This window comes from Streptomyces sp. Ru72, assembly GCF_002920635.1.
Taxonomy (GTDB): domain Bacteria; phylum Actinomycetota; class Actinomycetes; order Streptomycetales; family Streptomycetaceae; genus Streptomyces.
On the sequence record NZ_PQSR01000044.1, the window covers coordinates 1 to 54712 of the forward strand.

Sequence of the window (54712 nt, forward strand, 5' to 3'; positions counted from 1 at the left end):
ACACGGCAACCTGGGAGTTCTCGATGCGGCCGGCCGTGCCGGTGTATCGACGCTGCACGCCGACGCGCATCGAGACAATGGCCTTTACCTGCAGACAGCAGCCGAGTATGCCACCTGACAGAACACTATTTTCAAAATCTTTAACCGCGCATGAAGAGGCATACGAGAACAGCAATTTCCGGCAAAGTCAATAACATTGCGCGTTTGGTTATCTCGCCTGGCGCGTGATATTCAATTGGGCGCTAATCGTCACCAGCCTGCGCGGAGGCATCACGCCATGAACGAGCACTCGGCCGACGCCGCTTGGCGCGTCGATCGTCGCTGCACCAACTGCGACGTCGCCCGGCAACTCGCGCCGGGACTGGTTGCCGAGGTCGCCGGTCGCTCCTCGGTCGTCCGCCAGCCGCGTACCACCGCGGAAGAACAGGCGTTATACGCCGCGGCATTCGCGTGCCACACCCGATCGATCCGGCACGGCACGCGCAAACCGCATCCGGCACTCGACCCCTTCCCGCTACGCCTTGCGGAGGACGTGCATTTGTGTGGGCACAACTCGCCGCACACCGCCGGCGCGAACTCCTACCTGCTGCACCGGCCGACCGGAAACCTGATGATGATCGACACGCCGCGCTGGAGTTCCGCCCTGGCCACGAAATACGCCGCCCTCGGCCCGATCACCGACGTGCTGCTCACCCATCGCGACCACGCCGCGCACGGCCGCCAATACGCCGACCGGTTCGGCGCCCGCCTGTGGATCCATGAAGGAGACCTGGCCGCCGCGCCAGACGCCGACGGCATTCTCCCGGGCACCGAGCCGATCGAGATCGCCGACGGCGTGATCGCGCACCCGCTGCCCGGGCACACCGAGGGCAGCGTGCTGTATCTCGCCGACGACACCTACTGCTTCAGCGGTGACAGTTTCTACTGGTCCCGGGCTGACGGCGACCTCGCCGTCGCCGAGTCGGTCACCTGGTACTCCATCACCGAACTGGCCGCATCGCTGGCCCATACGGCACCGCGGGTGCGCTTCGAATGGCTGCTGCCCGGCCACGGCGACCGCAAGCAGCTACCTGCCGACGAGTTCGCCCGCCGAATGCACGACGCCACCCGCACCGGAGAACTCTCACCCCGACCCATCGACTTCACCGCACTGCGCTGGTAACTCACCCCACTCCGCACCGAGGAGAATCCGTGCCATTCCTTGCTCCCGGCGTCATCCACATCGCCACATCCAAGACCAACAACGCCTACCTGATCGACGGTGATGACGGCCTGACCCTCGTCGACGTCGGCAGCGGCAAAGCCGTCGATCTGCTGCTGCGCACGATCGCCGAGTGGGGCCGAGACCCTGCCGACCTGAACCGGATCGTGCTCACCCATGCGCACCCCGACCACGTGCAGGGCGCGCCCGCACTGCGCGAGCACACCGGCGCCCGCGTCCTGATCCATGCCGCCGACGCCGCTTGGCTGGCCGACGGACGGGTGCCGGCGGACGGTCGGTCCAGCCCGGCAGCCCGGCGGTTCGACCAGCTTCCGGCCGCGCATTGGGAGCCGTTCATACCCGATGCGACGGTCGAAGACGGCGAACTCATCGCTGGTTCCGGCGGGTTGCGCGTGATTCACACGCCGGGCCATTCCCCCGGCCACATTGCGCTGCTGCACGAACCCACCCGCACAGTGCTGGTCGGCGACGCAGTGTTCCACGCCCGTCGCCTTGGCTACGGGCCGGCCACCTTCGCCGCCGAGCCCGCCGCCCGCGCATCCGGCGCCGCCCGGATTCCCACCAACGTCACCGCAGTGGGCTTCGGCCACGGCGCACCGCTGACCGGACCGGGGGTGGATGCGTTCCAGGCATTCCTGGCCAAGCAGCGCTGACCGCGATCCCGCACAACTCGTGCTTGTGGGCCACTACACCAGGCTCAGCTCGGGTAGATCAAGGAACCAAGCGCGTCGTATCACGATCTACGGCTGGAGTACTAGAGGCTGTCCCGTATGCCCGACGCACGCGTCGCGAGCCCGATGAGGCACCGTCGGCGAGAAGTTGCCGGAAGGCGGCAGAGTTCAGCGGAGTTTTGCTGCCGGAAGTCGCCGCTCACGCCAGGACACCAGGTACATACGATCGTTCGAGCAGTCTTCGCCGAGTGCATTCGGGCCCGCAGATCGTGATGACGGTCCGAGACGGTTGTGGGGGATGATGGGTCACGAAGGAGCGGCTCGCCATACGCGCCGCCGAACTCACGCCCGTTACCGTTTCGCTGACGTCAACGACGCAAGCGCCCTGCAGGCCGCGGCTTTCGACCATAGGAAATCACGTCGTGTTTCGCCTCAGGAGGAGCCGCGATCATGTCCGACCACCTGACCACGGGCGACTGGTGGCTCATCGCGACCGGCGCCACCGTGGTCTACATGGTCACCATGTACTGGTGCATGCCGACGCCCAAGGCGAAGCGGCGCATGTTGATCGCCCCGCTGGTCGGCTGGATATTTCTGTTGCCCAACGCCGCGATAAAGGGCTATTCCGTCTCGCACACCCTGTATTTCTACAGTTGCGCGCTGGTGATGTTCGTCATCATGCTGGTGCCGGTCGCGAGAAAGGTCGCCGCCGACATTGCGGAACAGGAGGAGAAGCCTTGGGAAAAGGTGCCTCTCAACACTTTTTCCCTGTACTGGATGGCCGGGTCCGCAACGGCTTGCGCCGTGGGAATGGTCTACCTCTGGCCGTGGCTCGCCTAAAGGTTGTCCCGCCGCCGGGCGCGAGCGCGCGTGGAGCAGCACGCCCTGCCGCGGCTGCAGAACTGGAAGATCCTGCGCGACTGCCGGCTCAAGGGCAACGGGGCGCACCAGGCCATGCTTGGCATCGCTCGGCGGCACGGTCTGGCCTCCTGTGACCGGGAACCTTGTGCGTGTGTCATTGCAGGGGTGACTGTCCGCAGTCTCGGCCCGGATACTGGGGACATGCAATTCGTCTTCTTCATGACCCTGCCTGGGCTGGTCATCGTGCTGGTCCTGCTGGCCTTCGTTGATCAGCTGCTGTTGCGCGCGGGGCGGGCGGGAGTGCTGCCGTGGCGGAACAGCGCACGTCAGGGACAGATATCAGCGACCGGATTCGAACAATTGCATGCGAGCCTTTCCCCAGGCAAGCAGAACGAGCTCAAGGAGCGGCAGTCGTCACTGGTCATGCCGGACAACGAGGATGACGGGGCCCCGCCGAACAGGACGACGGTGGACCTGGCCGCAGGGACGGCGGTCGTACGGATGCCGCGCTCCGGACGGTAGGAGTACTGCCCGACCATCGATGGCACCCGTCCGGGTTCGTCGCCACAGGACATGTGGTAGGTCGTCGTGCATGTCGCGGGCACAACTGACCGATGAGGCGCGCAACCTGCCGGTCGGCAGAAGCGCTCTGTATCCCGAGCGGCTGCGGCAGCAGTTCCAGGGCGTGTGCCGAGTTCAGATCTTTAAACGGGCTGGAGGCTGCGGAGCCAGATGACGGCTCGGGTGGCGGGGCGGGCAGTGCGGCTGGTTCCGGACCGTGCGCCGGGGGTGGCCGAGTCCGCGCTGCCGACGGAGTACCAGCGCATCCTGGGCGCCGTGCGGCAATCCGCCGGCCCGGTCGCGACCCGGCAAATCGGCGAGGCGCTGGGCTTGGACACCGGAATGAGGGGCAAGCTGGAGCCGCTGCGCGGGAAGCTCACGAAGCTGGCCGACCGCGGCTGGCTGCACAAACGACCCGACGGGAAGTTCATCGTCCGCCCGTGACCGGCCCGCACGGCGGCGGAGCGTAACCGAGGTGCCCCGGGCGCCTGTTGGAATTGTGTGACGAAAACCAAAGAGCACGCCGGGGACACCGTGTCCCTGGTCTACCAGTGCCGCCTGCCACTGTCCACGCACACCGTGAACCACCTCGCCGACCTGCTGCGACGCCACCTGAAGGCGATACGCTCCCGCTGGAGGGCACTGCCTCCCGGCAGGATCGTGGTGATCGTCCTGGCCGTGCTGAGGCACGACCAGCGTCTGGCCGACATGGCTGGCGGCAACAACATCTCCGCCACCACCGTGCGACGTTGGTGGGACGAACTGATCACACTGCTCGCCAGACAAGCCCCGCGCCTGGACCGCGCCCTGAAAAGGATCGCCAGGCAGGGCGGTGAGGTCGTCCTGATCGACGGCACCCTCATCCCCACCCAGCGCCGCACCGGCCGAGCGAACCGCCCGAACTACTCCGGCAAACACCACGGCCACGGCCTGCACGTCCTCGCCCTGACCGATGAGCGGGGCCGAATGATCTGGCTCTCGGCCGCCCGACCCGGACGTACCCACGACATCACCGCCGCCCGCCGCGACCACATCCTGGCCCACCTGCGTGCCACCGGCCTCGGCGCCCTGGCCGACTCAGGCTTTATCGGCCTGGACGACAACGCGGATGCCCCCGTGGTCATCACCGGGTTCAAGTCCACCCGGGCCCGCAAGCTCACCCCCGCCGAGAAGGACGCCAACCGTGCCCTCGCCGCCGGACGCGCCTCGGTCGAGCACGGCTTCGCCCACCTGAAGAACTGGAGGATCCTCACCAAACTCCGCACCGACCCCGCCCAGGCCACCCACCTCCTGCGCGCCCTCCTCGTGTTGACGAACCTCGACGCCACCACTGCCAGATGAACTACACGGCAGATGAGGACGTCCCCGCACCGCGTCGTGGCTATTCGCCCAGCAGAAGGATCTCCATGAACTCCTGCGGGGCATCCCTCCAGACGTCGTGGCCGCTGTCCAGGGTGTGAACGCGCCAGGTTGGGTCGTTGGCCAGCCGATCGCGGACATCGGTGAAGGGAGTGCCGTCCCACCCGGAGAGATACACGTAGTCCCGGGTCTTGACGTCACGCAGGCCGGCCGCGTCCAGCCGGATCCGCTGGAGGAAAGAGGCCAGTGGATGTGCGGTCACGCGCGGGTCGCTGCCGGACGGCGGCTGGACCGCGTATCCGTCCGCCGCCGCGCCGTCCAGGAACAGGCTGCGGTAGGCATCGGTGGTCAGGTCCCAACAGGACTGGCCGTCCTCGGGTACGTAGGCGTCGGCGTAGACCAGGCGGCGCACCACGCCGGAAGGGGCGCGGTCGGCGGCACCGGTGATCACCATGCCGCCGTAGCTGTGCCCGACGAGAACGGCGTCGCTGACCTCCTCGGTAGCGAGTACGGCGAGCACGTCGTCGATGTGGGTGTCGAGATTGACGTTGGCAGAGTTCAGGTGGGTGCGGTCGCCGACACCGGTCGGGGTAATGGTCAGCGCCCGGTGTCCGGCGGTGCGCAGCTGGTCGGCCAGGTCGGAGAAATACCAGCCGCCGCGCCAGCCGCCGGGAACTAGAACGAAGGTCGTCATGCAGGCATGAACGATGCCCACATGACACTGATTCCTTCACGGGCATGGGCAGTTCGCGCGAGTCCTGCTCGTCCTGACGAACCTCGACGCCACCACTGCCAAGAGATCTACACATTGGACACCCGCCCCCGACCAGTCCGAGCGTCCTGAACCGACGCCACACCAGCTCCCTGACCAGCTACTTCGAGATGGCGCAACCTCTTTGTACAAGGCCGCATCGTGCTGACGGGGCATCCGCCACGTGAGCCACGCTTCTTGCGGTTGGCGGCCTGGTCGGTCTTCTCCGGGATCACTGTCCGGATCTTGCGTCGGCGCAGGTAGGCGCGGTTGGCGCGGGACGAGTACGCCTTGTCCGCGGCGACCGCGTCGGGGCGGGTGCGGGGGCGGCCCACCGGCCCGCGCACCTTGATGCGTTCCAGAACGGCGGTGAAACGGGGACTGTCGGCGGCCTGGCCGGACGTGAGGACGAAGGACAGCGGACGGCAGCGGCGGTCCGCCGACAGGTGCACCTTGCTGGTCAACCCGCCACGGGAACGGCCCAGTTTGGCAGCGCGGAGACGGGCTTGCGACGCCGACGCCGACGCCGACGCTCCTCACGGGCCTCGTCCGGCGCCTCGTCCGGCGCCTCGTCCCGGTCGACTATCGAGGCGTTTTGCCCCTCTGGAGAAGCCCCTTTTCCTCGGCGACGGCCCTCTCCAGCGTCTCCCGCAGTTCCGGGTCCCGCATCATCCCGGCGGCGTGGTGGTGGGCCCGGGCAGACGTGGAGTCCACGCTCACCAGCCCGAGCTCCGCCTGCCCCCGGGCGGCGGCCTCAGCGATCACCGCTTCCATCAGCGCCTGGAAGACCCCCGTACCGGCCCACAGGTGGAACCGCCCGTAGACGGTGGACCAGACCCGTATTGCTGGGGCATGTCCCGCCACGGACTGCCGTACGGAACCGCCACATCACGCCGTTCACCAGTCGCCGCAGGTCAGGATGCGGACCGCGCTCGCCCAGCGGCGGCAACGGCTCAATCACCGCCCACTCGTCGTCCGTGAAATCAGCCCGAGCCATCCCGCCTGTCTACCGCCCCGGATCCAGCCAGGGCAGCAGAACGTCCAGACTCGTGATCCGAACTCGGTAAACGCCAAAGAGTGCGCGCGGACCCACACCTGCCTATCCTGAATCTGCGGCGTCTTCCTCGCGTCCAGAAGAGGGGATGCGGCGCAATGGGCAACAGCGGCGTAGGGCTATCCCGAGACCCGAGACACCCGCACAGCCGAGACGCCTACTGCCAGGAGCGGGCATGGCTGATCGCGCAACGATGGAGCGTATCTGGGAAGCCCACACCGCCGGCGAGTTCGTGGCGCAGGACGTGGAGGCTACGATGGCCACGATGGACGACGACCCCATCGTCGTCCATGTGCCGACCGCCATGGGCGGTAGTGGGTACGACGGCGTCAAGGACTTCTACGCACGCTGGTTCATTGGACGGAACCCGGACGATTTCACTGTGCGTTCGATATCCCGCACGGTGGGAGACGACAGCCTCGTAGACGAAATGATCGTGTCGTTCACCCACGACATCGAGGTGCCCTGGATTCTGCCTGGATTGGCACCCACCGGGCAGCAGGTCCGTATACCCGTCATCGCCGTCGTGGACTTCCGAGGCCCGCGTGTGCGGAGCGAGCGCATCTACTGGGATCAAACGGCGGTGCTCGCGCAGACGCAGTTGCTGAACGACGACATCGTCCGGCGCCTGCCCGTGGTCACCACACCGTTGGACGTACTGGGCGGCAGGGTCCCCCTCAACCAGCTGACGTCACACCGCCTCGATGTGGAACCGTGAAGGTCAATCCCCAACCACCCGCCAGCCGCGTCCCCAACCTCACGGGACAGCACACCTAGGGCGTGATCTGGCGGTTTCCCACTGGCGGGAGTGGCGGGATGCCGATGTCTTCCAGGCCCTGCTGATGGATCTGACAACCGAAGCCGCGAGGCGGAGCACGGTGGACCGCGCCAATGAGACCCCGGTCTGCTCCTGGCGCCGGGCACGCCGCAGCAGCACCGCGACGGCCGCGCACTGCGCTGCCCCGACAAGCCCCAGCGCCAGGCACAGGCCGGGCAGGCCGAGGCCGGACAGGGCGTAGGCCAGCGGCAGTTGGACGGCGGTGCCGAGCAGGGTGACCCGGAGCAGTACGGGGGCTCCCCCGCTGCCGTCGCGGAAGAGGCCCGCTACCTGTTCCGGGAAGGCATGCTGCGGGTCGCCCGGGCCACCGGGACGGCAGAGCGGGAATGGCTGCGCGAGGCCATCGACGCGCTCAGCGACACTGTGCCTTGACGTGCTTCATGTGCAGCGGCACATCCAACATGTCCAAGATCAGCCCAACCGGAAGACCTGACGGGGTCCTGTTAGCTGGCCGAGAGGCTCTTGGCCAGACGTCGTCACCCAAGAGTTGACCAAATCGGGTCGGCAGGCCATGATCCTCGTCGACCAACTGACCGAATTATCTGCCTACTTGGGGGAAACTTGATGAGGAAACGGCTGAGAGACCGCGTGGCCACGCTCCTGGTGGCGAGTGCCGTCTTCGCCGGCAGTTCCGTCACTCTCGGGGCGAGCCACGCGGCGGCTGCGACTTGGACCTTCGAGAAGGGCGAGGTGTTCCCCGACGGGAGCTTCACCATCGCCGCCTACAACAGTGGCACCTACGCGGGCCTCATGGAGTGGAGGGGCGATCCCCTCAACGGGGACCCCGGCGACGCGTTCCGGGTACTGGACCGGCTGGCCGACGGCTGGGGCATGGAAGCCAGCATGATCAGCCCAGTGACAGGACGCGTTGCCACGACGCGCGGACACTCGGCCACCTACTACAGCCCGTGGAACACCGGCAATCTGGACGAGGGCACCAAGGTCTTTATCCAGCTCTGCGCGGTCAAGGGCGACTATGAGCACTGCAGTTTCGCCTACAGCGGTCACGCGTAACCACACGCCGACCGTCTGCCCTCGAGGCTCCACACCCCGCCCTCGGAAGCCGGGGCGCTGTTGACACATTCAGGGCCCGGCGTGACGTCGGCCTTCCCGACCTGCTTGGGGTCGTGACGGCCGACGTGCGTCGGGGGTGGGTGCCGTGTCGGTGGTGCTCGAGCACGGTGGGCGTGAGGCGACTTCCGACCAAGGCTGAGCCCGGGCGCGCAGCTTCGTGACTCGTCCCGTCAGCTGTCAGGACACCACCTGCAACGAGCGCCGGCAGCAGACGGTCCGGCTCCTGGCCCCAGCCGGCTACTTGGTGCCCACCGCGCGCAGCGCGGCGAGCACCAGCGTGCGCGTGGCGGTGATGACTTCGGCGAGGTGCACCTGCTCATGGGGGCCGTGTGCCCACCGCACTTCCCCGGGACCGTACTGGACCGTCGGGACGCCCGCAGCGCTGTAGAGCCGCAGGTCACTGCCGTAGGGCGCGCCCTGCTCGGGCGGGCGCGGCCCTCCGGTGACATCGGCGTGGGCATGGCCGACCAGCGCCGCCAGGGGGTGTCCGTCCGGCAGCTGTCCGCTGGCGAACTGGCCTCCGGGCCAGGTCACTTCGACCGGATGCGTGCGCAGCCACGGATCGCGGGCGCAGGCTTCCGCGACGCACGTCTCGAGTTCCATGCGGGCCTCGGCCGGGTCCTCCCCCAGACGGACTCCCAGTCGGCCTTCGGCCACCAGGAGGTCCGGGACACTGCTGGCCCAGTCGCCCGCGCGGACCGTACCGACGGACAGCGGATAGGGGACGGGATAACCGGCCATCAACGGGTGCGGGCCGATGTTGCGGGCGGCCTCCAGGCGGCCCAGTGCGCGGTGGATGGGCAGATAGGCGTCCAGGGCGCTGACGCCCTCGTACCGGGTGCTTCCGTGAGTTGCCTTGCCGTGCACCGCGATGCGGAAGGTCAGTGCTCCGGCGTTCGCCGTCATCAACGTGCCGCTGGTCGGCTCCGCGATGATGCAGGCGTCCCCGGAGTGGCCGCGCTGCAGGGTACCGAAGGCGCCGAGTCCGCCGTCCTCCTCGCTGACGACGAAGTGGGCCGCCAGCCGTCCGCGCAGCTTCACCCCCGAGGCGCGGACGGCAGCCAGGACGGCTAGCACGGCGGCTATGCCGGCTTTCATGTCGCAGGCGCCGCGGGCGTGGACGACGTCCCCGACGATCCGGGGGACGAAGGGATCCCCGGCCCACTTCGCGCGGTCGCCCGGTGGCACGACATCGACATGCCCCTGGAGGACGAGGGTCGGCCCGTCACCGCCGTCGCCGGTGGTGCCCACCAGGCCCCACGCCTCCTCGCGGGGAGCCTCGGTGCCGGGGAAGTCGGGGTGCGCGCGCAGTCGCGGCAGGTCCATGGACCACAGGTCGACGTCGAGGTCCAGCCGGTCCAGGTGACGGGCCAGCAGGTGCTGCACCTCGGACTCCGCCGCGCTGCCCGTCACGCTCGGCACGGCCAGCAGTTCCAGCAGCATCTCGGCGACGGCCGCCTCGTCCACCGCGGCCAGCGCGGCCGCCTCCACATCGCTCAAGGACGCTGTCATGGCAGGGCCGCTCCCGGCAGTCGGATGGTCAGGTGGAACCGGAGACTATGGCCGCTGCGGCAGCGCAATCAATCGTCATCTGCTGCTGACGACAGGCGATTTCTTGCAATGATCGAGGCCCTGTGGTCAATTGTTGCGCACTGGCTCGCAGGTTCCCCTCGATCACCGGAGGCGTCCGTGGACTCCATCGACGAAGCGATCATCCGCTGTGTCCTGGCCGATGGCCGATCCACCTACGCCGAGATCGGCAAGGCCGCCGGGCTGTCCGCGCCGGCGGCGAAGCGCCGTCTGGACCGGCTCGTCGCCACGGGGGCGATCCGGGGTTTCACCGCCATCATCGACCCCCAGGCACTCGCCTGGCAGACCGAGGCGTTCGTCGAGGTCTTCTGCCGGGGCAACCCGACGCCCGCGGAGCTGCGCCAGGCCCTGGAGGGCGTCCCGGAGGTCATAGAGGCCTGCACCGTCTCCGGTGCTGCGGACGCGGTGGTCCACATGCTCGCCCGCAGCATCAGCCACCTCGAACAGGCCATCCAACGCGTGCGCGCCACCGCCCCCATCGAGCGCACGGAGAGCGTCATCGTGCTCTCGCGACTGATCGACCGGCCGCGCCTGTGATCCTGGGGGTGCAGCGGCCGTGGGTCCGCATCCTGGTGCTCGGGACGGTCGTCCGGACGCGCAGGCGAACCGCGGCCGACCCGGGCACGGCACACGAATATGTGGTCGGTGGGGCGCCCATGCACTGCCCCACCGACCCACGAGTCCCAGGGGACTCCGGACGGTCCCGGCTGATCAGTCCCTCGCACAACGACATCATGGCCGTCGCGGGCGCGGCGGTCGCCGCCGAGATGGGGCTGTCGGTGCCGCAGGACCTGTCGCTGTTGGCGCGGGACGATTCGCAGCTGTGCCGGCTCACGCATCCGACGCTGTCGGCCATGAGCCATGACGTCCACGGTTTCGGTGCCGAGGTGGCGCGGACCCTCTTCGCCGTGATCGCCGGGGAGGACCCCGTCTCCCATCCGGTGCCGACCCCGGCCCTCACCCCGCGCGGGTTGACGGCTCCGCCTCCCGAGTGACCGGGGTATGCCGAGGGCCGGGGGCCGTCCGTGCCGCGCGCAGCAGGTCGCACGGATCGACAGGGCCGCAATCCGGTCAGCCGGAAGCGAGGCGGTTCTTGAGCCCCTGCCCGTAGGGGGCGGGTTCTACGGCGTGTGTCGAAAGTGCTGCCAGGTGCCCGAGCTGTATTGCGCGATGAACGAGCGCAACTCGATGGCGTCTGGGGTGGAAATCAGGAAGGCTCGCGTGCATGGTCTCGGTATTGCAGAACGTGGCGATTGACTGCACGGATGCCTACGAGCTGGCCCGGTTCTGGAGCAGGGTGACCGGCCGTCCGCTGCATCCGGAGGACAAACCGGGTGATCCGGAGGTTCAGGTGCTGCTGGCGGAGGGCCCAGTGCTGTACTTCAACCAGGTGCCCGAACCCAAGACGATCAAGAACCGGATCCATCTGTGTTTGCGCCCGGAGACCTCGCGCGAGCAGGAGGTGGAACGACTGCTGGGCCTGGGCGCCACCCTTGTCACCGATCATCGGCATCCGGATGGCTCTGGCTGGGCGGTACTTGCTGATCCCGAAGGCAACGAGTTCTGCGTTCTGCGCAGCGAGTCCGACCGAGCCTCCACTACTTCCTGACCGTTCTGCGACCATCCTGGCCGATTTCGGATGAGTGCTGGTCACAGCCGCTCGTTGATGGCCGCGACGAGGACGGTTGCCTCATAACAGACGGCACGTTTGTCGTACCTCGTGGCCGCGACGCGGTTCCTCTTGAGGCGGTCGATGCCGCACTCGACCGCGTACGGGCCTTGTAGTCCTGCGGGTCGAACCTCGGTGGCCGGCCGCCGCGCGGGCCGCGCTGCTTGCGGTGGCGGGCCTGGTCGACCTTGTGCGGGGTGGTGCAGCGTATCCCGCGCCGCCGCAGGTAGGCGCGGTTCTTCCGGGGGGCCTACGCCTTATCGGCACGCAGGCGATCGGGCCGGGTGTGCGGCCTACCCGGCCCGAGACGCGGGACGCGAGCCTTGTCCAGGACGGCTCGAACTGCGGAGAATCGCCCCGCTGCCCGGCCATGATCACGCTGGACATGGGTTTCTGGCCCCGTACAACCGCTATGCAGCTTGGTGGTCAGGCCGCCCACGAGCGCCCCAGCCCGTGGTCGCCCGGCTCGACGGCGACGCCACGGGGCGGCTACGCCGGTGGCAGCGCAGCGGCATCCGGCGGTCGTTCTACCACCTCTTGACGGCCTCTGCGATCTGGTGGGCAGCCTGGGCGGGTGTGAGGTGCGTGGTGTCGATGACCTCGGCTTCGGCGTGCAGCCATGTGCGGGCCGCCTCAGCGTAGGGCTCGAGGGGTGACAACGACGCTGCCTCAAGCCGTCTTGTTCGCCTCAGCTGGCTCGGCTTCGCCAGGGCCTCCCCCGGATCCTGCGTCGGAGGCGGAGCCGTCTTGCCGGTCAGGTCCGGCGGCCAGCACGCTGCGGAGCTTGTCCGTCACAACCCGCTGCCCCGTGGCCGATGGATCGCGTCGGCACGCTGAACTCGGCAGAGAATCCGCCGGATGGGGGGCGAAGAGACTTGAACGTCACCCTGGTCCAGCCCGGCCTGGTCGAAGAAGTCGACGTCGACGTCGCCCGGAACCCTTGAGTGTATTCACCCGGTTCACATGACCTTCGACCCCGGAACTCCGCGGCAGGGTGGAGCCGGCGGTGACGGCGTCGAGGTCTTGGCGGAGGAAGCCGACGAAGCGGGTCCACTGACCGTCACTGATCACCGGGCCCGCCGACGCCACGGTCGGCGGGCCCCCGCCGTCGGGCCATCGAACGCAGCCGGTCCAGTTCGCTGCCGATTGCCGCCCGCAGCCCATCGTGCTGCGGGCCGAGCTGGAACCGCTCGTCACTCCATCGGTCACGCGGATACAGCCACACCGGCTTGCCCACCAGCTCGGCCGGCTCCCACTCGAACCGCGGCCAGACATGGGCATGCAAGAACGGGTCCGTGTTGCCGAGGATTTCCAAGTTGACGCGGCGGAAATCGGGGTCCAGGCGCCGGCAGGCCCGCTCAACCGCTTCTCCGAGCTGGTCCATGTCGGACAGAAACAACAGTCGCTTGGCCCTCGGCAGGTCAGACAGCCGTTGAACACCCGGATCGTCCGCGAGGAGAACGGAGTATCCGGGCAGGAACTGAACGTCGCCGATCACCGCGAAGCCAGACTCAAGCCGCCGCAGCACCGCCGGATTCTCGCCCCGCAGAGCGGCCCCGATCCGGTCCGTTCGCCAGTCACCGGTCATGACCCCGAGCCTATCCGCGGGTGCTTGGAGGTGGAGGCGGTCTCCACCGCTCGTCCGGGCCGGTTCCCGGACTGCCGCAGGGCGAGACACGTACAGAGCACGTACCAACCCATCGCATACGAACGGCGATTGGGCCTTCTCTTTCGGGTCACTCTCACGGACGTGCGATAGGTTGCCCGTCATGACCGAGCTCGGACCCGTCGCCTGGCCACCTGCTCCGATCAGGACCGAACGCCTCGTACTCCGAGAGTCCGAGGCCCGGGACCGTCCCGCGTTCATCGAGCTGTTCGCTTCACCCGAGGTGGGCACCTACCTCGGTGGCCCTCGACCGCGTGATGAACTCGAGCGCACGGCGCCCGAGGTGCCCGGGCGACGCCCCGGCCTTTTCGTGATCGATCTCGACGGAGCGATGATCGGAATGATCACGCTCGATCGGCGCGACGCTGACCGTCCGGGTCACGTCCGTCCGGATGCCGAGGAGCCCGAGCTCGGCTACATGTTCCTGCCGGAGGCGTGGGGACGCGGATACGCCGCCGAGGCGTGCGCAGCGGCCCTCGCCTGGTTCGCCGACGCGCTTCCCGGCGAGCCGGTGGTGCTCTGCACCCAGATCGCCAACGACCGCTCGATGCGCCTCGCAGCGAAGCTGGGGTTCACGGAGGTCGAGCGCTTCGAGGAGTACGGCGCCGAGCAGTGGTTCGGCGTGTGGTCCTCCGTCACGCCGCCCGGTTGAGCCAGGTCATTTCCCGACTCGACGAGCTACTGGCCCATGTTCGCGACCGCCGCCCCGACTTCGCCCAGATCACCATGGCCGTGAGGCGCCGGCTCAAGCAGATCCGGTACCGCCCCGATCTGAAAGGCGCCTGACTCGCCGTCACTGGCATGATCGCGGACGGTTGGTGCGGTGGGTCACCCGGCCGCTCGCGGAGGGAGTATTCGATGGCAGGACACGGCCCCCGACTGGCAGGCTGTGGCCATGAGTCCCGAGTCCAACGGCGTGTCGGGCATTTCTTGGCTGGGCAACCCGATCGACGCGCGTGCGCTGTTCGGTCAGGAGCTCAGGTCGCTGCTCGATACCCTGCGTGGTCTGACACCCTCCGACTGGAGCAGGACGGCAGCCGGTCGCTGGACGGTGCACGACGTTGCCGCCCATCTCCTCGGTGACTACTACGGCCGCCTCGGCCACGGCTACCGGAACCGCTTCGCCGATGGGGAGACGCTCGAGGCGTTCATCCACCGCACGAATCAGGAATGGGTCGAGCTGCACGCCGATGACAGCCCTGCTTCGCTCATCGACGCCCTGGCAGCGGCAGGCACGCAGCTGGCCCAGCGATTCGCCACAGCCAGCCTTGACGCGGCCGCCCTGGGCGTGTCGTGGGCAGGTGTCGACCCGGCACCGGCATGGCTGGACATTGCCCGGGAGTTCACCGAGCACTGGACTCACCGGCAGCAGATCCGCCACGCCATCGGTCATGACACCGACCCGGAGCCGCGGGCCCTGGCCATGGTCCTCGATACCTTCATGCGGGCCCTGCCCCACACGCTCCGAGCCACGTCGGCACCAGTCGGGACGCAGGTTCAGGTGATCGCCGAGGGCCCCGCCGGCGGCAGCTGGACGGCGACCGTCACCGCGGACCGATGGTCATTGGCCGAAGGGCCGAGCGGCCGACCAACCGCAGCCATACTGCTGGATCCAGACACCCTCTGGCGATTGGCTACGCGGAACATCGATCCTGCGGATGCCCTGTCCCGCGCCCATGTGCAAGGAGATCGCCGGCTCGCCGAAGCCGCGTGCCAGATCGTGTCCATCATCTACTGACCCGACGCCGGCTTCACCGGCTTCCACCGTGCCTGATACCAACAGCGCGGGTGAGGGGCACCGACATCACGCATTCAACTTCAGTAGCCGCAGCTTTCCCGTACACCCCGCGCCTTGGTCCGGTGCCGGCCCCGCAGCCGCAACTTAGCGCCCCGAACAAAAGCGGCGCCCGGCTCGCGACGCCTGGCACGCACTCCCCCAAGCTCTTCGAGCAGGGGGTACCCCCACGCCGCGTTGCCGAACCGCCCACGTGGCTCCTCCCCCGAGCTCTCGGCTTCGCTCGAGCAGGGCCCCCATCGAGGACGCTCCGGCGCCTTGCGATCGCACGCACCGGACGCCGCGAGCTGATCGGACTCCCCTTTTGTTCGGGGCTCTTGCTGCGGCTCGCTCCAAGGCAGGGCGGCTGCGAGTGGCTGCGGTCAGCCGGTGCGGCGGGAGCGGCCCAGAGCCAGCCACCCGAGGACCGCGGCGATCAGCCCCAAGAGCAGAGCCGCAGCGCCGCCGACCACTCCGTTCCCCGTGCCGGGACCACCATCGGCGACGGCCAGATTCAGCACGCCGCCGACCACTGCGATCAGCCCCGCCGTCAGAGCCACGATCGCCCCCTTCGTCCCTCCGTTGCCGATACGGCGGACTGCGCGGGCCAGAGCCAGTCGGCCGATGACCACACCGGCCAGCGCCAGCAGTGCGGCCGCGGTTGCCCAGAATCGCGCGGCGGTCAGGGTGTACGCGCCGACCTCGGCCGACTGGGCCGAGACGTGCGCGGCCGCCGGTGCGGCAAGACCGATGCCTCCGAGCAGGGCGGCTGCGACTGCGGCAAGCAGGCGACGAACAGACATCGAGGTGCTCCTTCTCTTCCTGCGACTGGATGTCGCCTGAGCATGTCTGCGGGGCCCACCTCCAGTCGTCCGGCGGACGGAGGCACTTCGCGCTGCCGCCGATGCCGCGTCCGGCTACCACGGATGCCGCAGGCGCCGCGGTGGTACTGCGGGTGCGGTAGTCAGCCGCTCGTCCACGAGGGGGACTCGCCCGCTGCGGCAGCCGGTTAGGGTGCGCGCATGAGTGCGGGTGAGGCCGGTGTCCGCGGCCGTGTCGGAGATTGGGTCATCGCCGTCGGCGTGGCGACGGCGCTGTTGGTCACCGGGCTGTCCGAGCAGCACTCCGCCACGAGCCTCGACCTGCTCGGCTACGCGCTGCTGACGGCCGGCGGCCTGGTACTGGCCGCGCGCCGCCGGGCTCCGGTCGCCGTACTGGCCGTTGCCGGGCTGTGTGCGGTGGGTTACCAGGCGGTCGGTTTCGATGTGCCTGTTGTCGCCTACCTGTTCGCGGTGTACGCAGCCGTACGGGCGGGACACCGCACCGTCACGGTGGCGGCGAGCGTGACCATGCTGGCCGCTCTCCCCCTCGCAGCCCTGGCCTCGGGCCTGCATGACGCGGGCGCGGCGTTCGCGCGAGCCCGAGGCGCCCTCGAGATCGCCTGGCTGATCGCGGCCGGCGCCGCGGGGGAAGCGCTGCGGCAGGCAGAGCGGCGGGCGGACGAGGCGGAGCGCACCAGGGAGGAGACCGCGAGGCGCCGCGCCGACGAGGAGCGGCTGCGCATCGCGCGGGAGCTTCACGATTCCCTCACCCACCAGATCTCGGTCATCAAGGTGCAGTCCGAAGTCGCCGTCCACGTGGCCCGCAAGCGTGGCGAACACGTGCCGGAGGCCCTGCTGGCGATCCAGGAGGCGGGACGTGAGGCGACCCGGGAACTGCGCGCGACCCTTCAGGCGCTGCGCGACGACGACACGACCCCGCCGCGCGGGCTCGACCACGTCCCGGAGCTGGTGGAACGAGCAAGGAGGAGCGGCCTGGAGGCGACGCTGACGATCGAGGGACAGCGACACGACGTACCGACCGCGGTGGGACGGACGGTCTACCGGATCGTTCAGGAGTCGCTGACCAACATCGCCCGTCATGCGGACGCCGGTACGGCGTCGGTCCGGATCGACTGCCGTCCGGACCTTCTCGCGCTACGCATCGATGACGACGGCAAGGCGACGCCGGACACTGCGCCACAGCCCGGCGTCGGGCTGCTGGGCATGCGTGAACGCGTCACCGCCCTCGGCGGCCGACTGCGGGCGGAACCGCGCCGCGAGGGCGGCTTCACCATCCAGGCCGAACTCCCCCTGGAGCGAACGTCATGATCCGTGTCCTGCTGGTCGACGACCAGCCACTCATTCGCAGTGGATTCCGCGCGCTCCTCGATCTCGAAGACGACATCGAGGTGGTGGCCGAGGCCGCCGACGGCGGCGAGGGCCTGGAGCTCGCCGAAGAGCACCTGCCCGACGTCGCGCTCATCGACATCCAGATGCCGGTCGTCGACGGCATCGAGGCGACCCGGCGCATCGCCGCGGACCCGGCCCTGGCCGCGGTACACGTCGTCATCCTGACCAACTACGGCTTGGACGAATACGTCTTCGACGCGCTGCGCGCCGGCGCCGCCGGATTCCTGGTGAAGGACGTCGTGCCTGAGGACTTTCTGCACGCCGTACGCGTCGCCGCGCGCGGCGACGCCCTTCTCGCGCCGTCGATCACCCGCAAGCTGATCAACCAGTACGTCGCTCAGCCGCTCCCCAACGGCACAGGCACGGGGCTGGAAGAGCTGACCCGCCGCGAACGCGAGGCCGTCGTGCTGGTCGCGCAAGGCCTGTCCAACGACGAGATCGCGGATCGTCTGGTGATCAGCCCGCTGACCGCGAAGACCCACATCAACCGGGCCATGGCCAAGCTTCATGCCCGTGACCGTGCCCAACTGGTGGTCCTCGCCTACGAGTCCGGCCTGGTAGCGCCACGCAAGGCTTGACATCGGCGGTCCAGTGCATGCCTCACCCCACTCCGCTCATCGGGGTGGCCACATGACGGCTCAGGCATCCGGTTCCGCGCCGGCGAGAGAGGCCTCCAGCTCCGCCCGCTGCTGCCGGGGCAGGTGATCACCGAGCGGAACCGTTCTGGGGCTGTGCTCACCGTCGCAGAGCCAGCTCCGCTCCTCCCTGTCGAACGACCACGGCTGGGCGCCCCACATCGGGTGGCCTCCGAGCAGGCGTTGAGCCAGTGGTGCGCACCCTTCGGGGGCGCCTTGGGCGATCAGAGCCCCTGCGACGACGTTCACGGCCTCCGCAGGGGTCCCGGTGTCGCCCAGCACGGGCAGGAGGAGCAACAGACGGGCGTAGGAGTCGGTGACACCGGCCGCTCCGTCGGGGGCGTGGAGGATGGCGGCGAGCTCCGGCCAGCACAGGCCCGGGCCGATGCGGTCCTGGTCCGTGCTGGCCAGGACAGCGTCGCTGCTTCCCGGGCGGACCAGGAAGCAGTCCGTGCTGGTGTACTCCTCACCGCTGTTGTAGTGCAGAACGATCGAGAACCCGCCCTCCAGCGGGACCTCGAACACCGGCCAGGCCGACTTGTCGTGCAGGCGTTCCAGCATGGCGCCGGCATCGGCAGCGTCCACACCGAAGGCCTCCGGCGACACGCCCTCACACGGATCGACCAGATGCGCGGCCCAGAATCCGGGCTCGCCGAGCAACGGAAGACCATCCACAACGGGAGCTGAGGAGTACCAGTGCCGCGCCATCACCATGCCGCAATTGTGGCCCACGAAGATCCGCTCTGTTCGACCGCCGCAGGAGCTACCGGGAGATCAACTTGACGGCTCGGGGACGTGAGATGTCCATGCGCTCAACGGCACTGGGTGCCTTGGCCTGGCTCCGTCTGCCCCAGGCGGTCTGCGACATACGCAGCGAGCGTCTCTCGGGACGGCTGTCCCCAGCCGATGCAGAACGGGTGCCCGGCCGGGTCCGCATACACCTGGTGTCCCTCGGCGGCATCGAGATCAGGAGCTGGTCGAAGAAGGCGAGCGCCCAGGGCGATGGCCTCCTCGTGCGCAGCTCGCGGGTCGTTGACATGCAGGTCGAGATGCACTTGCTGGAGGGTCGTTCCGTGCGGCCAGTCGGGCGGGACATGGTTCGGCGCCAGTTGCACGCCGATCCGCCACTCTCCGGCAGCGTCGATGACGCTGTGCCAATCGTCGTCCTCGAAGACGTGCCCGCCGAGCATGCCGGCCCAGAACGCGCTCTCCGCATGGAGGTCGGCGGCATCGAACACGATCACCTGACGGACCATCTGCATAACGCGCACACTACGGGAGCGAGTACTTTCCGGACAGATCGTCCCTGCCGGACCTGCCCGGGTGTGGCCCGCTCCCTTGCCACGCACACCGCCGGCGTGTCACCAGACCCGGCGAGCGTTCATGGTCACCGCACTGGTGAAGCTGTCCTTCGCGTGGTCGCCGGGGCCGACACCCTGGTCGTGGCCCATCGGCACCAGCGGGTCGATGAGGACGGCCCCCTGCGGAAGGCCACCCGCCTGACACCGAACGCTTCGCCACCGCCGTCTCCGAGCTCCATTTTGTTCGGAGCTCTCAGTCGGCCGCCTCGGCCGTCGGAACCACCGCAGCGGCGCTCATCGGCGCCGCCGCTCCAGGTTCGTCCGTGATCTTGCATCCATGGACGTCGGTTTCCGCTCCCTTCCCGCCCCTCGCGGCCCTCGACGTCACCGCAGAGTCAGAGCCCAGCCCGATCCGAGGGCGGCCAATCCCACGACGAACCAAAGGCCGTAGTCACCCACCGCACCATCGTGGATCGCCTTGAGGGCAGCCGCCGGGCGCAAGACGGCCCGGCGGAGTACGGTTCCGGCTTTCTGCCACCACAGTGAGACGCCTGCCAGCACCAGCGAACCGGTGGCGGATGCCGCACCGAAGACCCATCCCCCGGTCCATGGCGTGGAGTTACCGGGAACGGGCCGCGTGGCCGGCAACCGCCCTGCGAGTACGTGTGCTGCGGTCAGCCGCGGCTGCTGGACCGAGTGCGCCACGTGAGCGAACCAGTCCGCCACGCCGGGCACGAAAGACAGCCCGTAGGCGAGCACCACCAGTACCAGCGGCGGACCGAACATCACGAACCGCCGCCCGAGGCTCATCCGGTCGTGCTCGGGTCCGACGTCGGGTTCGCCCTCCTCCGGTTCGGTCGGCTCCCGGGTCAGCGCGGGATCCTCCTTGGGCCCCCATCCCAGGAAGACGCGAGCCGCCGCGCGGAGGAACACCGCCCCCGTTGCCGCTGCTCCTGCCGCCACAACCGCCGTCACCCAGCCTTTCCCGGCCGCACCCACGATGAGAGCCGTGGACAGGAAAGTCCCGAAGGGAGGTACCAGGGCGAAGCCCAGCGCACAGGCGACGAGGAGCAGACCGGGCAGCACGCCGCCGCGTCGTCGGCCCCTGCCGTGCAGCAGGAGTTCGTCGCCGGCCTTCAGCCACTGGATGATGGCGGCGATCAGCAGGAACACGGCTGCTTTCAGCAACCCGTCGGTCATGACGAACAGCGTCGCACCGGCCAGTCCGCGCGGGGTGAGCAGGGCGATGCCGAGCAGGACGATGCCGCCGTGCGCGACCGTGGCGAAGGCCAACTGCCGCTTGAGGTCCGCTTCCAGCAGAGCCATGACGGCGCCGAGGACGATCGAGGACACGGCCATCGCCAGGAGCCCGTTGCGGATCGCCTGGTGGTGTCCGGCGAACGCCTCGGAGAATCCGTCCCAGTAGATCCGGCTGAACGTGTGGTAGGCGAGGTCGCTCATGATGCCGGAGAACAGGGCGCCCACCGGGGCGGGCACGACGGTGTAGGCGTCGGCCAGCCAGAAGTGGAAGGGCACGGCGCCGGCCTTGACCAGAAGACCCGCGGTGATCAGCGTGAAGCCCACGACCGCTGGACTGCTCGGCGGATGGCCCCGCAGACTCTCGCCGATCTGCGCCAGGTTGAGCGCACCGACGTGGCCGTAGACGAGGGCGATGCCCAGCAGCACGGTGAGGGCGCCGACCGTGTTGAGCACGGCGAACGTGAGCGCTCCCTGGACTACCCCGGCCTGGTGGATCTGGTAGCCGCACAGCGCGTACGCCGCCACACTCATCAGCTCGAGCCACACGAAGACGTTGAACAGGTCGCCCGAGAGCGAGAATCCCACCATGCCGGCGAGCAGGGACAGTACCAGCGTGTGGTAGAGGTGCCCCACCTCCTCGAAATACCGCCAGGAGTAGACCAGGCTGGCGGTGACGAGCAGCCCGGCCAGGGCGGCGAGCCCCGCCGCGGCCGGTTCCACGACGAAGGCGATCCCCAGCGCCACGCCACCGACCGGACGCCAGCCGCCGAACCAGTAGACCATCGGCTCGTGGCGTGTCGCCCACACGAGAATGACCGTCATCACCGTGACGGCGGCCGCCGCAGCGAGGGCCAGCAGGTCCGGCCCGCGACGCGGCACCCACCGGGCGACCGCCGCCAGCAGCGCCCCCGTCAGCAGGGGGACAGCGACGGTCAACGGCACCAGGGTCTGCGGGTCAGCCACGGACACGCGCCAGTTCGTCCGGGTCCAGCGTTCCGCCGCAACTATGGCTTTGCTGAGCCAGTGCGAGCAGCAGAGCAAGCGCCACCACACTCACCACCACATCGGTGAGAGTGAGGGCCTGCAAGACGGGGTCGGCCATGGGTCTGCCCGGCTGGGGGCTCTGGGCGATCGGCGGCTGGCCACCCCGGACAGAACCGAGGGAGATCAGCGCGACATAGGTGGCCGACTGAGTCACCGTCAGACTGACCGCCATATGAATGTAGTTCCGGCTGTTGACGAGGCCGTGGAGACCAGCCGTGAACAGGACGCCGGCAACCACGTACGGATAGACGCTCACTGGCCCTCCCCTGAGGGCTGCGGATGCGGAACCGTCTCGATGTACTCCTCCAGGAACTCGTGGAAGATCAGTACGACGGCGGCGGCAACCTCCAGTCCGGTGACCCAGTTCAGCACGGCCACCGTGCCACCCGACGCGAGGCTGCCGGTGCTGCCCAGGGGCAGGAACCCCGCGAGGAAGGCCTGCCCCGCCGCCATGGCCGCCAGACCCACGCCGATGTACCCGGCGGCCCCCGTGCCCTCCGCCGGGTCGACGAGCGCGGTCGGGGTCAGGGCCCGATGGTCGCGGTAGCTGCCCGCGATCCAGATGAGCAGAGCGGCCGCGGCGCACACGACACCTCCCTGGAAGCCACCCCCAGGGGTCAGATAGCCGTAGGCGACCGTCCACAGCCCCAGAAGCAGCGTCACGGGCACGAGGCACCCACCGATCTGCCGGACGGCGGCACTGGTCACTTCGTCGTGCGGCCGCTCTTCGGGCACGTCCCGGGAGCTCCTCAGCAGCAGTGCGGTACCCATGACGCTGGTGAACAGGATCAGCTCCTCGCCCAAGGTGTCCCAGCCGCGGTATCCGAACACGACGGTCGAGGGGATGTTGGTGACCCGTAGTTGCCCGACGGCGTGCTGTAGCACGTATGCCGCGTAGGCGTGCGGCTTCGAACCGAAGTCCGGAAGGCCCACCATCCCCCACATGACCACTCCCGCCACCACCCCGGCCGCAGGCACGAACAACAGCAGGCGCAGTCGGCGGCTCATCGGTCGCTCCGCCGTTTCTCGAGCCGTCCCCCGGTGCGGTAGATCGTCGCCAGGAGGAGCATCGGGTACGCCACCGTGGAGACCACCGCCACGGAGATCGCGACGTCGGGAGCCTGGATGACGGTGAACAGCACCACGAGCGACAGACCGAACAAGCCGTTGACCATGACCTGACGCAACGGGTCGTGACAGGCCACCACCGCCACGCCGAGTACCACGACGGCAGTGAAGGCGACGATCTGCAGCACGATCATGATTCGTCCTCCGATGCCGCCGCATCGGGTGGGCCAGGGCGGTTGCCCTCTTGGGTGCCGACCGGATCCAGGTCCCCGTGGATCAAGCGACGTGCCGACCGCGCAGTGGCATGGGTGAGTACGGGGTTGAAGAGGGCGAGGAAGGCGACAGCCGTCAGCGCCTGCACGGTCCCCGAGGCGGACGAGAAGCCGGTGAGTGCCACCGCGATTCCGATCAAAACAGGCCCGACCGTGGTGCCGGCCGCAGCGAAATGCAGGCGGTCGAACACATCGCGCATCCACCACACCCCCAGGCAGCACACCAGTTGGGCGATGACTCCGGCGGCCAGGGCGACGTCGGCCGCGATCCGGACCGCGCTCATGGAGTGCGGTCCAGGAACCGGGCGCACAGCAGTCCGCTCACCCAACTCAGCACAGCCGTGATCAGGGCGACGCCTGTGGCAGAGGAACTCTGCGTGCCCACCGCAACGCAGACGACGGCCAACGTCGCCATGCCCCCGCCGAGCTCCAGGGCCACAAGCCCGTCGATGGCACGCCCCCGCACGCACACCGGCACCAACGGCGCGAAGCCGAGGAGAAGCACCGCCGCGGCGATCAGGAACTCCTGCCTCATACCGGCTCCTCCGACGCCCGCAGGGGGCGCAGATCGTGCAGCAGAGCCCTGCCACTGGCGGAATCCACGTCCAGCACATAAGCGTTCGGCGAGTAGGTCGCCACCACCGCCAGCCACGCAGCGACCGGTCCCGCGCCTGGCGCGACCCTGCCGACGTCCCTGTGCACGAACCGGCCCACCCGGTCGCGTCGGCCCGCGGACACACTCCGGATCAGTACCGCCGAGATGACACCGAAGTCGACGACCGTCTGCCAGGCCGTACGGGGAAGAGCCGGCACCCACCGCACCCTGGGCCGGCTCCCCAACAGCCCACGCCCTGCCACCCACTGTGCAGCCACCGCAGACACAGTGGACGCCCCGGCACCCCACACGGCCGTCAGCCACCCGCCCTGACCGCTGAACAGGAACCACAGCGGATACAGCACACACCACCATGTCAGTCCAGCCACCAACCGGCGGCCGAGCGGCCGTTGCCGGAACGCATCGTCCTTCACAGCAGTGCCCAAGTCACGATCACGACCCGGAAAGGTACCCATTCCTGGTCCGTTTCGCGCGGGAAACGACCCGTATGGACGCCCTCTGTTCCGGTGAACGAAAGCCCGGAGGCCGAGGCCGGGCCTGCAGACCCGGCGCGGCCGGAGCCGGAAGGCGCACCGGCAAACAGGCGCCCGGATGAACAACGAGAGGGCTGACCCGGCCACGCGCGCCGGATACCGCCCACGGCCAGGAACGGCCGCCTACGGTGCAGAGCGTCAGAGGTCGGCGGTCACGACACGCGACACCCGCCTCAGGCTCCGTTGCCTTCGGCGAGAGTGTGGGCGACGAGGGCGTTGGCGTGGCCGTGACCGAGTCCGTGCTCGGCCTTGAGCCAGGTGACGAGTTCCATGTGCTTGGTCAGGGGCGAGGTCCGGATGAGCTTCTTCCACTCCGCGATCGGGCGGCCGTACTTCTTCTCGATCGAGGGGAAGTAGCTGGCGGGGCCCTTCGTTGGCGCAGTCATGTGCGATGTCCTGCCTGTCATGTCGTAGTGATCTCGCGTGCGTAGTTCCAGCGGGTGTCACGTCCGCAGACGCGACGGCAGGGCGTACGGGAGCCCTGTCAGCGGACGACGTCGAATACGTTCTTCTGCAGACCGTTGGCGTACACCTCGTGCTCGACCAGCTTCAGCTTCTGGGCGTCCTTGTCCGTAGCACTGAACAGACGCTTGCCCGCGCCGAGCAGGAGCGGGAAGACGAGCAGGTGGTAGCGGTCGATCAGGCCGGCGTCCGAAAGGCTCTGGTTCAGGGCGGCGCTGCCGTGGACGATGATCGGGCCGCCCTCGGTCTGCTTCAGCGCGGCGACCTCGTCGAGCGAGCGCAGGATCGTGGTCTCGCCCCAGTTCGACACCAGGTCGTCCTCGGTGAGCGTGGTGGAGACAACGTACTTCGGCATCACCTTGTAGTCGGCGAAGTCCTCCATGTCCGGCCATACGGGGCTGAACGCCTCGTAGCTGGTACGGCCCATCAACATCGCGGTGGCTTCCTTCTGCTCCCGACCCTTGATGTCGAACGCCTCAGGGAGGAAGTCGACGTTCTTGAAGGTCCACCCGGAGTTCCGGTAACCGGGTTCACCGCCCGGAGCCTCCACGACGCCGTCGAGCGAGATGAAAGCAGTGCTGATGAGGGTACGCATCTCAAGGTTCCTCCGTGCCTCGTTGTCGCTTCACTGGATCAGACGGGACACGCCGCCGGAACTCATCGCCATCGGACGTGGATTTCCAGAAAGATCTCGGCGGGCTGCGCATCAGGCGATCATGCGGTCGATCAGGTCAAGCAGCTTCTCCCGAAGGGTGGATCGCGACGACGGCGACCTTCCGGCCTCTGCGTCGACGTCAGGACCCGCCCTGCCAGGGCGAACAAGGCCGAAGGGAGAACAGCCGCTCTCCTGGTGCACAACGGCCGCGCGAGGCCACCGGTTTACGCGAACCTCTTGTTCTTGCAAGTAATATGCAACAACCTGGAGGGATCCTTACCGCCTGCCGAGGACGTGGAGCCCTGTCATGACCCGCCTGATGCCGAACACCGGACCCCAGCGCGTCCTCGCCGTCTCGAACTTCATCTACACCATCGGCAGCGGCCTCTATCTCACCGCCGGAGTGCTGTACTTCACCGAGGCGGTTCACCTTCCGGCAGGTCAGGTGGGCCTCGGGCTCGGCATCGCCGGTCTTCTCGCACTGGCCGTGGGCGTCGCGGTGGGCCATCTGGCCGACCGGCACGGAGCAAGGGGCATCTACGCCGCCACCCTGGTTGTCCAGGCGCTGGCGACGGCCGGCTTCGTCCTGACGGACAGCTTCTGGCCGTTCGTCCTCACCGTCTGCGCGGCCGCCGCGGCGAAGGCTGCCGGAATAGCCGCACGCTCACCGCTCATCAGGTACTACGGAGGGGACCGGCCGCAGGAGTTCCGGGCCTACCTGCGTGCGGTGACCAACGTCGGCATCTCCCTCGGTGCCGTGCTGGCAGGCTGGGTCGTTCAGGTGGGCACGCCCACTTCCTATCGGCTCATGGTCATCGGCAACGCCAGCGCCTTCGTGGTCTCCGCAGCGATCCTGGTCCTCCTGCCGCCGGTCGCGCCCGTCCCCACCACCGGCGGCCCTCGCTGGATCGCCCTGCGGGACAGTCCCTACCTACTGCTGACCGTCCTCGACGGCATCATGGCCATCCAGTTCAAGGTGCTCACCGTGGCCATCCCGCTCTGGATCGTCGGTGTCACCACCGCCCCGCACTGGCTCATTTCGGCCACGATGCTGACCGGCACCGTCATCGTCGTCGCCTTCCAGGTGCGAGCCAGCCGCACCATCGATTCCCCCGCCGCCGGCGCAAACGCCTACCGCCGGGCAGGCGTGGCCTTCCTCGTCGCCTGCTCCCTGATCTCGCTGTCCGCAGGCATACCGGCGTGGGCCGCCGCAACCCTGCTCGTCACCGCGGTGGTGATCCACACGGTCGGCGAACTATGGCACTCCGCCGCAGGCTTCGAGGTGTCCTTCGCCCTCGCCCCGGGGCACGCCACCGGCCAGTACCTGGGTGTCTTCGGTCTCGGCGCCGGCCTCGCCGAGGCCCTCGGCCCAGGACTGCTCATCGCGCTGTGCATCACCTGGGGCCGCCCCGGATGGTATGTCGCGGGAGCCATGTTTGCGCTGACAGGCTTGGCAGCACGCCCTGCTGTCCGCTGGGCGCAGCGCCATCAGCACGCTGTACAGACGCAGCTTGCCCCTGCCGAGAGGGCACTCTGAACCAATATGCCGACTACGACGTTGGCCCGGATATGAGGCGCCGTCCGGGTGATCGCCTGGTCCTTCGGCGGCTTCCACACCGGCCGACAGCGAGGCGGTCCCACCGGTCGCGGTACGGGAGGCGGACCGTGTCGCCTGCGCCCTGGTAGCCCTTGTCCGCCCAGCCCGTGTCGTCCCGGCACACCCCGCGTCTGCCTCTCCCTCATGAACTGCCGCCCGTCACGGGGCCGCAGCGGTCAGCCATGGCCGCGATCAGTCGAGCAGGAAGGTTGCAGACCGGCTGCTCGAACGGCACCCGGATGGGCGGGCGGACGGACCTGCCGTCGCCCCGCGAGCAGCGCGCTGTAGCAGAACCGTGGGCCTGCGAGCCGCCGTCCTCACCCGCGTGGTCATCCACTCGGAGACCATCCACCCCGACCTGCGAGCCGCCAGGTCAGCCACCGGCCTTTCTGTCGAACCATCCGAGCGACCGGACGACGGACGCGCCGACAAAGAGGATGCCGAGAGGAACGATCGTGAACCAGGCGGCACCGGCTTTCATGGCCGCGAGCAGGGCGATGGCGCCGATGGCCAGCGCCAGGAGCACGAGCATCCCCAGAAGGACACGAATCTTGGAAACCAACGCAGGACTCTCCAATGTTCGGCTGGGCTCTGTCGACTTGACAGCGGTCGCTACCCGTTCGACCGCCGGCGTCGGTTGCGCGGTAGGGAGACAGCAAGCTCCCCGGCGTGACACCACGGCTCCGTCAGGAAGCTCATGGGGCGAGTCTCCCAACGCTGCCTTCCGGAGGCTCCCGTAGAACTACGTAATCGAATACGTAGGTTCACCGGCCGGGGCGGGGCGAAGCCCATGGATGTGGCCCATGAACGTGCAGGTCGTAGCCGACCCCAAGGGGCGTCTGCTGTGGGCTTCACCGGCCCTGGCCGATGCCGTCCATGACGTCCGGGCGGCCCGCGAACACGGCATCACCGACGGTCTCGCCGAGGCCGGCATCACCGGCTGGGCAGACAAGGGCTACCAGGGCGCAGGCGACACGGTCCGCCTCTCGTGCCGCGACCAGTGGGACCGCCTCCCTGTCGGCCGGCAGGCCGCCCACCGACCCCACGCAAAAGTCCGGGTCCTGGTCGAACAGGCCATCGCCACCCTCAAGTCCGTTGACGCCTGCGACTGGGCCTGGCGCGGCCCCGAGTGGCTGCGCCCGGCGGTCGGCGGCCTCGCGCTCGGCCTGGTACTGCTCGCGCTGCCCGAGATGTACGGCGTCGGCTATCCGGTGCTGCAGAAGGCGGCCGAGGGCGGGTACGCGGTCGGCTTCCTGCTGCTCCTGCTGGCGGGCAAGATGCCGGCGGCCAGCCTGACCATCGGCATCGGCGGCTCGGGCGGGGTATTCGCCCCCAGCCTGTTCATCGGGGCCATGCTCGGCTCGGCATACGGGGCGACCGCCCACCAACTGCTGCCCCAGTCGGCAGGCCCGGTCGGCGCGTACGCACTGATCGGCATGGGCGCCGTCGTCGCCGGCGCGGCCCGAGCGCCGATCACCGCCGTGGTCATCCTCTTCGAGCTCACCGGCGAGTACTCGATCATCCTGCCGCTGATGACGGCCATCGTGCTGGCCACCGCGACCAGCCGCCTGCTGACGGGCGACACCATCTACACGCTCAAGCTGCGCCGCCGCGGCATCGACCTCGAAGGCCCCGCGCGCGGCGCGCAGATCGGAGCCCAGCCTGTCGGCGCCGTCATGGATCCCCTGCCCTCCCCGCTTCCCGCGTCCACCACGCTCGCCGACGCGGCCGACCTGCTGAGCCTGTCCGGCCACGGGGCCCTTCCGGTGACAGACGACTCCGGGGAGTACGTCGGCGTCGTCACCGCCCAGGCGGTGGCCGAGGCCCTCGCCGAACAGCCGGACGCAGCGCCGACGCTCGTCGGACAGCTCGCCGAGCAGCCACCGCGGCGGCAGACCGACGAACTCCGCAGCCCCCACAGCACAGATCGCACATGCTCCATGAGATGCTGCTCCACCCCGGACGGAAGCCGATGCCGTCGTCGCACGCCGTCTCACCCCAGTGCTTCCCGCCCGTCAGCGGTTCCGCATCCCGCCGCACCGGAGAAGGGAACGCCCTACCCGGCCGGACACACCACGTGGGGCCCGCAGCAGGCACGGAAGGCGGCTGCGGAGCCCCACGTTCGTCACTTCACTTGCATTATGCAAAACGAGTCCGGTTCAGAGAAGAGCGGTCCAGGGACCGAGGCCTGAGATCACGAGGAGTCAGGCCCGTGGGTGACCGCGACGTCCGCCACCCAGCCCAGTGGATGCGGCTGCGAGTCGTCGACCGTGGGTACGGCGGGCTCCGCACCCGCCTGGTTGAAGGCGTTCAGGGCCTCGATCAGCGCGAGCCGCTCCGTCGGGCGGAGCCGTTCGACGATCGCCGCGATCTCGGCACGGCGCCGGGCGGTGACGTCCTCGACGATGCGCCGTCCCTCCTCAGTGAGCTGCAGCAGGGTTTCGCGGCGGTTGTCGGGGTTGGGCCGTCGGTCGGCGAGCCCCGCCGCGATGAGCCGGTCGACCATGCGCATCGCCGTCGACGGCGCCACCTGGAGCAGGTCGGCAAGCGCGACGAGCTTCGTAGCCCCCCGGGTGGACAGCACCACCAGCATCCGGAACTGCGGGACGGTCACCCGCTCCTCCACCTCGGCGAGTGAGCGGGCGGACACCGCCACCAGCAGCCGAGAAGCAGTCAGCACCGCCTGCGTGACCGCGTCAACATCGTCCATCGCCCCTGCGGGGTTCTTCCGTTCCGGCATGCGTCCTTTCTACCGCGTCACCTTCCCGGCCCACTCACGCGACGGGAACAGATCTTCACCCCGCCGGAATGCGGCACCGGAGCAGGAGCATCACCGTGCCGCCGAAGGCCGGCTGAGCGATACAGGGTGCGGCACCGCCCACTCCTCAGGCAGAGAGCGCCGGTTCCTGCCCGCCCGGGTCATACGCGCACGCGGCCGCCAACTCGTCCAGAGACACATGCAGCGCGGCGGCCAGGGCTGCCACGGTGAAGAAGGCTGGGGTCGGGGCCCGGCCCGTCTCGATCTTGCGCAGGGTCTCCGCGGAAATCCCCGCCGCGGCCGCCACCTCCGCCATGCTCCGGCTTCCGCGCGCTCTGCGCAGCAGCGCGCCGAACCGCTCGCCGCGTTCCCGTTCCCACGGTGTCAGAGGAGTCCTCACCATGACCGTGATACTAATACCGGTATAAGTATTGGGTCCGCTCGAGGTGGGAAGTCGCAGCACATGGTGGAGATCAAGACCGATGCCGCATTGGACGCGATGCGGGAAGCCGGACGTGTGGTGGCCCGCGCCCTGGCCGCAGTCCGAGAAGCAGCGGGCGTGGGGGTGTCCCTGCAAGAACTCGACGAAGCGGCCCGGTCGGTTCTGGCCGAGGCCGGAGCCGGCTCCCCCTTCCTCGGGTACCGGCCGTCCTTCGCCCCGGTCGCCTTCCCCGCCGTGATCTGCACGTCCGTGAACGACGCCGTCTCGCACGGCATCCCCACCGGCTACCGGCTGCGCGACGGCGACCTGGTGAGCATCGACTGCGGCGCCCAGCTCGACGGCTGGACGGGCGACGCGGCCATCACCTTCACCGTCGGAACACCGCGCCCCGGCGACCTCGACCTGATCGACGCCACCCAGCAGGCCCTCGACGCCGGCATCGCCGCCGCCCAGGTGGGCAGCCGCATCGGCGACATCTCCCACGCCATCGACACCGTCGCCCGCAAGGCCGGCTGCGGCATGCCCGCCGACTTCGGCGGCCACGGCATCGGCCGCCACATGCACGAAGACCCTCATGTTCCCAACCGCGGCCGCCCCGGCCGCGGTTTTCCCCTCCGGCACGGCCTGGTCCTCGCCATCGAACCCATGCTCATGGCCGGCGGGCAGAACAGCTACCGCACCGATATCGACGGCTGGACCCTGCGCACCACCGACGGCAGCAGGGCCGCCCACATCGAACACACCGTCGCCATCACCGACCAGGGCCCACGCATCCTGACCCTGCCGTGATGTAGTCCCGGACGAGGTCGTTGCGACCGTAGCCGTTGACGTCGCCGACGCTGGCGAAGGCGGAAATCCGGCCCCAGCCGCCGCCGAGGAGCTGCCGGGCGCCGAAGGAGCCGAGTCCGGCCGAGTCCGTTGCCGGGGTACTGGTCGTCGGTCTCGAACACGGTGAACACCACACGGTCGAAACGGCCGGGATGCGCTGCCTGCCGACACCAACGGCGACCGAGCCAAGCCGGCTGCCGAAACCATGGCGACGGCGGGCCCAGCCTCGGCGCGCCGTTCAAGCCTGCGGCGCCACCCGCCCGCCCCTGGCTCGGGCGTATCTTTACCCTCACCCAGGGCGGGGTTGAGCCCAGCGCGTCACTGGTTCACCACGTCGAAGGGCTCGTCGTGCCAGCGCCAGCCGGCGGTGCCGTCGTCGTGAATGTGCAGCAAGAACTCAGCGACCGGGCTGCCGTCGGGAAACGTCATGGTGAGCGCCCTTCGGATCCGGGTGTAGCAGGCGTCGGCCCGCTCCCAGTCCTCCTCGTCGACAGCCCGCTCCTGCTCAGTGAAGAGCGGGCGGAATGCCTCAAACCCAGGAAGTGTCTCGACTTCGGCGTGAGTCCAGGGCATGTCGGCTCCGGTCACGGTCAGCCGGGCAATCTCCTGGTCGCCGTGGTGGAGCCGCCAGATACTGCCGGTGGTCAGGTTCCGGTTGGTCATGTCGCCATGATGGCGATCACCCTGCCGGGCGTCGAGCACGGAGCGACCGCTGTCCCATCCAATCCGAGTCGGCAGTTGGTGAGGACTGACCCGTCGGTTGGCTCTCGTGGAACGGAGCGCGCGCGATGGGCAGCGCCCTGAGTGTCCATTACCGGCCTGGTGATGTGCTGATGCTGGCGTGCCCGTTCACCGAGACCGCTGTCTCCCTGCGGTCCCTGCCCGGCATGGGGCCGATACTCGGGGAGGAGTTCGTCTGGTCCGGCGGTGGTACGACGTATCCCGACACCTCGCACCAGAAACGAGCGACGCGCTCAGGTTCTGCGCAGTCGAAGGTGACTTGGACCTGCTTGATCGATGACATCGGCGCCACCATGACAGTAAGGCGCTATCACTCATCTCCCGGTAGGCATCCGCACGTCGGGTTGCCCTCCGCGTTCGCGTGAGCCGGGCAGCTCGCACAAACTGCCCGGCTGATTCCACCGTCATCTTCACGACAGTGGTGGCTTCGGCGACCCGTATCACCGCCGGTCTCGCCGTCGAGGTCAGCTGCCGACGGCGTACCGGCTGGTGATCGCGACTCGGTTGAAGGCGTTCATCACGGTTGCCAGCCAGGCGATTGCCGAGACCTGGTCTTCGGTGAGTACGGCCGCGGCGGCATCGAAGTCCTCGTCGCTGACGTGACCGTCCGGAACGCGTGTGATCGCCTCGGTCAGGCGGAGGGCGGCGCGGTCGGTGTCGGAGAAGTAGCCGGTCTCTTCCCATGCGGGCAGTACGGCGATCCGGTCGGGGTTCTCGCCCTTCTTGAGGGCGTCGCGGGTATGCATGCGCAGGCAGAACGCGCAGCCGTTGATCTGGGAGGTGCGGATCCTCAGCAGCTCGACCAGAAGCGGGTCGAGGCCCGCTGCGGCAGCGGCCTTTCCCACCTCCGAGGACAGGGCGATGAGAGTCTTGTAGGCAGCCGGGTGCTGCTCGCCGATGTTGACGCGCTGGGGGCCGGTCATTGTTCGTGTGTTTCCTTCGTGTGGTCTGCGCCGCGCCCTTCGGGCACGTCTTGGTGTCGGGTGGTGTACGTACCGGCAGGGGCACAGTTCGTGCGGAGTGTCGCCGCTCGCTGCGTGCCCTGGGCTACGACTTGGGGTCGTCGACCTTGAGTTCGTCTCCGGTGTTGGAGACGAAGACGACCAGGAGCTTGGCCGGCTTGGTCGCGCTGGTGTTCTCGGTGAGGATGTGGTGGGCGCCCGGCTGCTCGACCCAGTTCTCGCCCTGGTGGTAGGTGGTAACGGGCTTGTCGTCGACCTTGCTGCGCACGGTGCCTTCGAGGACGTAGGCGTAGACGAACGCCTGGCCGTGCCGGTGCGGCAGCGCGCTTGCGTTGGGCGGGAAGTCGACGACCGCTGAGGTGAACGTCTTGCCCTTCACATTCGGCAGGGCCTGCTGCAGCAGCGGTATGAAGGTTTCGACGGGGCGCGTCGATGCCGCGGCTGTCACCGGGACCTTTGCATGGGCGGGCTGGTTGGAGGCCGAGCAGGCCGTGGCCGCGGTCAGCGTGGCGACGGCCAGGAGGCCGGCGGCGATTCGCATTTCGATCACGATGGGTCTCCTGGTTCAGTCTTCCGTGATGCGGATGATCGTCTTGCCTGGAGTTCGCTTGCCGGGGGCGAACGCGGCGGGTGCCTCGGCGAGCGGCCGCACAGCACCGACGAAAGGCTTGAGCCGGCCGTCCCTCACCCGAGTGGCGAGATCGGCGAGCCGGGCGCGGTCGGGTTCGACGACGAAGAAGACCGCCCGCCCGTCCTTGGGCTGGACCTTGGGTGGCATGACAATGGTGACCAGCGTGCCACCGGCCCGCACCAGGGCGGCCGAGCGATCGAGGATGTCTCCGCCGATCACGTCGAACACGACGTCGGCTTCGCCGGCGTCCTCCAGCTTCTCGGTCTGCAGGTCGATGAATGTGTCGACGCCGAGTGCGAGTGCCCTGTCGCGGTCGGAGGCCCGGCCGGTGCCGATGACGCGGGCGCCGACCTCGCGGGCGAGTTGCACCGCGATCGAGCCGACGCCGCCCGCGGCACCATGGATCAGGACGGTCTGGCCTGCGGCGAGGCGGCCGTGGTCGAACAGGCCCTGCCACGCGGTCAGCCCGGAGATGGGCAGCGTGGCGGCGACGGTGTGGTCGATGTCCGCCGGCAGCGGAGCGAGGTTGCGGGCCTCCACCGCGGTGTACTCGGCGAGGGTGCCGTTGCGGGTCCAGTCGGCCAGGCCGAACACCCGCTGTCCGACGCTGAGGCCGGTCGTGCCGTACCCCAGCTCCACGACGACACCCGACAGCTCGTGCCCGGGCACGCTCGGCGTCCGGTCGCGGCCGGCGCGATCGGTCCACGTGGCGGGCCAGTCCAGCTCGCCCCGGGTGAAGCCTGCGGCGTGCACCCGCACGATGACGTCGTTCTCGGCCGCATGGGGGTAGGGCACGTCCATCAGGGACATGCCGGCGATTCCGGCGTTGCGGTCTCGCACAGTGATGGCTTGCATACAGGTCCTTACTGGGGAGGGGCGACCCGAGCGCACAGCCCGCTCGCGCGCCGGTCATGGCGACTGCAGGTGGATGTATGCCGTGCTGCATGATCGGTGTCACCTGGTCTCGCGCGTTCTTCGTCGCCCGTTTTGCGTTCTCGTCAGGGAGACGAGGCAGCCCCTCCAGGTGTGACAGCTCCGACGCGCACGAGTTTGTCGGGATTGAGAACCCTGCGATACGCGATGATCAGGCCGTCTGCGATCTGGGCCGTGTCGACGGAGTAGACCCGGCCCTCCCGGTGGAACACGAGGGCGAGCTCGCCGCCGACCTCGGCGAAGTCGATGCGGTCCGGACGCCACTGCCGTCCCGTACGCACCATGACCTCGGCGACGCGCTCGCCGCCGTGGATGAGCTTGCGCGCCGCGGAGACCTTGCCGCCGCCGTCGGTGACGTAGACGGCGTCCGGGTGCAGAAACCTGACCAGGCCGGCCAGGTCCCCGGCCTCGTAGGCGGCGCGGAAGACCGCGAGGAGGCGTTCGCGCTCCGCCTTCGACGCCTGCGGCGTGGACTGCTTCGCTTTGGCCACCCGCCGTCGTGCCCGCGAGGCGAGCTGCCGGGCACCCGGCACAGAGACATCCAGCACTTCGGCGATCCGGCCGAACTCAAGACCGAAGACATCGTGCAGGACGAAGGCCACCCGCTCCGGCGGGCTCAGCTCTTCCATGATCAGGAGCATCGCCGAACTGACGGACTCGTCGACGAGTACCGGCTGCGAGGCGTCCGGCCCTGTCAGCAGCGGCTCCGGCAGCCACGGCCCGACGTAGGTCTCCCGGCGGCAACGGGCACTCTTGAGAATGTCGTACGCCCGTCGCGCGGCCACCGTCACCAGCCAGGCCCGCAGATCAACGATGTCCTGCAGATCCGCTCCGGCCGCCCGCAGCCACACGTCCTGGGTCACATCCTCGGCATCGGCCACACTCCCCAGCAGCCGGTAGGCCACACCGAAAACCGCGGGCCGGTGCCTCTCCCATTCGACTCCGAGCGGGTCGTCCTGCCCAGACCATCCGGGCCCGTGCCCGTCACCCATACGGTGGTAACCTCCTCCAGCCTTTGCGGCGTAGCTGCCCGCACTCGGCCTCTTCGAAGACAGCTGCGCGGAAACGAGCCGTCCCGCTCTGACGCGGCAGCCACAGTTCGTGATCAAGCTGCGGGGCAGCCCCCTCCGCAGGCCACGCGCTGCGGCGCGCTCAGCAGCGGGTCCGTTCGCTGTGCGGTCCGGCTTCCCAGCCCGTGCGAATCGGATCGCCGGTGGGCCTGCGTGCGCGTGATCGACCGGCGTGGAGGGCCGCGCCCAAGGACAGCGCCCCGACGAAGCCGACGTACAGGTAGCCCGTGGTCTCCAGCCCCCATGAGGGCGCCGCCAGCCCGGCCGCGAGGGCCGGAAGACTCAACGCCGCATAGCTGATCACGTAGACGGCCGAGAAGACCTCCGCCCGGGACTTCGCGGTGGTGACCGCGCTGACGGCGCGGAGGTTGCCGTTGAACGTCAGGCCGACGCCCAGTCCGGCGACGACCGATCCGCCCACGTATACGGCCGGCGACGCAACAGCGATGGCCACCGCCAGTCCGGACGCCCCCAGAGTCAGGAGAACCGCCCCCAGCAAGGTGGCGCGCCGTGCCGTTTGCCGAACGGACCACAACCCGCCCACGCTGTTGGCCAGAAACAGCGCCGCGATGCTGAGCCCTCCCGCAGCGCCGGACCGCACGTGCAGGACCCTGCTCACCAGGGATGGAGTGAGCGCCAGGAACAGACCCGTGACGGACCACCCCGCGACGAGTGCGGGAACGGAGGCGAGGAACGCGGGCCGGGCTTCCCGAGGGACCCGGACTCTCGGTCGCAGCGACGCCGACCCAACCGCTCGTGGGGCGAGTGTCTCAGGGATCATGAGGATGACCGCGGCCAGAACGACGAAGGTCAGCGTGAGGAACGGAAACACATACGCATCGGGACGCGGTGTCGACCGAACCAGCAGTCCCACCACTCCTGCGCCCGTGGCCATGCCGACACTCGTGCCGACCCCCGTCAGGGTAGGCCCGAGATGCGGGCGTCGCTCGGGTGAGAGGTCGACCAGTCCGGCGGCAAGACCGCCGGTGGCAGTCCCCGTGGCGATGCCCTGCACCACCCGGGCCGTCAGGAGGGAGACGACACCGTCGGCCGTCCAGAAGATCGCCGTGCTGGTCGCCGCCACCAAAAGGGCGGCGACCAGCACCGGACGGCGACCCAAGTGGTCGCTCAGCGATCCGACCGTCAGCAGCGCGCCGAGCAGACCCACGACGTACACGGCGAAGACCACCGTCAGCATCGTGACCGACAGGCCCCAGCGCTCCCGGTACAGCGGGTAGATCGGTGACGGTGCGCTTGCCGTGGCCATCATCACCACATTGGCGCAGACCAGGACGGCGAAGGACGAACCTCGCCCGAGACGGCGCCCGTGGCGAGCGCGACTCACGTGTTTCATCACGTCGTCTTCTGCGGCGTCCTGATCAGCTCGGCCAGGGAGCGCCCATGATGCGCTCGACCGTGGTGGTGCGACGGAAGCCTGGAATGAAGTGCTCCAGCACATCCGAATTCACGGTTCCGTTCGTGGTCTCCGGGCGGTACTCGAGTCCGTCGACGAATGCCTGCAGAAACTCGTTCTTGAAGTCGCCTCGCGGATGGGCGGCCGTTATCTCGTCCACCTGGCTGCGATCCAGTTCGTCCAGACCCACGCCGAGCACGTCGGTCAGAACCCCGAAATTCGTGATGGCGATCTCCGGGCCCATCCGCCCGGGAATTCCGGGGGTCGTGTGCAGCGCGATCGCCGTCCACACCACGTCGGCGGCCGTGGCCGGGAAACCGTGGTCGAGCATGAACTTACGTGCGTGGTCGGCTCCGTCGACCTCGAAACGCTGCTCCACATCGGAAAACGGCGTCAAGAGGCCGGTGTCGTGAAACATGGCGGACAGGTAGAGAAGCTCCGGGTCGGGCTCCACACCGAGCCTGCGGGCGTGAATGACGCCGAAGACGAAAACGCGCCGGGAGTGGTGGTAGATGAGGGGGCTGGTCATCTTCTGCATGAGGCGGGTGGCTTCGGCGACCGCCGCCGTTTCGGGAATCTCCACCCCTGCGATGATTTCGCTCATGACCTCTGCGCCTTCCAATATCAGTGTTCTGCGAAGGGACGGTGCGTCCGTCTTCCACACTGCCGACCACTCGCCGTCCGGCGCCGCCTCGGTCCGGCCATGAATCACCCGCATCCGGACAGGCGGGCGGCGGAGGCGGGGGCGGCACGGGTGTGGACGGGAGCCGGCTGCCCCTGGGCCCAGCGGGCTTCCGGGTCTGCCCGTGGACCCCAGCCGGCTCCCTGGTCTCATTCCACCCCAGTACGCGCGACGACGCCTCGCCCGATCGGACAGATGCCCCTCGTTTCCGGACGTCTCGGATGTCGAGGAGGACGTTGCCGTTCGCCGTCAGCCGGCGGGCGTCTTCGATGCGATGAGGCGCATGCCGTCACGCCCTCGCCTGCGCGCGGCGCGCGCTGCCGAAGCGGCGCTGATAGGCAGCGGGGCTGATGGAAAGCTCCCGTGCGAAGACCCGGCGCAGACTCTCGTAGCTCGGGAATCCCGCCAAGGCGGCCGCCTGGGTCGCGGTGTGCCCCTGATCAAGGAATGCCTTGGCGAGGTCGAACCGGATCGACTCGACGTACCGGGCCGGCGTGGTGGACAGCTCCTCGCGGAACAGCCGCGTGAGATGGCGGGGGCTGACATTGAGATGCCGGGCGAGGGCATCGAGGGAGTGGTTGCCCGCCGGGTCCGCCTGGACCAGGTCGATGACCCTGCGCAGCGCGGGAGACCTGGGTGGCGGGGCCTGCAGCGGAGCGGAGAACTGCGACTGACCGCCCGCGCGTTGCAGGTAGACCACCAGGGCGCGGGCGACGTCCCGGCTGACCTCGGGCCCGTGGTCTTCCTCCACGAGCGCCAGCGCGAGGTCGATGCCGGCGGTGACACCCGCCGACGTGTACGTGGTGCCGTCGCGTACGTAGATGGCGTCGGGTTCGACACGGGTCTTCGGACACCGGGCTGCGAGTTCGCCTGCGACCTTCCAGTGAGTGGTGGCACGCTTACCGTCCAGCAGGCCGGTGGCACCCAGCACGAACGCCCCGGAGCAGACGGAGGCGACACGGCCGGAGCGGGCCGCAAGGTCCCTCGCAGCCTCGATCAGATCGCGCGTGACGGGAGTCCTGGGATAGATGTCGCCGCCCGGCACCACCAACGTATCCGGGGCCGGCTCGGAGGCGGGGCTGCCGTCGACGGTGATCCGTATGCCGACCGACGACGTGACGTCGGCACCGGTCGTCGACAGCAGGGCGATCCGATAGTCGGCGCCGAGTTTGTTCGCTTCTGCGAGCACTTCGGCGGGACCTGAGACGTCCAGAAGCTTCACCCCGTCGTAGACGAGCATGGCGACCCGGTGTTGCATGTCGGAGCTCACGGTTCTCTTCCTCAGGCATCTGATTCGAGTGACTGGCGGCCGGGACGAGGCCGCGCATACGCCGCGGTTCGCACTACGGGGGACGGCCACTGCCGACTCGTCCACCACCGCATCGGAAGCGCGGACGCCACGACCGACATCATCGCAGGGACGGCCTGGTCGTGGACGGCCTGGTGGTGGACGGCATGGTCGCGGAACAGGACTACGCCCAGTCGCCGGAACAGGACGATCGGTGCGAGCCGGGTAGACGCGCACCGCGGGTCCGGCAGCGCGTCGGCTGCCGGACCCGCGGTGCGGGCAGGCACACGGCGGACCGTGGGGCGCCGTGTGCCGGCAGGTCAGGCGAGGCCGGCCTTCAGGGCGGCGGCGACCTGGACCACGCGCTCGGCCTGGTGGCGGGCGGCGTTGCGGGTCTGCTCGCCGACCGGGTTGCTGCCCTGGGCGTCGACGTGCGAGGTGCCGTAGGGGTTGCCGTCGACGAACTTGACGGGGTCGGTGTAGCCCGGGGACACGATGATGCCGCCGAAGTGGTGGATGGAGTTGTACAGGGCGAGCAGCGTCGACTCCTGGCCGCCGTGCGCCGTCGCGGTCGTCACGAAGCCGCTGTAGACCTTGTTGGCGAGCTTGCCCTGTGCCCACAGGCCGCCCAGGGTGTCGATGAACTGCTTGAGCTGCGACGAGATGTTTCCGAAGCGGGTGGGGGTGCCGAAGACGATCGCGTCCGCCCACTCGACGTCGGCGGCCGTGGCATCGGGAATGCCCGCGCTCGCCGCGGCGTGGGCGGCCCACGCCTCGTTCGAGGCGATGGCGGCCTCGGGAGCCAGTTCAGCGGCCTTGAGCAGGCGCACCTCGGCGCCCGCCTTCTCGGCCGCCTCCGCGATCTCCTTGGCGATCTCGGCCGAGAACCCGGTGGAGGAGTAGTAGATGACGGCAAGGCGGACAGGGCTGGTCATGGAAGTCGTCTCCGATCCTGAGGATAAGTACGGTGCGCCACGGCGGACTGGGCCCGCGTGGTGCACAGGCGTCGCGCTCGGCGCGCTGTGCGAAGCGCGGCGATCAACGACAGTATGGTGAATCTTAAACCATCTTGTTTAACCGTCAACCATCTGGGCCGGAACCGACCTCGGGCGGCAGCGTCGAGGATCGATGCCTTCGCAGCTCGAATCAGGACGTCCAGCCTTCCGCGCACGCCGTTCTGGTTTACAGTTCAACTAGTAGTTGGTGCCACGAGGAGGTCGCACCATGGCGGAGCTGGGCCTGGCCGACACGGTCGGCATCCTGCGGCAACCCGGCGTGCGGACGCGGCAGAGCAGCGCCGGGCTCGGGTGGGAGCGGCTGTACCTCTCCACCCAGGAGGAGCAGCCCTACCGTGGTGCCTTCGATCCGGCGCCCACGCACCTCGTGATCCTGCACCTGAACGGCCCCGTCACCGTGCGGCGGGGACGGGGGGCGGGCACACGGTCGCGGACGATCCCGGCTGGGGGGCTCTTCCTCCAGCCGGCCGGCCGTGCCCTCGCCGTCGAACTCGGCGGCAGGCTCGACACGGTCCACGCCTACCTCACCGACGACGCGCTGTGCGAGGCGAACGACGGACGGCCCGTGGAGCTGTCCGAGGAGCTCGGCACCACCGATTCCCTGGCCGAGCAGCTCCTGCTGGCGCTGGCCGGCGCGGTGCGCTCGTGGGAGCCGTCGGCCCGTACCTACACCGACCATCTGACCGCGATGCTCGCCGCACAGCTCGCCCGCCGGCACGGCGTCTGCACGAGACCGGCGGACAGCCGGTCCGGACTGTCCGCACGCCGGCTCGCCGCCGTCCACGAGCTCATGGAGGAACGGCTGGCCGAACCGCTGCCGATCGCGGACCTCGCCGCCGCGGCGTCACTGAGCTGCAGCCAGTTCACGCGGCAGTTCCGGGTGAGCACGGGACAGTCGCCCCACCAGTTCCTGCTCGCGCTGCGGCTGGAGCGGGCGTGCCGGCTGCTGCGCACCGGTGGCGACCCGATCGCCGAGGTGGCCGTGGCCTGCGGGTTCTCGCACCAAGAGCACCTCACCCGGGTGATGCGCGCCCGGCTCGGCACCACCCCCGCCGCGTTGCGCCGTTCGGGCTGAACGCGGCGGCCGCGGCCCTCGGCGTTCCAGCACCATCGTCAGTGCCTGGCCCACGCCGATGCACAGCGCCGCCAGCCCCGTACCCGTGCCCGCCGCGGCCAGCTGGTGTGCGACCGCTCCCGTGATGCGGGCTCCCGACGCGCCCAGCGGATGGCCGACGGGGATGGCACCGCCGCGTGGGTCGACGACGGCCGGGTCCAGCTCGGGCAGGGCGGCGAGGCAGGCCAGTACCGGGGCCGCGTAGGGCTCCTTGCTGGACAAGGGGGCAGGGCGGCTGGGGTGGGGACGGTCAGGCGCTCAGGGCACCTCTCGCGGGGAGCGCGGTCAGGGCCGTCAGACCGCCTTGGGCGGGGGCACGGTCAGGGGCGTCAGGGCGGCGACCTCGTCGGCCGTCACGCCCGGTGCGGTCTCCACGAGGGCCAGTCCGTGCGGGGTGACGTCGAGCACGCAGAGGTTCGTGATGATCCGGTCCACGCAGCCACGGCCCGTGAGCGGCAGGGTGCACTCCTCCACGATCTTGGAGGTGCCGTCCTTCGCCGTGTGCTCCATCAGTACGACGATCCGGCGGACCCCGTGGACGAGGTCCATCGCTCCGCCCATACCCTTGATCATCTTTCCCGGTACCGCCCAGTTCGCCAGGTCGCCGTGGGCGGAGACCTGGAGCGCTCCCAGGACGGCGGTGTCGATGTGACCGCCGCGGATCATGCCGAAGGAGAGCGCGGAGTCGAAGAAGGACGCGCCCGGGAGCACGGTGACGGTCTCCTTGCCCGCGTTGATGAGGTCGGCGTCGACCTCGTCGGGCGCGGGATAGGGACCGACGCCGAGGAGCCCGTTCTCGGAGTGCAGGACGACGTCGACGTCCGGGGGCAGGAAGTCGGCGACGCGCGTGGGCAGTCCGATGCCGAGGTTGACGTAGTCGCCGTCCCGCAGTTCGCGGGCGGCGCGGGCCGCCATCTCGTCCCTGGTCCAGCTCATCGTTCCCGCACCGTTCTCTTCTCGATTCCCTTGTCGGCCGCCTGCTGCGGCGTGAGCGCCACGACGCGCTGCACGAAGATCCCGGGCAGGTGCACCTCGTCGGGGTCGAGCCGCCCCGGCTCGACCAGTTCCTCCACCTCGGCCACCGTGATGCGGCCGGCCATCGCCGCCAGCGGGTTGAAGTTGCGTGCCGCACGGTGGAACACGAGGTTGCCGTGCCGGTCCCCGCGGGCGGCCCGGACCAGCGCGTAGTCGGTGGTGATGGCGTGCTCCAGGACGTGGTCGACGCCGTGGAAGGCGCGCACCTCCTTGGGCGGCGAGGCCACGGCGACCGATCCGTCCGGGGCGTACCGCCACGGCAGCCCACCCTCGGCGGCCTGCGTGCCGACGCCGGCCGGGGTGTAGAAGGCGGGGATTCCGCTGCCGCCCGCCCGCAGCCGCTCGGCGAGGGTGCCCTGTGGGGTGAGTTCCACCTCCAGTTCACCGGCGAGGTACTGACGGGCGAACTCCTTGTTGTCCCCGATGTACGAGCCGGTGACCCGGCCGATGCGGCCCGCCGCCAGCAGGACGCCGAGGCCCCGTCCGTCGACCCCGCAGTTGTTCGACACGACCGCGAGGCCCCTCGCCCCGGTCGCGTACAGGGCATCGATGAGGACCTCCGGAACACCGCTCAGTCCGAAGCCTCCGACGGCGAACGACTGTCCGTCCGCCACATCCGCCAGGGCCTCACCGGCCGTGGCCACGAACTTGTCCATCGTGTCCTCCCCTAACGCGCCAGGACGTGGCGGAGCGCGCCGAGGAGTTCCTCCCGCGCCGCCTCACCGGTATCGGCGGCGGTGGCACGGCGCCAGGCGACGTGTCCGTCCGGGCGCACCAGCAGCACACCGTCCTCGGCGATCTCGCTGACGCGGCTCCATTCGCCGTAGGCGTCACGGCAGTTGTCGTCACCGACGCGCACCACGCGCAGCGGTACGCCGAGGGCGTCGCCGCAAGCACGCGCGGCAGTCTCCCAGACACCGCCGGACAGGCCGGTCAGCACGGTGAAGACGCCGTGGCCGACGACGTCCAGCGTGGAGACGCGCTCGCCCTGTGCGTCGACCAGCCAGGCGTGCGGCAGCTTGGCGCCGGGCCGGCTCGTCGGCTGGTGCACCAACTCGGGGTCGCCCGCCCACACTTCGGCCGGGCTGGCGTCGGGGAGCACCGCGCTGGAGACGTACCGCTGGTTCATCTCCACGCCGTGCGCGTTGAACTCGTAGTTCTTCAGCTGGATCGCCTCTTCCAGCTGCCGTCTCCTCTTGGCGCCCTCGGGTGTCCGCGCCCGTATCGCCGTGATCCCGTCGGTGATGGCCTGCGCGTCGCTGCCGCCGCCGACGCCGAGCACGTCGAAGATCGGACCGAACTGGTCGCGGCTGAGGTTGGCCCGCTCGACGATCTGCCGCCCCACGGGGGCCCGTTCGGCCGTGTAGCTGTCGAGCAGGGCGGGTCCCGCCTCGCCGCGGATCACCATCGCGAGCTTCCAGGCGAGGTTGTACGCGTCCTGGACGGAGGTGTTGGAGCCCAGTCCGTTGGACGGCGGATGACGGTGCACGGCGTCTCCGGCGCAGAAGACCCTGCCGCCCGAATACTCCTCCGCATAGGCGTGGTTGACGGTCCACAGCGAGGTCGACGTTATCTCCACCGGCAGGTGAGGATCGCCGACGAGGTCGCGCACGATCGCGCGCGCGGCCTCCTCGTCGACCCGCGGCGGCGGCTGCTCTATGTCGTATCCCCACACCAGCAGCCACTCGTTCCAGGGGCGGACCATGCGGACCAGGCCCATGCCGATGCCTCCGGTGTCCGCGCCGGGTTGCAGCACCCAGTACAGGACGCTCGGACGGTGGGCGCAGTACCGGGTGAGGTCGGCCTTGAAGACGATGTTCATGCTGCCGGCCTTGGCCATGCGACCGGCGAAGGGCAGGCCGAGCTGCTCGGCGACCATGCTGCGCCCACCGTCCGCGCCGATCAGGTAGCGGGCCCGCACCGTGAACTCGTCGCCTCGGACCCGGTCGCGCAGGAGGGCGGTGACCCCGTCCTCGTCCTGCTCGAAGCTGAGGAACTCGGTGTCGTAGCGGACCTTGGCGCCGCGGGCCGCCGCGTTGCCGACCAGGATCGGCTCCAGATAGGTCTGCGGCAGGTCGATCATCTCGCAGGGGCTCTTGGCGGAGTACTCGGTGGCCGTCGCGGGACCGGTGCCCCAGCTGCGGATGCGGCCGATCTCGTCGCCGGTGAGCGCCGTGCACAGCACGGTGTCCCCCATCAGGTGGGAGGGGCTGCCGAGGGCCAGCGCCTCCGACTCGACGCCGAGGTCGCGCAGGACCTCCATGGTGCGCTGGTTGGTGATGTGCGCCCGCGGGGTGTTGGCGAGCCACCCGTACTTGGTCACCAGCAGGGTGCGGATGCCGTAGGTGGCCAGCAGCAGGGCGGCCGAGCCGCCTGCGGGGCCGCTGCCGACGACGAGGACGTCGGTGCCGTACGCGTCGAGCGGGTCGGTGGTCGTCATGGGTGGGCGCTCCTCGGTCATCCGGCCTGGGGGGCGAGACGGAAGGTGTAGCCGAGCCGGCACCACTGGCCGTCGACCGGGCGGCCGTCGGGGGTGGGGCCGGACCGCGGTGTGAAGTCGACGACGAGTTCGTCCTTGACGCCGAAGACGGTGTCGCCGTCCAGGTACGCTCCGCCGGCCACGAACAGCTGCGTGACGAGCCGGCGGTGGCCGGGCGCGTCGAACATGAAGTGGAGGTGGGGCGCCCGGTAGGGGTGGCGGCCGACCGCGTCGAGCATCTGCCCGACCGGTCCGTCGGCGGGAATCGGGTAGTGAGAGGGCAGGATGGACCAGAAGGTGATCCGCCCCTGGGTGTCGCTGCGCAGCCGGGCCCGCAGCACCGGTCCCTCCAGATCGGGGAGCTGAACGTCGTAGAAGCCGTCCTCATTGGACTGCCACACGTCCACCACCGCGTCCTTGACCGGCTCCCCCTCGCTGTCCGTGACCCGTACGTCCACCCACAGCGGGGTGCCGTGCAGGCCGCCGGAGATGTCGCTGCCGGGCGCGGTCTCGGGCGGGCCCTCCACGTAGAAGGGGCCCAGCACCGCGGACGGAGTGGTGTCGGGCGTGCGGGAGTTGGTGAGCAGGTCCACGGCGCTGGAGACACCGAGCGTGTCGGACAGCAGCACGAACTCCTGGCGGGTCGGGCCGCACATCTGTCCGGTACGGGTGAGGAAGTCGATGGCGTACTGCCATTCGGCGTCGGTTACGTCGTTGGCCGCGACGAAGGCGTGCAGGTGCCTGACGAGGTCGGTCATCAGCGTACGGACCCGGGGGTCGCGGGCGTGCGCGAAGCTGGCCATCACCTCCTCGGTGAGCCGGGCCAGCTTCGCCTCCGTCGAGGGCGGGCCCTGCGGGCGGCGTCCCTGCCAGGCGCCGGCCAGCACATCACCGATGCCCTCGGCGGTCACCTCGCGCGGGTTGGGGTACGGCGTCGAGGCGGCCAGCTCGGCCGCGCGTGCCAGGTCGGACTCCGCCATGCCGAGGTCGCGCAGCGAGGTGGGGCCGCCCAGGGAGACGACCAGGTCGTGCACGCCGCTCGGGGCGTCGGGCACGCCCAGGGCGTCGGCGATGCGGCGCATCACCTCGGGCACCGCAGGCGCGTTGTAGGCCATGGCGTGTGGCAGCACGACGGTGTGGGTCTCGGCGTGCGGCAGGGCGAAGCTGCCGCCGAGGGTGTGGCACAGCTTGTGGTGCAGGCCCATGCCGACCGTGGCGAGGCAGGTACCGGCGAGCCAGGCGGCGTGCAGCAGGTCGGCCCGGGCCTCCGGGTCGGCCGGGTCGGCGGCCAGCAGGGGCAGCGCCCGGGCGATGCGTGAGATCGCGTCGAGGGCCTGCCGGTCCGTCACCGGGTCGGCGTCGGCCGAGTAGAGGGCTTCGACGGCGTGCGCGAGGGCGTTGAGGCCGCTCGTCACCGTCATGGGCAGCGGCAGCGTGAGGGTGAAGTCGACGTCGTAGACGACGGTCTCGGGCAGGATCGCCGGGGACGACTGGGTGACCTTGCGCCCCTCCCGGGTTTCGCCGAGCACCGGGGTCACCTCGGAACCGGCGTAGGTGGTCGGCAGGATCACCTGCGGGAGGTCCGTGCGCAGAGCCAGCGCCTTGGACAGGCCGGTCGTCGAGCCGCCCCCGACGGCGACGATCGCGTCGGCCGATGCGTGCGTGAGTACGTCGAGCGCCTGTTCGGTCACTTCGACCGGGGTGTGCATGGCGGCGCCGTCGAACTCCGCCACGACGAGGTCTCCGAGGGCCTCGCGGACCCGCGTGGCGGTCCGGGCCAGGGGCCGGCTGGACAGCAGCAGGACACGGGAGCCGCCGAGCCGCTCGACCTCCTCCCGCAGTCGGCCCACCGTGCCGGATCCGAAGACGACCCGCGAGGGACGGGATGTGTAGACGAACGTCCGCATTGAGTTCTGCCTCCACCTGTCATCCGGTGTGCGTCGATGGCTTGGTTCACCGAGTGTGCGGAGGAGGGCGGCACGACGTCCTGCACGATGCGCGCGCCGCGCTGCACGAAACACGCGTGTGTTCCGGAGTCGGCGCACCGAGCACGACACGCTGGGGGACGGCGCCGTGCGCTTGATGCGCGTCACGGAGCACCGGTCGTCCCGTCCGGTGCCTGCGCCGCCGGGCTCGACTTCACCGCAGTGGCGGAGAACGGCGTGACTCGCAGCCAGGCGTACCCACGGCGTCCCTTCCGGCCGGGGCGGATCTCGACGTGGTCCGCAGGTGACGCACGATCCCATGCCCCGACCGTGCTCGTCGGCTACGGCATCGCGGCGCTCCACGTGAGGATGCCCTGCGGGTCCCTTCCGCCGCACCTCCCAGGGTGGCCACCGCGCACCGACGTGAGCGGCCCCGGGGTGTCCCTCACTATGGAGGGAGGCGCGAACGGGAGTGGAGGTGTGGTGCGGATGGCGAGCGGTGCGGTGCTGGCGCGCATCACCGGCGACGGGCGGATCGTCGAGTGGTCCGGCCGCGCCGAGGCTCTGCTCGGCCGGTCCCGGTCCGAGGCTGAGGGCCGTACCATCACCGCGCTCCTGAGCCGCACCCCCTCGATCGCCGAGGCACTGGACCGGGTGTCCGTACGTCCGGTGCTCTCCGGCACCGAGCTGACCTGGGAGGTGCGCGAGGAGCGGGGCGCGGGCGACGCCCGCCGGGACCACGCCCTGCTGCGCACGCTGTTCACCCACTCCCCCGTCGCGCTCTACGTCCTCGACCACGATCTGCGCGTGTTGTGTTCACGGGACGAGAGGCGCGAGGCAGTGGCGCCGGACGCCGCGCCCGGTGCGCCGGACTTCCCCACCGCGCTCGGCCTGGAGGACCCCGAGCGGGAGCGTGCGGTGGCGCGCCAGGTGCTGGACACCGGGGAGCCTGCGCTCCAGCGGCTCGTGAGGGCCGTCCCGGCGGGCGGCACCGGTCGGCCGGTGAGCCAGTCGCTGTCCTACGTGCGCCTGGAGGGGCTCGACGGCGAGGTGCTGGGGCTCGTCGCGTCGGCGCTGGACGTCACCGACCGTGAGCGGGCGCTGAACCGGCTTCGGCTGCTGGAGAAGGTCCGCGCGTCGGTCGGCACTCAACTGGAAGTGGCTTCCGTCTGCCGCGAGTTGGCTGACGCAGTGGTGCCGGCGTTCACGGGCATCGCGGTGGTGGAGGTCATCGACGACGTGATTCGTGGCGATGAACCGCCGTTGGCACCGGTGGACAGTGAAGTACCGCTGCGGCGTACCGCATTCAGGGGGCTGGTGTCGGCACACGCGGTCGGGGATGTGCGCAGGCTGCCGGAGGGCACGCCGTACTCCCGCGTCCTGCACGATCTGCGGCCCCGGCTGGTCACCGTGACGGAGGACAGCAGGTGGCTGGCGGCGGACCCCGCGCGGGCGAACGCCATCACCCTGTCGGACGCGCACTCGCTGATCGTCGCGCCGCTCACGGTGCGCGGACAGGCGCTCGGTGTGGTGAGCTTCTACCGGCACCGGGATGAGGGACCCTTCGACGAGGACGACATCGCTCTGGCTTCGGACGTGTGCGCACACGCGGCGCTGTGCATCGACAACGCCCGCCGCTTCACCTACGAACGTACGATCGCCGCGACCGTGAAGCGCAGGCTGCTCCCCCAACGGCCCTCGATCCCGCGCACATTGGACGTGGCGTCGATGCACATACCGGGGCCCGGCGGCGGGGGTGCCTGGTTCGACGTGATCGAACTGGCCGGTGGCCGCACCCTACTGGTGCACGGGGACGTGACCGGGCGGGGCGTGGGCACCGCGACGACGATGGGCCAGTTGCGTACGGTCATCCACGCGCTGGCCGCGCTGGACCTGGAGCCGGACGAGCTGATCGCCCGGCTCAGCGACACCGCCGTGCAGCTTGCCGCCGAGCGGACCCGGTTGCCGGCCGGCGACCCGCTGCACCGCGAACCGCTCACCGCAAGCTGCCTGATCGCTGTGTACGACGCGGTGGACCACACCTGCACGATGGCGCGTGCGGGACTGGCCGAACCGTACCTGGTGATGCCCGGCGGCGACGGAGCCGACGTGTCCGCGCCGGGCGGCCCGGTGCTGGCCGGCGCGGACCGGTCCCCGTTCCCGGTCACCGCGTTCTCGATGCCCTCCGGGAGCATCCTCGCCGTCGGCAACGAGGACCTGCTGCAGACTGTGGACGGCTTGCGCGACCTATTGCGGGAGGGTAGGGACCTGCCGCTGGACGACCTGGCCGACGCCCTCGCATACGAGCTACGCGATCGCCACGAGACGGAGAAGCTGATCCTGTTGGCGCGGGCGCGTGGGCTGCCCGGTGAGCGGGTCCTGACAGTGCCGCTGGCCGAGGATCTGTCGGCGGTCCCGGCGGCGCGTGCGGCGGCACGGCGCCGGCTGCGCGAGTGGAGTGTCGACGGGGACGACGCGTTCACCACGGAGCTGATCGTGAGCGAGCTGGTCGCCAACGCGCTCCGTTATGGCGCCCCGCCCTACCGTCTGCGCCTCATTCTGGACGAACGCCTGACCAGCGAGGTCCGTGACGCCGGCATGAGCGCCCCCCACCTGAAACACGCCCGCCAGATGGACGAGAGCGGCCGGGGCCTCTTCATCGTCGCCGGCGTGGCGGACGGCTGGGGCGTCCGCCTCCACGACCACGGCAAAACCGTATGGGCCCGCCAGACCCTGAGCGAGACGGGGCACGCACAGCCAGCCTCACCCCCGCCCACCTGACGGAACTGGACGCGCTCACTGCACCGGCGCTCAACTTCCCGCTGCCGTTCCTGAAGACCATGGGTTTCCCGGCCCAGCGGGGCGAGACGGTCATCAAGGGCGTCAAGGCCGGCGACTGACACCTTCCGCCCCCTCGCTGTGCCGCCTCCAACGGGTTGCACCGCGAGGGTTCCGGCATGTCCCGTCACCCCGTCGGGGCCGAACCGGCCGGTGCGGGGAGCAGGCCCAGGCTGCGATGGGTCGGGGTGCCGGGCAGCCGCCGGATCCGGAGCGCGGGCGGTCAGGGATGGCCGGCGGAGTCGTGACACCGCGCCCCGGGCGGTTCGCAGGCGATGGCGCTCACGCCTTCCAGGCACGGATGGAGGTGCAAGCCCACAGCAGGGACGCGAGCGCGGTGACGCCGAGTCCGGTCAGGCAGATGCCGGTCCAGCCGGCCTGCGACCACATGAAGGACGCCACGGCCGAGCCGAGGGCTCCGCCCACGAAGCAGAACGTCATGTAGACGCTGTTGACCCGGTTGCGGGCCGCCGCGTCGACGTCGTAGATGACACGCTGGTTGAGCACGTGCAACCCCTGCACGCCGATGTCCAGGATCAGCACGCCTGCGAGGATGCCGCCCGGGGTGCGGCCGGCGGCCAGCAGCACGACGTAGGCGACGGCGATGAAGGCGACGGCGACAGCGGTGGGCATGGGGTGGGTGTGCCGCTTGACGCGGCCGGTGAGATCGGCGGCCATCGCGCCGGCGGCGCCCACGAGTCCGAACAGGCCGATCACGGCGGGCGAGTAGTGGAACGGGGCACGGCTGTGGCGCGCAGCGGCGTTGCCGCCCCCGGCGCCTGTTCGGCGTTCCGACGCAGGGCGCCGCGGTGCACACGCTCAGTGGTCCTCGGTGAAGGGCAGTACCGGGCTGTGTCCAACTTTGGGTGAAGCGGGCGGAGGTCCAAGACCTGTTGCGCTGTCGCTGATACCCGCTGGGCATGAGCGCTGATGCCCAGCGGGTATCACAGGCGTCGAAACAGGTCTTGGACCCCGGCCCCTCTCCGGACGCAGGCTGTTCAGCGAAGTCACCGCCCTACGGAGACGGGAGCCGCAACCATGAAGATCTTTCTCACCGGTGGATCCGGATACATCGGCAAGGCCACGATCAGCGCGCTGGTCCGCCACGGGCACACCGTCGATGCGCTGGCCCGCAACGACCGCGCCGCCGAGACGGTCAGCTCCTTCGGGGCGACTCCGGTGCGCGGCGGCCTGGGAGACCTCGGCGTACTCAACGCGGCAGCGGCCCGCGCCGAGGCGGTCGTGCACCTGGCGCAGGCGGAGACCGGTGACGAGGACCTCGCGGCCGCCACCGCCATGCAGGACGGCATCGGCACCGGCACCTATGTGCACACCGGCGGCACCTGGGTCTACGGCGACACCGGCGGGGTCGTGGACGAGACCGCCCCGTGGAACCCGCCGTCCCTGGTCGCCTGGCGCAAGTCCGTCGAGGACGCCGTCCTGCAGCGTGCGCAGCAGGGTGGCCGCCCCGTCGTGGTGCAGCCCGGCCTGCTGTACGGCGGCGAGAACCGTCTGATCGACCTCTTCTACACCACCCCGGGCAAGGAGGCGGGCGCCATCCCCTACATCGGCGACGGCGCGAACCGCTGGGCGCTGGTGCACATCGACGACATCGCGGAGCTGTACGTCGCCGCCCTGAAGGCCAAGCCCGGTTCGGTGTACGTCGGCGTGGGCGGCGTGAACCCCACCGCCAAGGAATGCTCGCTGGCCGTCGCCCGCTCCGTCGGCCTCGACGGCAAGGTCGCCTCCATCACGCTGGAGCAGGCGCGCGAGCAGATGGGCCCGATCGCGGACGCCTTCGCCCTCGACCAGCAGCTCACCCCGGCGCGTGCCGAGGCGGAGCTGGGGTGGGCCCCCGTGCAGACCGACCCGCTGACCGTCCTCGCCGCCGGCGAGTGAACGAGCTCCCGCGGCACAGTCGGCCGCACGGGCCCGAGACGGGCCGAGTACGAGGTGTCAGTGCTCCTCCGGCTCCAGCCGGCCACGGACCGCCAGGCGGAACAGGAGGATGAGCGAGGGGACGATGACCAGGCCGGCGACGACGGCGACGCCGACGACGACGTTCAGCGAGGAGGACGGGGCCGCCGCCTCGTCGATCGTCACATGGGTGCCGAGCAGGTACGGGTACTGCGCGACGCCCCAGCCGAGGACGACCAGGGCGACCGCGCCGCCGGCCAGCACGCGCAGATTGCGCATCACCTTCCGGCGGAGCAGCGCCATCGTGGCCAGGCCGCACAGGGCCGCGATGACGACCAATGGCAGTGCCCTGCCGCTGAGTTCGCCGAACAGGCGGGGCGAGTCGGCCCGGAGGACGAAGATGCCGGCGATGCTGACGATGCCGGTGCCGACGGCGGCGGCGAACGCGCGGGCCCGGTAGTAGTGGACCAGGGCGGTGGCGTTCAGGCGCGCGGCGGTGGCGTTCAGGCGCGCGGCGGTGGCGTACAGGTAGACGGCCGCCAGGTAGGCACAGGTCAGGACGGCGAGCACGCCACCGAGGACCGAGGTGGGGTTGAGCCAGGAGGTGATGGCGTCTCCCCCGCCGGCCGCGGGTACCCGCCCGGAGGCGATGCCGCCCGCGATGGCACCGAAGCAGAACGGCGTCAGGAGCGACGACACGGCGAACGCCACGCCGTAGACACGCCGTTCGGGGGTGCGCAGGGACGCCTTGCGGAAGGCGAAGCCCGCGCCGCGCAGCACGATACCGAGGGCGGCGACGCCGAGCGGGAGGTAGAGCGTGGTGGTGATGGCGGCGAACGCGGTGGGGAACGACGTCCACAGGAACACCAGGCAGTAGACGAGCCAGGTGTGGTTGGCCTCCCAGACCGGGCCGAGCGAGATGTCGATCAGGTGGCGGGGTTCCTTGCCGCGTTCGGCGCCGCCCGCCGTGAGGTCCCAGAACCCGGCGCCGAAGTCGGCGCCGGCGAGCAGCGAGTACGCGATGACGCCGATGAAGAGGAAACTGACGACGACGTCGGGCATCATCGCTCCGATTCGGCGGTGGCATCCGCGAGCCGGGGTCCGGACTGGGGGCCGTAGGGGACTTCCACCCCGGTGTCGCCCTCGGCCTGCCAGCGCTTGCGCATCGACAGCAGCACGGTGACCGCACTGACGCCGACGGCGACGTAGATGGCGAGGACGGCGGCGAACAGCGGCCAGACGTTGCCCTGCCGGGTCACCGCGTCGAGGGTCAGCAGGTGGCCGACGACCGTCCAGGGCTGGCGGCCCAGTTCGGTGACCATCCAGCCGGTCTCCAGGCAGGCGACGGCGGCCAGGCCGCTCGGTGCGCAGCAGCGCAGGAACCAGGTCTGGCGCTCCAGCGGGCGGCGCCGCCACATGAGCCAGGCGAACCACAGCACGAGCAGCATCAGGATCGAGGAGAGACCGACCATCACGTCGAAGGCCAGGTGCACGGTGCTGACGATCCGGTCCGAGGGCCGCACCTCGGCGGGGATCGCTTCCAGTCCCTGGATGCGGGTGGAGGGCTTGAACGCGGCCAGGATGGAGGCCACGTCGGGGATCCGGATGCCGTAGCGGACCTCGCCGTCCACCAGGATGCCGCCGAGCGTCTCGGGGACGTGGGTCCCGGTCTTCGGCAGGAGTTCGATGGCCGCGAACTTCCTGGGCTCCGAGGCGAAGACGTACCGGGCGATGGTGTCGCCGACGATCATCTGCACGGGCAGGATCACGGCGGCGGTGACGAAGGAGATGAGGAAGCCGAGCCGGTGGTAGCGGCCCCGACGCCCGCGCAGGATGCCGACCGCGTACACGCTCGCCACGCCGAAGCCGGCGACGATGTAGGCGGCGAGCAGCATGTGGGCGAACTCGTACCAGAAGGCGCCGTTGAAGAAGACGCGGGCCGGGTGGACCTCGACGACCTGGCCGCCGCGGACCGTGAAGCCGCCGGGCTTGTTCATCCAGCTGTTGGCGCCGATGACGGCCGCCGCGCCGCCGATGCTGGCGAGGGCCACCGGGACGCCGGCCCAGAAGTGCGCCCAGGGCCTGAGCCGGTCCCAGCCGTAGATGTAGATCGAGACGAAGATCGCCTCGGTGAAGAAGAAGAGCCCCTCGATGGCGAAGGGGAAGCCGAACGCGGCGCCGTAGCGGCCCATCAGGCCGGGCCACAGCAGCCCGAGTTCGAAGGAGAGGACGGTGCCCGTGATCGCCCCGACGGCGAACAGTACGGCGGCCACCTTCGACCACCGCTTGGCGAGCAGCAGGGAGTCGGCGTCACCCTTGCGCAGACCGCGGTAGTTGGCGATGAGCATCAGGGAGGTCAGCGCCACGCCGAACGGCACCAGGATGATGTGGAAGCCGAGCGTGAAGGCCATCTGCTGTCGTGCGGGCAGGAGCTGCGGCGGCTCGTCCGTGAAGGCCAGTACCTGGGTGAGGGAGTCCACGGCGAGTGTGCTCATCGGGCACCGCCCAGACATCGGGCTCCGCCCGCGTACGACACCGCCATCTCGCCCCCATCCGTCCGGTCTGCCCGAGTCGACCCGGTCAGCGATATATAGAGTTGAATATCGTCGCTTCATGTAGCGGAGCGGGCGATACGCCCGACACGGTCGGCGTCTTCCACCGCACGGGGGAACGGGGTCCCGGACGGGAGGCGGCCGGACGGCGGTTCTGCGGGGCTGGGCCGGGGGATTTCGTGTGGGCCGTTCGGTGCTCGCACACGTGATGTCCAGGCGAGGATCCGTTCCGGGCCAACCGCTGCGATCGCCCGCCTGGCCGCCTGTCCCGCAGCAGGTCCGCCGGTTCATGAGCGGTTGCCGCGCGGGCCTTCCGCTGTGAAGGCCCTCAGCAGCGCTCGGCGCAGCAGGGGCAGGCTGCCCGTGAGGCTGTTGACCGCCTTGCGGCTGCCGTAGACCGCGATGGCGGCCCGCTCCAGCTTCTCGGTGGGGGTCGCCGCGACCAGCTCCGTGAGTTCGGGGCCGGGACCGGCGCGGCGGGCACCGGGTACGGGGCCTGCTCCGTGGCGCATCGCCCGGTCGTCGGGGGCTGCACCGAGCCGGCCGTGCTGCAGGAAGTCCTCCCACTCGCGGTGGGCGTCGCGCATGGTCACCGCCGTGGCGCCGCCCGCCGTCTGCTCGCAGGCCACGAACGTCGCATCCTGTCGCGGCTCGAAGGTCCAGGTGAGGGAGGAGTGCGATCCCGGCTCCAGCCCCGACCAGCCAAGGCGGATGACCGGCTGCCACTCTCCGTTTCCTCGTGCGGCTCGCGGTGGCTCCGTCCCGGGGCTCAGTTCTTCACGACTGCCGCATCCTCGCCGGGCCGCCGGTCGACCGGTTTCCCTCGGTGCAGCCAGCGCCGCATGTCCTCTGTGAGAAGCCCCGCGCAGCACGCGGACAACGCAACGCAGCCGAGGGCCACTCCGGCGGCCGACAGTCTCAGCGCGACATGGTCCGGCGCCCCGGGCGGCGCTCCCAGCCGGTTGTCGACGTGGCCACGCGGGTCGACCGTCATGACGACCTGCGTTCCCACCGGCGACTGCTCCCCCCGGAGCTTGTGCCTGGTCCCGTCCGGCAGCCGTACGACGACCCCGGAAGCGGTGCCGTCCGGGCTCGTCGACTCCCACTGCCTGGTCACGACACCGGTGATCGCGATCCCGCGGTCATGCAGAGCCTGCTGGTCGGAGTCGTGCCACCCGAAATACATCACGCCGCCGTACGCACACAGAAGAAGTAGACCCGTGCCGCCTCCGACGACGTAGGACGCTTTCCCGCGGTCACGGGAGTTGAGATACACAGCCGCCAGCACAGGGAAGACCAGGGAGACGGTCATCCCGCCGCACG

General features: G+C 69.7%; 59 protein-coding genes and 9 pseudogenes (1 of these 68 cut by a window edge). 26 read left to right on the plus strand and 42 right to left on the minus strand.

The features are described from left to right. The first annotated feature begins 277 nt into the window (after positions 1-277). From C3488_RS20720 to C3488_RS20750, 7 genes and pseudogenes are all read left to right on the plus strand, one after another. Positions 278-1162: an MBL fold metallo-hydrolase gene (locus C3488_RS20720; protein WP_103841534.1), complete on the plus strand. Its 885-nt coding sequence runs from the start codon at positions 278-280 to the stop codon at positions 1160-1162. A 29-nt stretch (positions 1163-1191) separates the two neighbouring features. Beyond that, the gene (locus C3488_RS20725) at positions 1192-1875 is read left to right on the plus strand and encodes an MBL fold metallo-hydrolase (protein WP_181139113.1); all 684 of its coding nucleotides are present in this window, start codon (positions 1192-1194) and stop codon (positions 1873-1875) included. Positions 1876-2343: 468 nt separating this feature from the next. Next, positions 2344-2733: a hypothetical protein gene (locus tag C3488_RS20730; protein WP_258053544.1), complete on the plus strand. Its 390-nt coding sequence runs from the start codon at positions 2344-2346 to the stop codon at positions 2731-2733. Positions 2734-2739: 6 nt separating this feature from the next. Next, a pseudogene (locus tag C3488_RS20735) lies at positions 2740-2880 on the plus strand (IS5/IS1182 family transposase); the annotation flags it as partial. 75 nt (positions 2881-2955) lie between these two features. Continuing rightward, positions 2956-3276: a DUF6191 domain-containing protein gene (locus C3488_RS20740; protein WP_103841640.1), complete on the plus strand. Its 321-nt coding sequence runs from the start codon at positions 2956-2958 to the stop codon at positions 3274-3276. A gap of 210 nt (positions 3277-3486) precedes the next feature. Beyond that, on the plus strand, positions 3487-3759 hold the full coding sequence (locus C3488_RS20745) for a hypothetical protein (protein WP_258053545.1): 273 nt from the start codon (positions 3487-3489) through the stop codon (positions 3757-3759). A 57-nt stretch (positions 3760-3816) separates the two neighbouring features. Continuing rightward, on the plus strand, positions 3817-4656 hold the full coding sequence (locus C3488_RS20750) for a transposase family protein (protein WP_103841540.1): 840 nt from the start codon (positions 3817-3819) through the stop codon (positions 4654-4656). 40 nt (positions 4657-4696) lie between these two features. On the opposite strand, the gene C3488_RS20755 is transcribed toward C3488_RS20750, so the two are convergent. The 3 genes from C3488_RS20755 to C3488_RS40640 form a co-directional block, all read right to left on the minus strand. Next, positions 4697-5368, minus strand: a complete 672-nt coding sequence (locus C3488_RS20755) for an alpha/beta fold hydrolase (protein WP_103841542.1) — start codon at positions 5366-5368, stop codon at positions 4697-4699. Between the two features lie 107 nt (positions 5369-5475). Beyond that, on the minus strand, positions 5476-5910 hold the full coding sequence (locus C3488_RS20760; RefSeq protein WP_103841543.1) for a transposase: 435 nt from the start codon (positions 5908-5910) through the stop codon (positions 5476-5478). Positions 5911-6007: 97 nt separating this feature from the next. Beyond that, entirely contained in the window at positions 6008-6289 is a 282-nt protein-coding gene (locus C3488_RS40640; RefSeq protein ID WP_181139115.1) for a hypothetical protein, read from the minus strand. A gap of 365 nt (positions 6290-6654) precedes the next feature. Between C3488_RS40640 and C3488_RS20775 the strand changes: the two genes are divergently transcribed. The 3 genes and pseudogenes from C3488_RS20775 (at position 6655) to C3488_RS20790 (ending at position 8331) form a co-directional block, all read left to right on the plus strand. Continuing rightward, positions 6655-7197: a nuclear transport factor 2 family protein gene (locus C3488_RS20775; protein WP_258053546.1), complete on the plus strand. Its 543-nt coding sequence runs from the start codon at positions 6655-6657 to the stop codon at positions 7195-7197. A gap of 372 nt (positions 7198-7569) precedes the next feature. Then, positions 7570-7689, plus strand: a pseudogene (locus C3488_RS20785) (PadR family transcriptional regulator); the annotation flags it as partial. Between the two features lie 216 nt (positions 7690-7905). Next, positions 7906-8331, plus strand: a complete 426-nt coding sequence (locus tag C3488_RS20790; RefSeq protein WP_103841549.1) for a hypothetical protein — start codon at positions 7906-7908, stop codon at positions 8329-8331. Between the two features lie 297 nt (positions 8332-8628). On the opposite strand, the gene C3488_RS20795 is transcribed toward C3488_RS20790, so the two are convergent. Then, entirely contained in the window at positions 8629-9903 is a 1275-nt protein-coding gene (locus tag C3488_RS20795; protein WP_103841550.1) for an ArgE/DapE family deacylase, read from the minus strand. A 177-nt stretch (positions 9904-10080) separates the two neighbouring features. Here C3488_RS20795 and C3488_RS20800 point away from each other — a divergent pair, with 177 nt between their 5' ends. The 3 genes and pseudogenes from C3488_RS20800 to C3488_RS20810 all read left to right on the plus strand — a co-directional run bounded on the left by C3488_RS20800 (position 10081) and on the right by C3488_RS20810 (position 11590). After that, the gene (locus C3488_RS20800; RefSeq protein ID WP_103841552.1) at positions 10081-10518 is read left to right on the plus strand and encodes an Lrp/AsnC family transcriptional regulator; all 438 of its coding nucleotides are present in this window, start codon (positions 10081-10083) and stop codon (positions 10516-10518) included. Positions 10519-10706: 188 nt separating this feature from the next. After that, positions 10707-10976: pseudogene (locus C3488_RS20805) on the plus strand (substrate-binding domain-containing protein); the annotation flags it as partial. A 230-nt stretch (positions 10977-11206) separates the two neighbouring features. Continuing rightward, the gene (locus C3488_RS20810; RefSeq protein ID WP_103841555.1) at positions 11207-11590 is read left to right on the plus strand and encodes a VOC family protein; all 384 of its coding nucleotides are present in this window, start codon (positions 11207-11209) and stop codon (positions 11588-11590) included. 587 nt (positions 11591-12177) lie between these two features. Here the strand turns inward: C3488_RS20810 and C3488_RS20820 are convergent. Next, positions 12178-12309 (minus strand): annotated as a pseudogene (locus C3488_RS20820) (ATP-binding protein); the annotation flags it as partial. A 401-nt stretch (positions 12310-12710) separates the two neighbouring features. Further along, positions 12711-13238: an HIT family protein gene (locus C3488_RS20830; RefSeq protein ID WP_103841559.1), complete on the minus strand. Its 528-nt coding sequence runs from the start codon at positions 13236-13238 to the stop codon at positions 12711-12713. A gap of 181 nt (positions 13239-13419) precedes the next feature. On the opposite strand from C3488_RS20830, the gene C3488_RS20835 reads away from it, so the two are divergent. The 3 genes from C3488_RS20835 to C3488_RS20840 all read left to right on the plus strand — a co-directional run bounded on the left by C3488_RS20835 (position 13420) and on the right by C3488_RS20840 (position 15054). Further along, positions 13420-13968, plus strand: a complete 549-nt coding sequence (locus C3488_RS20835) for a GNAT family N-acetyltransferase (RefSeq protein ID WP_103841561.1) — start codon at positions 13420-13422, stop codon at positions 13966-13968. Further along, positions 13965-14102, plus strand: a complete 138-nt coding sequence (locus C3488_RS40645) for a hypothetical protein (RefSeq protein WP_181139116.1) — start codon at positions 13965-13967, stop codon at positions 14100-14102. The genes C3488_RS20835 and C3488_RS40645 overlap by 4 nt, the downstream gene beginning before the upstream one ends. Positions 14103-14211: 109 nt before the next feature. After that, positions 14212-15054, plus strand: a complete 843-nt coding sequence (locus tag C3488_RS20840) for a maleylpyruvate isomerase family mycothiol-dependent enzyme (protein ID WP_103841644.1) — start codon at positions 14212-14214, stop codon at positions 15052-15054. Between the two features lie 419 nt (positions 15055-15473). Here C3488_RS20840 and C3488_RS20845 read toward each other — a convergent pair whose 3' ends face one another. Continuing rightward, entirely contained in the window at positions 15474-15893 is a 420-nt protein-coding gene (locus C3488_RS20845; protein WP_103841563.1) for a DUF6223 family protein, read from the minus strand. 219 nt (positions 15894-16112) lie between these two features. Between C3488_RS20845 and C3488_RS20850 the strand changes: the two genes are divergently transcribed. Together C3488_RS20850 and C3488_RS20855 are read left to right on the plus strand one after the other, a co-directional pair. After that, entirely contained in the window at positions 16113-17240 is a 1128-nt protein-coding gene (locus C3488_RS20850) for a sensor histidine kinase (protein ID WP_103841565.1), read from the plus strand. Then, the gene (locus tag C3488_RS20855; protein WP_103841567.1) at positions 17237-17899 is read left to right on the plus strand and encodes a response regulator transcription factor; all 663 of its coding nucleotides are present in this window, start codon (positions 17237-17239) and stop codon (positions 17897-17899) included. The genes C3488_RS20850 and C3488_RS20855 overlap by 4 nt, the downstream gene beginning before the upstream one ends. Positions 17900-17959: 60 nt before the next feature. On the opposite strand, the gene C3488_RS20860 is transcribed toward C3488_RS20855, so the two are convergent. The 11 genes from C3488_RS20860 to C3488_RS20900 all read right to left on the minus strand — a co-directional run bounded on the left by C3488_RS20860 (position 17960) and on the right by C3488_RS20900 (position 25107). Beyond that, a complete protein-coding gene (locus C3488_RS20860; protein WP_146067900.1) occupies positions 17960-18670 on the minus strand; it encodes a hypothetical protein in 711 nt (236 codons plus the stop codon). Between the two features lie 98 nt (positions 18671-18768). Continuing rightward, complete coding sequence (locus tag C3488_RS20865; RefSeq protein ID WP_103841571.1) at positions 18769-19218, minus strand: VOC family protein; 450 nt, start codon at positions 19216-19218, stop codon at positions 18769-18771. Positions 19219-19641: 423 nt separating this feature from the next. Beyond that, a complete protein-coding gene (locus C3488_RS20870; RefSeq protein WP_103841573.1) occupies positions 19642-21486 on the minus strand; it encodes a complex I subunit 5 family protein in 1845 nt (614 codons plus the stop codon). Continuing rightward, entirely contained in the window at positions 21473-21817 is a 345-nt protein-coding gene (locus tag C3488_RS20875; RefSeq protein ID WP_103841575.1) for a sodium:proton antiporter, read from the minus strand. Before C3488_RS20875 ends, C3488_RS20870 begins: the two co-directional genes overlap by 14 nt. Continuing rightward, positions 21814-22569 (minus strand): MnhB domain-containing protein, encoded by a 756-nt coding sequence (locus C3488_RS20880; RefSeq protein ID WP_103841577.1) that lies wholly within the window; start codon positions 22567-22569, stop codon positions 21814-21816. The genes C3488_RS20875 and C3488_RS20880 overlap by 4 nt, the downstream gene beginning before the upstream one ends. Beyond that, positions 22566-22823, minus strand: a complete 258-nt coding sequence (locus C3488_RS20885; RefSeq protein WP_103841579.1) for a DUF4040 domain-containing protein — start codon at positions 22821-22823, stop codon at positions 22566-22568. The genes C3488_RS20880 and C3488_RS20885 overlap by 4 nt, the downstream gene beginning before the upstream one ends. Then, positions 22820-23185 carry a monovalent cation/H(+) antiporter subunit G gene (locus tag C3488_RS40650; protein WP_181139117.1) on the minus strand — a complete coding sequence of 122 codons (366 nt, stop codon included), beginning with the start codon at positions 23183-23185 and terminating at the stop codon, positions 22820-22822. The genes C3488_RS20885 and C3488_RS40650 overlap by 4 nt, the downstream gene beginning before the upstream one ends. Continuing rightward, the gene (locus tag C3488_RS40655) at positions 23182-23436 is read right to left on the minus strand and encodes a monovalent cation/H+ antiporter complex subunit F (RefSeq protein ID WP_181139118.1); all 255 of its coding nucleotides are present in this window, start codon (positions 23434-23436) and stop codon (positions 23182-23184) included. The genes C3488_RS40650 and C3488_RS40655 overlap by 4 nt, the downstream gene beginning before the upstream one ends. Continuing rightward, complete coding sequence (locus C3488_RS40660; RefSeq protein ID WP_181139119.1) at positions 23433-23714, minus strand: hypothetical protein; 282 nt, start codon at positions 23712-23714, stop codon at positions 23433-23435. Before C3488_RS40660 ends, C3488_RS40655 begins: the two co-directional genes overlap by 4 nt. A gap of 509 nt (positions 23715-24223) precedes the next feature. After that, a complete protein-coding gene (locus C3488_RS20895) occupies positions 24224-24436 on the minus strand; it encodes a DUF4287 domain-containing protein (protein WP_103841583.1) in 213 nt (70 codons plus the stop codon). A 98-nt stretch (positions 24437-24534) separates the two neighbouring features. Then, positions 24535-25107 carry a dihydrofolate reductase family protein gene (locus tag C3488_RS20900; RefSeq protein WP_103841585.1) on the minus strand — a complete coding sequence of 191 codons (573 nt, stop codon included), beginning with the start codon at positions 25105-25107 and terminating at the stop codon, positions 24535-24537. A gap of 367 nt (positions 25108-25474) precedes the next feature. On the opposite strand from C3488_RS20900, the gene C3488_RS20905 reads away from it, so the two are divergent. Further along, entirely contained in the window at positions 25475-26704 is a 1230-nt protein-coding gene (locus C3488_RS20905) for an MFS transporter (RefSeq protein WP_103841587.1), read from the plus strand. A 79-nt stretch (positions 26705-26783) separates the two neighbouring features. Here C3488_RS20905 and C3488_RS20910 read toward each other — a convergent pair. After that, a pseudogene (locus tag C3488_RS20910) lies at positions 26784-26867 on the minus strand (IS5/IS1182 family transposase); the annotation flags it as partial. A 270-nt stretch (positions 26868-27137) separates the two neighbouring features. Further along, positions 27138-27296: a hypothetical protein gene (locus C3488_RS20915; RefSeq protein WP_258053547.1), complete on the minus strand. Its 159-nt coding sequence runs from the start codon at positions 27294-27296 to the stop codon at positions 27138-27140. A gap of 271 nt (positions 27297-27567) precedes the next feature. Between C3488_RS20915 and C3488_RS20920 the strand changes: the two are divergent. The 3 genes and pseudogenes from C3488_RS20920 to C3488_RS42635 all read left to right on the plus strand — a co-directional run. After that, positions 27568-27858, plus strand: a pseudogene (locus C3488_RS20920) (transposase family protein); the annotation flags it as partial. Positions 27859-27891: 33 nt separating this feature from the next. After that, positions 27892-28320 (plus strand): annotated as a pseudogene (locus C3488_RS42630) (chloride channel protein); the annotation flags it as partial. A 120-nt stretch (positions 28321-28440) separates the two neighbouring features. Then, complete coding sequence (locus C3488_RS42635) at positions 28441-28956, plus strand: CBS domain-containing protein (RefSeq protein ID WP_374955443.1); 516 nt, start codon at positions 28441-28443, stop codon at positions 28954-28956. A 2-nt stretch (positions 28957-28958) separates the two neighbouring features. Here the strand turns inward: C3488_RS42635 and C3488_RS20930 are convergent, their stop codons facing one another. Continuing rightward, positions 28959-29504, minus strand: a complete 546-nt coding sequence (locus tag C3488_RS20930; RefSeq protein WP_103841591.1) for a MarR family winged helix-turn-helix transcriptional regulator — start codon at positions 29502-29504, stop codon at positions 28959-28961. Between the two features lie 145 nt (positions 29505-29649). After that, positions 29650-29925 (minus strand): helix-turn-helix domain-containing protein, encoded by a 276-nt coding sequence (locus C3488_RS20935; RefSeq protein ID WP_103841593.1) that lies wholly within the window; start codon positions 29923-29925, stop codon positions 29650-29652. Between the two features lie 60 nt (positions 29926-29985). On the opposite strand from C3488_RS20935, the gene map reads away from it, so the two are divergent. Then, positions 29986-30753 carry a type I methionyl aminopeptidase gene (gene map / locus C3488_RS20940; RefSeq protein WP_103841595.1) on the plus strand — a complete coding sequence of 256 codons (768 nt, stop codon included), beginning with the start codon at positions 29986-29988 and terminating at the stop codon, positions 30751-30753. 357 nt (positions 30754-31110) lie between these two features. Here the strand turns inward: map and C3488_RS20945 are convergent, their stop codons facing one another. The 10 genes and pseudogenes from C3488_RS20945 to wrbA all read right to left on the minus strand — a co-directional run bounded on the left by C3488_RS20945 (position 31111) and on the right by wrbA (position 39448). Continuing rightward, the gene (locus C3488_RS20945) at positions 31111-31455 is read right to left on the minus strand and encodes a hypothetical protein (RefSeq protein ID WP_103841646.1); all 345 of its coding nucleotides are present in this window, start codon (positions 31453-31455) and stop codon (positions 31111-31113) included. Between the two features lie 253 nt (positions 31456-31708). Next, positions 31709-31816: pseudogene (locus C3488_RS42640) on the minus strand (VOC family protein); the annotation flags it as partial. A gap of 181 nt (positions 31817-31997) precedes the next feature. Beyond that, positions 31998-32456: a carboxymuconolactone decarboxylase family protein gene (locus C3488_RS20955; protein ID WP_103841599.1), complete on the minus strand. Its 459-nt coding sequence runs from the start codon at positions 32454-32456 to the stop codon at positions 31998-32000. A 124-nt stretch (positions 32457-32580) separates the two neighbouring features. After that, positions 32581-33036 carry a cupin domain-containing protein gene (locus C3488_RS20960; protein ID WP_103841648.1) on the minus strand — a complete coding sequence of 152 codons (456 nt, stop codon included), beginning with the start codon at positions 33034-33036 and terminating at the stop codon, positions 32581-32583. Positions 33037-33060: 24 nt separating this feature from the next. Beyond that, positions 33061-33981 carry an NADP-dependent oxidoreductase gene (locus C3488_RS20965; protein WP_181139120.1) on the minus strand — a complete coding sequence of 307 codons (921 nt, stop codon included), beginning with the start codon at positions 33979-33981 and terminating at the stop codon, positions 33061-33063. A 143-nt stretch (positions 33982-34124) separates the two neighbouring features. Further along, a complete protein-coding gene (sigJ, locus tag C3488_RS20970) occupies positions 34125-35051 on the minus strand; it encodes an RNA polymerase sigma factor SigJ (protein WP_103841601.1) in 927 nt (308 codons plus the stop codon). Between the two features lie 160 nt (positions 35052-35211). After that, on the minus strand, positions 35212-36483 hold the full coding sequence (locus C3488_RS20975; RefSeq protein WP_181139121.1) for an MFS transporter: 1272 nt from the start codon (positions 36481-36483) through the stop codon (positions 35212-35214). 25 nt (positions 36484-36508) lie between these two features. Then, positions 36509-37147 (minus strand): HD domain-containing protein, encoded by a 639-nt coding sequence (locus C3488_RS20980; protein ID WP_103841605.1) that lies wholly within the window; start codon positions 37145-37147, stop codon positions 36509-36511. A gap of 367 nt (positions 37148-37514) precedes the next feature. Continuing rightward, positions 37515-38495 (minus strand): GlxA family transcriptional regulator, encoded by a 981-nt coding sequence (locus tag C3488_RS20985; RefSeq protein WP_103841607.1) that lies wholly within the window; start codon positions 38493-38495, stop codon positions 37515-37517. A gap of 338 nt (positions 38496-38833) precedes the next feature. Then, positions 38834-39448, minus strand: a complete 615-nt coding sequence (gene wrbA / locus C3488_RS20990; RefSeq protein WP_103841609.1) for an NAD(P)H:quinone oxidoreductase — start codon at positions 39446-39448, stop codon at positions 38834-38836. A 289-nt stretch (positions 39449-39737) separates the two neighbouring features. On the opposite strand from wrbA, the gene C3488_RS20995 reads away from it, so the two are divergent. Further along, positions 39738-40604, plus strand: a complete 867-nt coding sequence (locus C3488_RS20995; RefSeq protein ID WP_103841611.1) for a helix-turn-helix domain-containing protein — start codon at positions 39738-39740, stop codon at positions 40602-40604. 21 nt (positions 40605-40625) lie between these two features. Here C3488_RS20995 and C3488_RS21000 read toward each other — a convergent pair. The 5 genes and pseudogenes from C3488_RS21000 to C3488_RS21020 all read right to left on the minus strand — a co-directional run. Then, positions 40626-40853 (minus strand): annotated as a pseudogene (locus C3488_RS21000) (3-oxoadipyl-CoA thiolase); the annotation flags it as partial. A gap of 84 nt (positions 40854-40937) precedes the next feature. Then, positions 40938-41579 carry a CoA transferase subunit B gene (locus tag C3488_RS21005; protein WP_103841613.1) on the minus strand — a complete coding sequence of 214 codons (642 nt, stop codon included), beginning with the start codon at positions 41577-41579 and terminating at the stop codon, positions 40938-40940. Beyond that, positions 41576-42334 carry a CoA transferase subunit A gene (locus C3488_RS21010; protein ID WP_103841615.1) on the minus strand — a complete coding sequence of 253 codons (759 nt, stop codon included), beginning with the start codon at positions 42332-42334 and terminating at the stop codon, positions 41576-41578. The genes C3488_RS21005 and C3488_RS21010 overlap by 4 nt, the downstream gene beginning before the upstream one ends. An 11-nt stretch (positions 42335-42345) precedes the next feature. After that, on the minus strand, positions 42346-44118 hold the full coding sequence (locus C3488_RS21015) for an FAD-dependent monooxygenase (RefSeq protein ID WP_103841617.1): 1773 nt from the start codon (positions 44116-44118) through the stop codon (positions 42346-42348). A 17-nt stretch (positions 44119-44135) separates the two neighbouring features. Beyond that, positions 44136-46064, minus strand: coding sequence for a maleylacetate reductase and hydroxyquinol 1,2-dioxygenase domain-containing protein (locus tag C3488_RS21020; protein ID WP_103841619.1), 1929 nt, complete (start codon positions 46062-46064; stop codon positions 44136-44138). 507 nt (positions 46065-46571) lie between these two features. Here C3488_RS21020 and C3488_RS21025 point away from each other — a divergent pair. Next, complete coding sequence (locus C3488_RS21025; RefSeq protein ID WP_181139122.1) at positions 46572-48863, plus strand: SpoIIE family protein phosphatase; 2292 nt, start codon at positions 46572-46574, stop codon at positions 48861-48863. A gap of 339 nt (positions 48864-49202) precedes the next feature. Here the strand turns inward: C3488_RS21025 and C3488_RS21035 are convergent, their stop codons facing one another. Then, complete coding sequence (locus C3488_RS21035; protein ID WP_103841625.1) at positions 49203-49637, minus strand: hypothetical protein; 435 nt, start codon at positions 49635-49637, stop codon at positions 49203-49205. 321 nt (positions 49638-49958) lie between these two features. Between C3488_RS21035 and C3488_RS21040 the strand changes: the two genes are divergently transcribed. After that, a complete protein-coding gene (locus C3488_RS21040; protein ID WP_103841627.1) occupies positions 49959-50819 on the plus strand; it encodes an NAD-dependent epimerase/dehydratase family protein in 861 nt (286 codons plus the stop codon). A 57-nt stretch (positions 50820-50876) separates the two neighbouring features. Here the strand turns inward: C3488_RS21040 and C3488_RS21045 are convergent, their stop codons facing one another. From C3488_RS21045 to C3488_RS21060, 4 genes are all read right to left on the minus strand, one after another. After that, a complete protein-coding gene (locus C3488_RS21045; protein ID WP_258053549.1) occupies positions 50877-51902 on the minus strand; it encodes a cytochrome d ubiquinol oxidase subunit II in 1026 nt (341 codons plus the stop codon). Next, positions 51899-53332, minus strand: coding sequence for a cytochrome ubiquinol oxidase subunit I (locus tag C3488_RS21050; protein ID WP_103841631.1), 1434 nt, complete (start codon positions 53330-53332; stop codon positions 51899-51901). Before C3488_RS21050 ends, C3488_RS21045 begins: the two co-directional genes overlap by 4 nt. Positions 53333-53676: 344 nt before the next feature. Continuing rightward, positions 53677-54018, minus strand: a complete 342-nt coding sequence (locus C3488_RS21055; protein ID WP_103841632.1) for a DUF2000 family protein — start codon at positions 54016-54018, stop codon at positions 53677-53679. 140 nt (positions 54019-54158) lie between these two features. Beyond that, on the minus strand, positions 54159-54712 hold the 3' portion of the coding sequence (locus C3488_RS21060; RefSeq protein ID WP_103841634.1) for a hypothetical protein. It continues 172 nt past the right edge of the window; 554 of the gene's 726 nt are visible here — the last part of the coding sequence; its start codon lies beyond the right edge, outside the window; the stop codon is at positions 54159-54161.

Excerpts from the sequence above, each read along its gene's own strand:
- C3488_RS20720 (WP_103841534.1), top strand. The coding sequence starts at position 278 with ATGAACGAGCACTCGGCCGACGCCGCTTGGCGCGTCGATCGTCGCTGC.
- C3488_RS20730 (WP_258053544.1), top strand. The coding sequence starts at position 2,344 with ATGTCCGACCACCTGACCACGGGCGACTGGTGGCTCATCGCGACCGGC.
- C3488_RS20740 (WP_103841640.1), top strand. The coding sequence starts at position 2,956 with ATGCAATTCGTCTTCTTCATGACCCTGCCTGGGCTGGTCATCGTGCTG.
- C3488_RS20745 (WP_258053545.1), top strand. The coding sequence starts at position 3,487 with ATGACGGCTCGGGTGGCGGGGCGGGCAGTGCGGCTGGTTCCGGACCGT.
- C3488_RS20755 (WP_103841542.1), bottom strand. The coding sequence starts at position 5,368 with ATGACGACCTTCGTTCTAGTTCCCGGCGGCTGGCGCGGCGGCTGGTAT.
- C3488_RS20775 (WP_258053546.1), top strand. The coding sequence starts at position 6,655 with ATGGCTGATCGCGCAACGATGGAGCGTATCTGGGAAGCCCACACCGCC.
- C3488_RS20795 (WP_103841550.1), bottom strand. The coding sequence starts at position 9,903 with ATGACAGCGTCCTTGAGCGATGTGGAGGCGGCCGCGCTGGCCGCGGTG.
- C3488_RS20810 (WP_103841555.1), top strand. The coding sequence starts at position 11,207 with ATGGTCTCGGTATTGCAGAACGTGGCGATTGACTGCACGGATGCCTAC.
- C3488_RS20830 (WP_103841559.1), bottom strand. The coding sequence starts at position 13,238 with ATGACCGGTGACTGGCGAACGGACCGGATCGGGGCCGCTCTGCGGGGC.
- C3488_RS20835 (WP_103841561.1), top strand. The coding sequence starts at position 13,420 with ATGACCGAGCTCGGACCCGTCGCCTGGCCACCTGCTCCGATCAGGACC.
- C3488_RS20840 (WP_103841644.1), top strand. The coding sequence starts at position 14,212 with ATGAGTCCCGAGTCCAACGGCGTGTCGGGCATTTCTTGGCTGGGCAAC.
- C3488_RS20845 (WP_103841563.1), bottom strand. The coding sequence starts at position 15,893 with ATGTCTGTTCGTCGCCTGCTTGCCGCAGTCGCAGCCGCCCTGCTCGGA.
- C3488_RS20850 (WP_103841565.1), top strand. The coding sequence starts at position 16,113 with ATGAGTGCGGGTGAGGCCGGTGTCCGCGGCCGTGTCGGAGATTGGGTC.
- C3488_RS20855 (WP_103841567.1), top strand. The coding sequence starts at position 17,237 with ATGATCCGTGTCCTGCTGGTCGACGACCAGCCACTCATTCGCAGTGGA.
- C3488_RS20860 (WP_146067900.1), bottom strand. The coding sequence starts at position 18,670 with ATGGTGATGGCGCGGCACTGGTACTCCTCAGCTCCCGTTGTGGATGGT.
- C3488_RS20865 (WP_103841571.1), bottom strand. The coding sequence starts at position 19,218 with ATGCAGATGGTCCGTCAGGTGATCGTGTTCGATGCCGCCGACCTCCAT.
- C3488_RS20880 (WP_103841577.1), bottom strand. The coding sequence starts at position 22,569 with ATGAGCCGCCGACTGCGCCTGCTGTTGTTCGTGCCTGCGGCCGGGGTG.
- C3488_RS20885 (WP_103841579.1), bottom strand. The coding sequence starts at position 22,823 with ATGATCGTGCTGCAGATCGTCGCCTTCACTGCCGTCGTGGTACTCGGC.
- C3488_RS40650 (WP_181139117.1), bottom strand. The coding sequence starts at position 23,185 with ATGAGCGCGGTCCGGATCGCGGCCGACGTCGCCCTGGCCGCCGGAGTC.
- C3488_RS40655 (WP_181139118.1), bottom strand. The coding sequence starts at position 23,436 with ATGAGGCAGGAGTTCCTGATCGCCGCGGCGGTGCTTCTCCTCGGCTTC.
- C3488_RS20895 (WP_103841583.1), bottom strand. The coding sequence starts at position 24,436 with ATGACTGCGCCAACGAAGGGCCCCGCCAGCTACTTCCCCTCGATCGAG.
- C3488_RS20900 (WP_103841585.1), bottom strand. The coding sequence starts at position 25,107 with ATGCGTACCCTCATCAGCACTGCTTTCATCTCGCTCGACGGCGTCGTG.
- C3488_RS20905 (WP_103841587.1), top strand. The coding sequence starts at position 25,475 with ATGACCCGCCTGATGCCGAACACCGGACCCCAGCGCGTCCTCGCCGTC.
- C3488_RS20915 (WP_258053547.1), bottom strand. The coding sequence starts at position 27,296 with ATGCTCGTGCTCCTGGCGCTGGCCATCGGCGCCATCGCCCTGCTCGCG.
- C3488_RS42635 (WP_374955443.1), top strand. The coding sequence starts at position 28,441 with ATGGATCCCCTGCCCTCCCCGCTTCCCGCGTCCACCACGCTCGCCGAC.
- C3488_RS20930 (WP_103841591.1), bottom strand. The coding sequence starts at position 29,504 with ATGCCGGAACGGAAGAACCCCGCAGGGGCGATGGACGATGTTGACGCG.
- C3488_RS20935 (WP_103841593.1), bottom strand. The coding sequence starts at position 29,925 with ATGGTGAGGACTCCTCTGACACCGTGGGAACGGGAACGCGGCGAGCGG.
- map (WP_103841595.1), top strand. The coding sequence starts at position 29,986 with ATGGTGGAGATCAAGACCGATGCCGCATTGGACGCGATGCGGGAAGCC.
- C3488_RS20945 (WP_103841646.1), bottom strand. The coding sequence starts at position 31,455 with ATGACCAACCGGAACCTGACCACCGGCAGTATCTGGCGGCTCCACCAC.
- C3488_RS20955 (WP_103841599.1), bottom strand. The coding sequence starts at position 32,456 with ATGACCGGCCCCCAGCGCGTCAACATCGGCGAGCAGCACCCGGCTGCC.
- C3488_RS20960 (WP_103841648.1), bottom strand. The coding sequence starts at position 33,036 with ATGCGAATCGCCGCCGGCCTCCTGGCCGTCGCCACGCTGACCGCGGCC.
- C3488_RS20965 (WP_181139120.1), bottom strand. The coding sequence starts at position 33,981 with ATGCAAGCCATCACTGTGCGAGACCGCAACGCCGGAATCGCCGGCATG.
- sigJ (WP_103841601.1), bottom strand. The coding sequence starts at position 35,051 with ATGGGTGACGGGCACGGGCCCGGATGGTCTGGGCAGGACGACCCGCTC.
- C3488_RS20975 (WP_181139121.1), bottom strand. The coding sequence starts at position 36,483 with ATGAAACACGTGAGTCGCGCTCGCCACGGGCGCCGTCTCGGGCGAGGT.
- C3488_RS20980 (WP_103841605.1), bottom strand. The coding sequence starts at position 37,147 with ATGAGCGAAATCATCGCAGGGGTGGAGATTCCCGAAACGGCGGCGGTC.
- wrbA (WP_103841609.1), bottom strand. The coding sequence starts at position 39,448 with ATGACCAGCCCTGTCCGCCTTGCCGTCATCTACTACTCCTCCACCGGG.
- C3488_RS20995 (WP_103841611.1), top strand. The coding sequence starts at position 39,738 with ATGGCGGAGCTGGGCCTGGCCGACACGGTCGGCATCCTGCGGCAACCC.
- C3488_RS21005 (WP_103841613.1), bottom strand. The coding sequence starts at position 41,579 with ATGAGCTGGACCAGGGACGAGATGGCGGCCCGCGCCGCCCGCGAACTG.
- C3488_RS21010 (WP_103841615.1), bottom strand. The coding sequence starts at position 42,334 with ATGGACAAGTTCGTGGCCACGGCCGGTGAGGCCCTGGCGGATGTGGCG.
- C3488_RS21015 (WP_103841617.1), bottom strand. The coding sequence starts at position 44,118 with ATGACGACCACCGACCCGCTCGACGCGTACGGCACCGACGTCCTCGTC.
- C3488_RS21020 (WP_103841619.1), bottom strand. The coding sequence starts at position 46,064 with ATGCGGACGTTCGTCTACACATCCCGTCCCTCGCGGGTCGTCTTCGGA.
- C3488_RS21025 (WP_181139122.1), top strand. The coding sequence starts at position 46,572 with ATGGCGAGCGGTGCGGTGCTGGCGCGCATCACCGGCGACGGGCGGATC.
- C3488_RS21040 (WP_103841627.1), top strand. The coding sequence starts at position 49,959 with ATGAAGATCTTTCTCACCGGTGGATCCGGATACATCGGCAAGGCCACG.
- C3488_RS21045 (WP_258053549.1), bottom strand. The coding sequence starts at position 51,902 with ATGATGCCCGACGTCGTCGTCAGTTTCCTCTTCATCGGCGTCATCGCG.
- C3488_RS21050 (WP_103841631.1), bottom strand. The coding sequence starts at position 53,332 with ATGAGCACACTCGCCGTGGACTCCCTCACCCAGGTACTGGCCTTCACG.